Source organism: Streptomyces shaanxiensis, from assembly GCF_039537145.1.
GTDB classification, from domain to species: Bacteria; Actinomycetota; Actinomycetes; order Streptomycetales; family Streptomycetaceae; genus Streptomyces; species Streptomyces shaanxiensis.
The window spans coordinates 259,159-314,105 of the sequence record NZ_BAAAZY010000005.1 but is presented as its reverse complement, the minus strand read 5'-3'; the positions used below and the strand labels follow the sequence as shown (position 1 = coordinate 314,105).

The following is a 54,947-nucleotide window of genomic DNA, read 5'->3' as shown; positions in this document are numbered from 1 at the left end:
CCAGGACGCGGTCGCCGCCGTCGGGGAGGTAGCCGACGGGGGTGGTGTGCGGGCGGCCGGTGCGGGCGCCGGTGGTGGTGAGCAGGAGGAGCCGGGCGCCCTCGAAGTAGCCGCCGACACGGCCCTTGTTGGCGCGGAACTCCTCGATGACCTGCTGATTGAAGTCGTTGGGCATGCTCTGCTTTCTGTGTCTCTTTCGCTGTCGCTGGTTTCCGTACGGAGGGAAGGCGAAGAGAAAGAGGCGGGCTCCTGGCCCGCCGCCGCGACCTCACTCAGAGGCCGGGCAACACCCAACTCGCTCACGGCACAAGGCCGACCCGGCAGTCATGGACCTGACGGTAGCGCAGTGCCACGGCCGGGGGAGATCCTTTTTCCGATGCCTCCTCTCGCCCTTCTGTTCCTGGATGTCGACGGAACGCTCATCCCCTTCGGGGCGGAGCGGCCGTACGCGCTGTACGAGCCGCCCCACCCCCTGCCCGACACGGCCGCCCACCCCCTCCTCGCCCGCATCGACCCCGCACTCGGGACCCGTCTGGCCCGGCTCGCCGAGCTCGGCTGCGAGCTGGTGTGGGCCACGACCTGGATGGAGGACGCGAACACCTCCGTCGCGCCCTGGCTCGGACTGCCTCCGCTGCGAGTGGTGGACTGGCCGGAGGAGGGCGACGAACCCCGGCTCGGGCCCCGCGGCCTGCACTGGAAGACACGGCCCCTCGCGGCCTGGGCGGCCGGGCGCCCCTTCCTCTGGGTCGACGACGAGATCACCGACGCCGACCGGGCCTGGGTGGCCGGCCACCACCCCGCGCCCGCCCTCCTCCACCGGGTCGACCACCGCTACGGCCTCACCGACCGGGACTTCACCGTCCTGGAGGAGTGGCTCACCGCAGGTGGCGGCCCAGCAGTTCGGTGACCCGGGTGATCCCGTCCGTTCCGTGTCCGAGTCCGACGACCCGGCGGGCCTGGCCCTCGGCGGCGCGCATCAGGCTCGCGTCGATCCCGTGGGACTCGGAGGTCTCGATGACGTGGGCCATGGTGGACACGGCGGAGGTGATCGGGTTGAGCTCGCCGGAGTAGGTGCCGTCGTCGGCGTCCCGCGCGAACTCCTCGAAGAGCGGCGACATGATCGCGCCGATGCCCTGCGCATGGGGGAGCAGTTCCCGCGCGGTGATGCCCTCGGCCCGGGCGACGGCCAGGGCGTGCGCGTAGCCCGACATCGCCGTCCAGAAGATGTCGAGCAGGGCGATGTCGAACGCGGCGGCCCGGCCGAAGTCCTCGCCGAGGTGGGTGTGGGTGCCGCCGAGCGTCTCCAGCACGGGCAGGTGCTCGCGGTAGAGGTCCTCCGGACCGCTGTAGATGACCTCCGCTTCGGGCGTCCCGATGGTCGTGGTCATCGACATGATCGCGCCGTCCAGATAACGGATGCCGTGCGTGGCCGCCCATTCCGCCGTGTCCCGGGCCCGGGCCGGGGTGTCGGCGCACAGGTTCACGACCGTACGGCCCTTGAGCGCGTCGGTGACCGGGTCCTGCCGCAGTACGGCGTCGGCCGCGTCGTAGTTCACCACGCAGACCACGGTCAGTGGACTGGCGGCGACCGCCTCCGCGGGGGACGCGGCGGCCGTGGCACCGCGGTCGAGGAGTTCCCGGTCCCGGCCCGGGGTGCGGTTCCAGACGGTGACCCGCAGCCCCGCGTCCAGGAACGCGCCCGCCAGAGCTCGGCCCATCGGGCCCAGACCGAGGACGGTGACGACGGATTCGCCGACGTAGGTAGACATGACTCAACTCCCTGTAGGGTGGCGATAATTGATGACAAAAGGGGTGTCGTATGAGGGGTGGGACATGACGCATCGGCGCCACGACCCGAATGTGTGCGGGGTGACCGCCGCGATCTCCGTGATCGACGGCAAGTGGAAGACGTCGCTGCTGTGGCTGCTGGAGGACGGCCCCCGCCGCCCGGCGGAACTGCGCCGCAGGCTGCCGGGCCTCAGCGAGAAGGTGCTGACCCAGGCGTTGCGCGAGATGGAGACGGACGGGCTGGTGCACCGGGAGGTGTACGACGTCCTGCCGCCGAAGACCGTCTACTCGCTGACCGGTTTCGGCCGCGACCTGGCCGAGGCGCTCGGCCCGCTGTCGGACTGGGGCCACCGCCGCCTGGATCGCATGACCGGCGGCCGGCCGGTCTCCCTTCCCTGAATCTCCCCTCCGTCCGTCATCTGCCCCTCGTCCGTCCGGGCACCTCGTCGATCACCCACATCAAGGGTCGGGCGACGGTCGCGCGCTGCCAAGTACGCACAAAAAAGTGGGTATCGGGGGTACGGCTACGACCGCGCCAGCTCCTCCCGGAAGCCCTGGCGCCACGACGGATAGCGCGGCTCCCAGCCGAGCTCGCGCCGGGCCTTGGCGTTGGAGAACCCCCGCCCCTCGGTCATCATCGTCACCACCACGTCCCCGGCGAGCAGCCGTGCCAGCCACTTGGGGACCCGCAGCGGAGGCTTGGCCCCCGCGCATTCGGCCAGATACGGCAGCCACTCACTGGCCGGCGCCGGTTCGTCGTCGACGATGTTGAACACCCCCCTCGCCCGCTGCTCCACGGCCAGGACGGTGGCGCTCGCCGCGTCGTCGAGATGCACCCAGGAGCAGTAGCCGGTACCGCCCCCGACCAGCGGGAACTGCCGTTTGCGGACGAGCTCGACCTGGTCGTCGGTGGCGCCCGGCCCGTAGAACCCGCCGTAGCGCAGCACCGTCCCGTCGGCCTTGAGGACCACGTCCTGGATGTGCCGGACCGCCTCCCCCAGCGCGCGCAGCCTGCCCGTCTCCACGGGCAGCGGGTCCTCCTCCGTCTTCACCCAGCCGCCCTCGCGGATCCCGTTCCAGATGGCGGCGCTCTGCGCGACGACATGGGGGCCGCCGGTCGCCGCCGCGGCGGCCAGCAGGTGGTCGGTCCCCTCGGTGCGCAGCCGGTTGGTGGTGGCGAACCAGCGGTCGAAGTGCCTGATGTCGGGCTTGCCGGAGTGCGGCGCGGAGATCGCCGTCATCTGGTGCACGATCACGTCCGGCCGGGCCGCCGCCACCGCCGCGGTGACGGACGGGCCGTCGAGCCCGTCCATCACGACGCCCTCCGCGCCCATCCGCTTCACCAGGTCGAGCTTGGCCGCGCTCGTCGTCGTGGCCGTCACCTGGTGCCCACGCTCCACCAGCCGCGGCACCAGCCGTCGCCCGATGACCCCGGTCCCACCTGCGACGAACACCCGCATGACACTCACCGTCCCGAGTCCGGAATACGCCTGTGAAACCTAGGACGAGACGGCTCGCCCGCTGTGTGACATGGCGGGGAGGCGGCGGTCACCCCGGGCCGGGGTCCGTGGTCCGGGGTCCGCGTTCCGCGCGTCCGGCCTCAGCCGCCGAGCACGGGCAGGGAGAGACCGCATTGGACGGGCTTGGCGTGGGCGGGGTCGAGGGCGTTGCTCACGAGCTGGGCGGCGTTGGTGTCGTAGGCGATCGACACATGCTCGGAGAGGTCCTCGGGGCAGACGTCCTGGATCGTGATGTTCCGGACCTTCGCGCCCGGTCTCGCGGTCAGGAACTGGTTCGTGTACGGGGTGACGACCTCGTCGAGCCGGGTGGCGATGACGGTGTAGTGGACGCCTGGCTGTGTGTCGCCGTCCCGGTCCAGCTTCTGGTTCACTTCCGAGCCGACCATCTGGTCCGACCACGCCTGGCCGACAACGGCGGAGATGGCCGGGTTGAGGCCCAGCGCGGTGGCCAGTGTGCCGAGGCCGAGGGCGGTCGTGCCGTGGTTGGACGGCGCCAGGCCGATGAGCCGGCGCACCTTGTTCTGCTTCGGATGCGCGGGATCCGTGCCGCCCTCGAACCGCAGATACCAGCGGGGCGTCACGCCGCCGCCCTGGGAATGCCCGACGAGGTCGACCTGGCGGGCGCCGGTGGCCTCGAGTACGCGGTCGACGTATCCGGCGATCTGCCGGGCGGAGACCGGGACGGGGCCGCTCGCCTTGAACGGACTGCCCGGCGCGCCACCGTAGTTGGGGGCGAAGACGCAGTAGCCCTGTTGCTTCAGCCAGGGGGCCAGCATGCTCCAGTTGGCGTGGGCGTTCGCCCAGGTCGCGTGCAGCAGTACGACGGGACGCGGATGCTTGCGCGTGGGACGGCAGCCCCAGTCGTCGGCTCCGGCCGGCGGCGCATCCGGGTGGAGGAACCCGCCGAGGAACGCCGCGGGGCCATCGAGGAGCCGGCCCGGTGGCCGGGGAGGCGCAGGGGTGTCGGACGCGGCCGCCGCGGGTGTGCCGGACGCCGCCGCCATGCCCGGAAGAGCCCCGGTCAGCGACAGGGCGAGCCCCGCACAGACCGCGGCCCACCTGGCGCGCAGCCGGTTCGACCGTCCCCGGGAAACATTCCGATCCGCCACGCGCCACTCCTCGCCTCAGGCCGGCCGAGCGCCGACGCGAAGATGATCGAGGAGCGGATCCGCCCAGGGCCCAACAGCCGCTCGCGGTACTACTTATGGAGCAGGCCGCTTTCATCCGTCCAGCCCACGGGAGACGAGGGGCGCGGAGCCGCGCTTCAGTTCCTTGACCTCAAGCGGAGTTGGGGTTTTAGCGTGCAGTGGACGTGATCACCGGCTGACCACAGAGACGAGACGACGATGATCCTCGTGACCGGCGCGACCGGAAACATCGGCAGTGCTCTGCTGAGGGAGTTGCACCTGGCCGGCGCCGCCCCCGTGCGCGGTCTGACCCGTGACGCGGCGCGGGCCTCGTTCCCCGAGGGCGTCGAAGCCGTCGAGGGCGATCTCGCGCGGGCGGATTCCCTGAAGGCCGCGTTGGCGGGGGCGCGCTCGCTGTTCCTGTTGTCGGGCATGGGCGCGGAGGCCGAGGTCCTGGCGGCTGCCCGGCAGGCAGGCGTGGAGCATGTGGTGCTGGTGTCGTCGATCACGGTGCAGACCCATCCGCATCTGCCCGCGGCCGGCCAGAACCTGGCCGTCGAGCGGTTGCTCAAGGACAGCGGCATGGCCTGGACCGTCCTGCGGCCGACGCAGTTCGCCTCGAACACCTTGTGGTGGGCGCCGGCGATACGCGAGCAGGGCGTGGTCCGGGCGCCGTACGCGGACATCGGGCTCCCCGCCATCCACCCCGCGGACATCGCGGCGGTGGCCCGCGCGGCGCTGACCGAGCCGGGCCATCGGGGGCGGACGTACGTACTGACCGGGCCGGAACCCGTCACGGCCCGTCAGCAAGTCGCCGCCATCGCCGCGGTGTCGGGGCGGGAGGTGTCCTTCGTCGAGATCAGCCGGGAGGAAGCCCACCGGCAGCTGGCGTCCCTCATGGGAGACGAGACCGCGGCCGCGGTCCTCGACCTGATGGGCGGGGACGTCAATGACGACCTGCTGACGGTGCACGACACCGTCTCCCGGCTCACCGGGTCCGCGGCCAGGCCGTTCCGGCAGTGGGCGTCGGACAACGCCGCCGCCTTCCGGTGAGAGCGCCCGGAAGTCCCCTCCTCTCGCCGGCCTGACCTAACCCTCCTATGTGGAAAGGGAGTTGCCGGTGCCGAGGTGCCGTGTGTCGTTGAGCAGGTGCACCGACGCGCTGCCGTCCGCGTAGTAGGCCACCGCTCTCCCCCGCCACGCACGCTCTCGCCGCCCGAGCCGCCCGAGCCGCCCGAGCCGCCCGAGTGTCAGGACGGGGCGAGGACGCAGAACTCGTGGCCCTCCGGGTCGGTCAGGCACGTCCACGGGACGTCGCCCTGGCCGAGGTCGAGGTCGGTGGCGCCGAGGGCCCGCAGCCGGGACACCTCCGCTGCCTTGTCGTCACCGGGGTACGGCAGCAGGTCAAGGTGGATGCGGTCCGGCACGGTCTTCACGCCGGGCGTGCGGAGGAACTCGAGATACGGGCCGACACCCTTGGGGGAGCGAAACAGCGCATGCTCGTCGGTCACCTCGTGCAGGGTCCAGTCCATCGCCTCACCCCAGAACCGCGCCATGGCCCGCGGATCCGCACAGTCGACCACCATCACGGCGATCGGCCCGGTGTCCCGGTGGATCTCCCGGGGCTCCAGCACGCAGAACTCGTTGCCCTCCGGGTCGGCGAGGACCGTCCACGGCACATCGGCGCCCTGGCCCACGTCGACGGGCCTCGCCCCGCCGGCCTTCAGGTGCGCGATCAACTCCGCCTGATGGGCCGCGGAGGTGGTGGCGAGATCGAGGTGCACACGGTTCTTCGTCGCCGTCTTGGGCCCCGGGACGGGAACGACGTCGATGCCGACGACGACCGGGTCCGGCCAGACGGGTCCGCCGGCGGGGCCGACGTAGGTGCTCACGCCGGCGCTGTAAGCACTCCAGCCGAGCGCTTCCGCCCAGAACCGGCCGACCGCCGAGGCGTCAAGAGCCTTGATGTTCAGATGAGCAGGTCGCAGTGCCATGCCGACGATCCTAGGGACCTGCTCGGCAACGGCATCCGCCGGTATCGTCGCCGAAACAGAGATCGACTCGCTCACCGGCCGCCGTGCTCAACGTGCCAACCAGCGCGCTCAGCCCTGCCGGGTGACCCGCTCACTCGCAGATGAAGTGCCGAGACACAACGTGGCGTGGCGCACTTTTGCAAGCGGCTGCTTGCAATAGTTAGCGGGGTTGAGGCAAGGTGGAGGCATGGCATCGCTCAACGTCGGCAATCTCGGTGAGTATCTGCGTGAGCAGCGGCGCAACGCGCAGCTGTCACTGCGGCAACTCGCCGACGCCGCCGGGGTGTCCAATCCGTACCTGAGCCAGATCGAGCGCGGGCTGCGCAAGCCGAGCGCGGAGGTGCTGCAGCAGGTCGCCAAGGCCCTGCGGATCTCCGCCGAGACGCTGTACGTGCGTGCCGGCATCCTCGACGCCGAGCGGGACCGGGACGAGGTGGAGACGCGCGCCGTCATCCTCGCCGATCCCACGCTGAACGAGCGGCAGAAGCAGGTGCTGCTCCAGATCTACGAATCCTTCCGCAAGGAGAACGGGTTCGGGATATCCCCGGAGACGGGGGAGGCCGCCGAGGTGGTCGAGCCGTCCGAGGCGGTCCGACTGGCCGACGTGGGTACCCGGCAGAGCGACAGCCAGGAGGACGCGGCGGACACGGCGGACGCTCAGGGCAGCGACGCCGCCGTACGCCGCAGCCGTACGACCCGCAAGACGCGCACCACCCGCACGTCCCGCACCACCCGCACGACCCGTACGTCCGACGGCAGCGACGCCGACCCGGAGAACCCGAACAACCCGCAGCAGTCGGCCGGCTGACCGAGCACCGGTCGTACGCGCGCCACGACAGGCACGCGTAGGCACGCAAGGGCACGCGACGGCGAGCAGCCGTCCGGCCGACCGGCCGTCCGCGGAACCCAAAACCCTCACCTCACAGCAAACCGGGAGGACCATCACCATGGCCATCGCCGACGACCTGCGTAAGACCCTCAGCGACCCGACCCCGCTCTACTTCGCCGCCGGCACCGCCGACCTGGCCCTCCAGCAGGCCAAGAAGGTGCCCGGCCTGGTGGAGCAGCTGCGCGCCGAGGCGCCGGCCCGGTTCGAGGCCGTTCGCAACACCGACCCGAAGGCCGTCCAGGACAAGGCCACCGCCCGCGCCAAGGAGGCCGGTGCCAAGGCCAAGGAGGCGCAGGAGACCATCCAGGCCAAGGTCAACGAGTTCATCGGCAGCCTGGACGCCGACATCAAGAAGTTCGGCAGCAACCTGGACGCGGACTTCAAGAAGTTCGGCAGCAGCATCGACGCCGACCTGAAGAAGCTCGGCGAGACCGCACAGGACATCGCGCTGCGCGGTGTCGGCGTCGCCGCCGAGTACGCCGTGAAGGCCCGCGAGACCTACGAGAAGGTCGCCGAGCACGGCGAGCAGGCCGTGAGGACCTGGCGCGGCGAGGCGGCCGAGGAGATCGAGGAGCTCGCCGTGGCCGTCGAGCCGAATGCCGAGCCGGTCGAGGTCAAGGAGGACAAGGCCGAGGCCAAGCCCGCGGAGGCCACCCCGGCCGCCGCCGAGGCCACCCCGGCCAAGAAGGCCACCGCCAAGAAGACCACGGCACGCAAGACCCCCGCCAAGAAGACGACTCCGCCCGCCAAGTAACACGGACGGGTGAACAGGGGCTGTTCGACACGGGCCGGGCACTTACGGAGTGCTCGGCCCGTTGTTCGGGTAGCGGCCCTGGGGTTGCGGGTACGGTGACCGCGTAGGTACGAGCCGATTCAGGTGGTGGACGTTGTGCTGATGCAGGGCTTCGCGGGGTTCATGTGGCTGCTGAGCATGGCCCTGATCCTTTTCAGCGGCTTCGCGCTGATCGACGCGGCCACGCGCCGCGAGGACGCCTATCGCGCGGCCGACAAGCAGAGCAAGCCGTTCTGGCTGATCATCCTCGGCCTCGCCTTCGTGGTGAACCTGATCTTCAACATCCTGTCGTTCCTGCCGATCATCGGCCTCATCGCGACGATCGTGTACATGGTCGACGTCCGCCCCGCGATCAAGAGCCTCCCGGGCGGCGGCCGCAGCAGAAAGGGCGGCTCCAGCAGCGACGGCCCCTACGGCCCGTGGAACGGCGGCCGCTAGTCGGCGCCGCTCAGGGGCACGCCCCACAGGGGCGCGGGGCTGCGTCGATGTGCGGCTCCGCCGCGTGGGCGCCAGCCACAATGCACCGTTGGCCGGCGTAGAAACCGGCACCTGCAACGGCGACTCCCCGCTCAGACCCCCCGGTCCAGCAACAGCACAGCCACATCGTCCGCCAGCTCGCCCCCATTGAGGTCCCGAACCTCATTGACGGCGGCCCGCAGCAGCGCCTCCCCCTGCAGCCCCTCAGACAGCTGCCGGCGCACCATCTCCACCATGCCGTCCTGACCGAGCCGCTCCCGGCCCTCGCCGACCCGACCCTCGATCAAGCCGTCGGTGTAGAGCATCAGACTCCACTCCGCACCCAGCTTCACCTCCATCCGCGGCCACCGTGCACCGGGCAGCAGACCGAGCGCGGGCCCGTTGTTGTCGTACGGCAACAGCTGCGCCGGCCGCCCGGGCCGGGCAAGCAGCGGCGACGGATGCCCCGCGAGACACAGCCCCGCCCGCCGTCCGTCCGGCGCGATATCCACCGTGCACAGCGTCGCGAAGATCTCCTCGTCGGCCCGCTCGTGCTCCAGGACCTGCTGGAGCGTCCCGAGCAGAGCGTCTCCGCACAGCCCGGCCAGCGTCAGCGCCCGCCAGGCGATGCGCAGCTCCACACCGAGCGCGGCCTCGTCGGGCCCATGCCCGCAGACGTCGCCGATCATGGCGTGCACGGTGCCGTCGGAGGTGCGCACGACGTCGTAGAAGTCCCCACCGAGCAGGGCACGCGAACGCCCCGGACGGTAGCGCGCGGCGAACCGCAGCGACGAACCCTCCAGTAGCGGCGTCGGCAGCAGACCGCGCTCCAGGCGGCGGTTCTCCTGCGCCCGCATCCGGCCCTCGGCAAGCCGTCGCTCGGCCGTGTCGGAACGTTTCCTCTCCACCGCGTACCGGATCGCGCGGCTCAGCAGCCGCCCGTCCAGTTCGTCCCGGAAGAGGTAGTCCTGGGCGCCGACGCGCACGGCCTCCGCGGCGCGCTCGGCGTCGCCGGAGGCGGTGAGCGCGAGGACGGCATGCCGGGGCGCGAGCTCCAGGACGTGCTTGAGCACGCCCAGCTCGTCGTCGGCGGCCCGGCCGGGCGCCGGCAGCGCGAGGTCCAGCAGGATGCAGTGGACGTCGTCGGTGAGCAGCCGCTCGGCCTCGGTGAGGTTGCGGGCGGTGCGCACACGGATCGGCTTGCCGGCCGAGTCGAGCAGCTCGGGCACGAGTGCGGAGCCGCCGGGATCGTCCTCGATCAGCAGCAGCGTCAGGTTGGTGTGGGCGGTGTTCTCGACCGTCTCTTCCTTACGCGGGGCCTCTTCCTTGGAGGTGCCGCCTGGGGGCGCGGCCGGTGCCTGACCACTCTCCACGGCCGGGATGGCTCTCTGCCGCGGTATGGGTAGGGGCATCGTCTTGAGTTCCTTCCCTCCCCCCGAGGGCTGGTGGGAACGAGGGACCTCGATCCACCGACGGGGACCATAGCGGTAGTCGGCGCCGCAACGGAATGGTGTGAGCCACCCTGCACCGACACCGGCCACTGTCATATGCCGCGTTCCCTACCGCAGTTGGACAGGCCGACGGGAAGGCGAGGATGACGAACGTCACGCCCGCGCCGGGTTTGGGGAGGGAAGTGACGTGGGGTGGGTCACGTGGCGAGGGTCACGACCCGGCTGCCACAAGACCCCCTGAATCATCACGCATCGGGCCGAACCACCCCGAGGATCGGCATCGAGCCGGCCCCCGCGACCGTCACCGTCCGCCCCGGGCGCGGGGCGTGGATGATGGCGCCGTCGCCGACGTACAGGGCGACGTGGCTGGCGTCGTCGTTGTAGATGATGAGGTCGCCGGGCCGCATGTCCTCGATGTCGATGCGCTTCAGCTGCTTCCACTGCTCCTGTGAGGTCCGCGGAATGCCGCTCCCGGCGCTCGCCCACGCCTGTGACGTCAGGCCGGAACAGTCGTACGTCTTCGGGCCCTCGGCGCCCCATTCGTACGGTTTGCCCAGCTGGGCCGTGGCGTACTCGACGGCCTTGCGCCCTTGCTCCGAGGCTTTGCTGTCGAGGTCCTTCAGGATGCCGGAGTCCAGCCAGGCGGTCTGCGCCCGGTAGGCGGCCTCTCGCTCCAGCTCGGCGAGGCGCTCCTTCTCCGCCTTCTCCAGCCGGGACTCGAGCTGTTCGGCCGCCTTGATCTGCTTCTCGACCTTCTTCTGGGCGGCGGCCTTGGCCTTGCGGCCCGCCTCCAGCTTGTGCCACTGGGCTGAGGCGTCCCGGGCGTAGAGCTCCAAGTCCTCCTGGATGCGGGTCATTTCGGCCAGCATCCCCTTGGTGGCGCGCTGACCCTGCAGCACCCGGCCCGTCCCGTCGAGGAACGCCTGCGGGTCGTCACTGAGCATCAGCTTCGCCTCGTCGGGCAGCCCGCCCGAGCGGTACTGCGCGGCTGCCGCGTCACCCGCCCGTTTCTTCAACTCGGCGAGCTTCTCCTGGCCTTTGACGATCCTCTTGGCCAGCGCGACGATCTCGGCGGACTGCTTCTCGGCCGCCTCCTCGGCGGCGTTGTACTCGTCGGTGGCGACGGCCGCGGCGTGGTAGAGCTTCTCGAGCTTCTGGCGGACCTCCTCAAGGTCCTTGCTCGTCACGGCGGTCGAGGACGGGGAACTGGGTGACGGGGTGGGTGTGGGTGCCGCGAATGCCGTGCCTGGTGCCGCCAGTACGGTGACCGCACAGACGACGATCACGGCCGATGCGACCAGGCCGCGCTTGCCCGAGCCCATACCTGTTGCCCCCAAACTGATGTCCCGTCAGTAACTTACGAGCGTCCGGGGGATCGTGCCACGACAGCGCGCAAAGTGACAGAGGTCTGCTTCCCCCCTTTCCCTCCCCGTCATGACGGTCTCCCCGTCTTTGTGACGAACGACTCGTGGAGATCGTTCCCCGCAGGACTCACCTCCGCGGTGCCAACGCCTCCCACCGCACCGTCACTTCACCCTGCCGCCACCGCCCCGGCCCGTCCGTCACCGGCCAGTCGCCCGCGAGGTCCCGCACCGCCCGGATCCAGCGCTGACGTGCGCCGTACGACGCGTAGGGCGCGGCGGCGGCCCAGGCACGGTCGAAGTCACGCAGGAACGCGTGCACGGCCTCCCCGGGAACATTGCGGTGAATCAGCGCCTTCGGCAGCCGCTCGGCGAGATCCGACGGCCGCTCCAGCGAGCCCAGCCGCGTCGCGAAGGTCACCGTCCGCGGCCCCTCGGGCCCGAGCGCGACCCATACGTGCCGGCGCCCGATCTCGTCACAGGTCCCCTCGACGAGCAGCCCGCCCCGCGCCCCCGAGGCCGGATCGGCCGGCGCGAGCCGCGCACACAGCCGCTCCCAGACCCCGGCGACCTCGCCCTCCTCGTACTGCCGCAGCACGTTCGCCGCACGCACCAGCACCGGCCGCTGCGGGAGGGGAATCTCGAACCCCCCGTGCCGAAAGACGAGCCCCTCGCGCTCATAAGCCTTGGCGGCGGCGACCCGAGCCGGTTCGATCTCCACACCGACCACACGCGCGCGGGGCGCCACGGTACGCAGCCGCCCGAGCAACTCCACCGCGGTCCACGGAGCGGCCCCGTACCCAAGATCGACCGCGACAGGATCGGCGGCCCGCCGGAGCTCGCCCCCGTGTACATGGGCGATCCAGCGATCCATGCGGCGCAGCCGATTGGGGTTGGTGGTCCCGCGCGTAACGGTGCCCACGGGCCGGGCAGAGGCACGGGATGTCATGCATACGAGGGTAAGCGGCCGTTCTGACCGTTTGGGCCGTGCCACCCGCACTGGCGCAACGGCGAGCAGGGGACGTGCCGGGGGGTGTCCGCCCGCAGTGTCGGGCGTCAAGAAACAGCACCTCCAGGCCCCCGCCAACCGCCCGACCGAGGACGGACACCCCCCGGCGCGGCCCCGACCCCCGACGAACGACCAGTGCGCAAACGCGCACCCCCACCGAACCCGCACGGGCCGTCGCAGGCATCTCAGGCAACGCACCCAAGCCCCGAACAGTTGAGCGACCCGCGGTAATGCCTCGGCAAAAACCACCCCGCCCGGAATGGGAATGCCTCCCTCCGCTGTTGCACCCCCTTGGAGGGCGCCCGCACCCTCCGTCCGGCATGCCCGCAGCCAAGGAGGAACGCCACGTGAGCCACTACGTCAGCAGGCTCGGGCGTCGCTCCCCGGCGACCCACCCCCGGCTCCGCCTCCCGCACCGCCGCCCCCGCCGCGTCGCCATGCTCTCCGTGCACACCTCCCCGCTCCACCAGCCCGGCACCGGCGACGCCGGCGGCATGAACGTCTACATCGTGGAGCTCGCGCAGCGCCTCGCCGCGATCAACATCGAGGTGGAGATCTTCACGCGCACGACGGCCACGGGCCTCCCCCCGACCGTCGAACTCGCCCCCGGAGTCCTCGTCCGCCACATCGACGCGGGCCCCTACGAGGGCCTCAACAAGGAGGACCTCCCCGCCCAGCTGTGCGCCTTCACGCACGGCGTGATGCAGGCCTGGGCCGGCCACCGCCCCGGCTACTACGACCTGGTCCACTCCCACTACTGGCTCTCCGGCCACGTCGGCTGGCTGGCGGCCCAGCGCTGGGGCGCCCCCTTGGTGCACGCCATGCACACCATGGCCAAGGTCAAGAACGCCAACCTGGCCGACGGCGACACCCCCGAACCCGCCGCCCGCGTCATCGGCGAGACCCAGATCGTCGCGGCCGCCGACCGCCTCATCGCCAACACGGACGAAGAGGCGGACGAACTCGTACGGCACTACGCGGCCGCCCCCGACAAGGTCGCCGTAGTGCACCCCGGCGTGAACCTCACCCGCTTCTCGCCCGCCGACGGCCGAGCCGCCGCCCGCGCCCGCCTCGACCTCCCGCAGGATGCCCTGATCCCCCTGTTCGCGGGCCGCATCCAGCCCCTCAAGGCCCCCGACGTCCTCCTGCGCGCGGTGGCCGTCCTCCTGGACGAGCGCCCCGAGCTTCGCTCCCGCATCCTCGTCCCGGTCGTGGGCGGCCCCAGCGGCAGCGGCCTCGCCAAGCCCGAGGGCCTGCAGAAGCTGGCCGCCCGCCTGGGCATCGCGGATGTCGTACGGTTCCGCCCGCCAGTCGGCCAGGAGCAGCTCGCGGACTGGTTCCGGGCGGCGTCGCTGCTGGTCATGCCGTCGTACAGCGAGTCGTTCGGGCTGGTGGCGATCGAGGCGCAGGCGGCGGGTACACCGGTTCTCGCGGCAGCGGTGGGCGGCCTCCCGGTGGCCGTACGGGACGGCCGTACCGGCTTCCTGGTGCAGGGCCACAACCCGGCCGACTACGCGCGCGTGCTGCGCGCCTTCGCCGACGACCCGCACCTGTCCCCACGGATGGGCGAGGCCGCGGCCCGGCACGCCCAGTCCTTCGGCTGGGACGCGGCGGCGGCCGCCACGGCGGACGTCTACGTCGCCGCGACCCAGGCCCACAGGCGTCACGTACGCTCCCACCATGGGTGACGCACGGATGACTGACGCACACAAGACGGCGCAGGTCGTCGAGGGAGCCCTGAAGGACGCCGAGCTGGAGTGGGAGAGCCCCGCCCCCGGCACCTACGTCGTCAAGCTCCCCGGCACGCGCAAACTGTCGACGACCGTCTCCCTGATTGTCGGCCGCCACTCCCTGTCGCTGAACGCCTTCGTCATCCGCCACCCCGACGAGAACGAACCCGGCGTCCACCGCTGGCTCCTGGAGCGCAACCTCAAGCTGTACGGCGTGAGTTACGCGGTCGACCGGCTCGGCGACATCTACGTCACCGCCAAGCTCGCGCTCGCCGCCGTCACCGCCGACGAGATCGACCGTCTCCTCGGCCAGGTCCTGGAAGCGGCGGACGGCGCCTTCAACACCCTCCTGGAGCTGGGCTTCGCGTCCGCGATCCGCAAGGAGTACGAGTGGCGTGTCGCGCGCGGCGAGTCGACGCGAAACCTGGACGCGTTCACTCATCTGACCCAGCGCCCCGCCAACTGAACTCAGGCCCGTAGTAGGTCCGTACCAGGCCCGCGTCAGGTCCGTACTAAGCAACCCCCGCACACCCCCTTCCCCGTGCAGGGCTCCCGTGGCATGCTCACCGGCCAACGCACTTCTGAACGTCGTTCACATCCATGAAGAGCCGCATGGAAGGACGTACGGACATGGGCAACGCGCATCAAGGCATGGCGAGACGGAGTCTCCTCCTCGGTGCCACAGCGGCGGCCGCCACCACGCTCACCGGAGCACCCGCCCTCGCCGCCGCTCCCCAAACCCCCTCACTCTGGCGCGAGTTCACCCGCGCCCCCTTCACCCACCCCCAGATCCCCTACGTCGGCCGGGCCGGCCACCGCGGCGGAGCCCTCCGCTTCCCCCTCCGCCCGGTCGTCGCCGACGTCCGCGACTTCGGTGCCGTGGCGGACGGTACGACCGACTCGGCCCCGGCGATCAACCGTGCCATCGCCGCCGCCGGAAGGGCCGGCGGCGGCACGGTCACCCTGCCGCCCGGCACGTTCCGCATCGACGACGTGATCCGCGTCGGCCACTCGAACGTGGTCCTCCGCGGCGCCGGCAGCACCCGTACGACGCTCCACGCGACGAAGAACCTCACCGAGCTGATCGGCGCGTACGGTTCCCGCTACGGCGGCGACAAGTCGTCCTGGTCCTGGGCGGGCGGCCTGATCTGGCTGGCTCCCGAGGCCCGCTGGAACTCCCTCGTGGCCGCGATCAGGGCGAAGAACTGGCCCTTCGAGGGCTGGACGGGCAACCGCCGTGACGAGTGGCGCCCGCTCACACCGGTCGACCCGGCACGACAGGGCTCCTGGACGGTGACCGTCCCGAACCCCTCGCCGCTGCGCCCCGGCGCCCTGGTCCTCCTCCGCCTCGCCGACGACGCCGACCACACCCTCCTGGAGCACATGTGTGGCGGCGGCCCGGGCCCCGAGGCCTACACCTGGGACGACAAGACGAAACTGACGTCGTACGTCCCCTGCGAATGGCCGGTCCGCATCACTCGCGTCCACGGCCGCGAGATCACCCTGGAACGCCCGCTCCCGCTCGACATCCGCCCGGAATGGGACCCCCAACTGACCACCCACGCCACCGAGTTGACCGGCTCGGGCGTCGAGGGCCTGACCCTTGAGGCGACGGAGACCTCACAACAACCCCACCTCCTCGACAAGGGACACAACGGCGTCGTCTTCCAATGCGCCTACGACTGCTGGGCGCACGACGTGACGGTCCGCCACGTCGACAACGGCTTCGGCCTGGTGGCGGCCTCCGCCTGCACGCTCCGCCACACGCGCGTGGCGGGCCGTGGCACCCACCACCCCTACTTCTGCCGCGAGGGCTCGCACGACAACCTGATCGAGGACTTCACGATCGAGGCCCGCACCACCCCGGCCCCCTCGAACACCCAGCTCCACGGCATCAACGTCGAGGGCCTGTCCTCCCACAACGTCTGGTCACGCGGGGACATGCGGATGGGCACCTTCGACAGCCACCGTGGTCTGCCCTTCGCCAACGTCCGCACCGACATCACGGTCCACAACAACGGCCGCCATGGCGGCGACGCGAGCGCGGGCCCGCTGTTCGGCGCACGCTTCACGCACTGGAACGTCCGGGTCACGAACGGCCGCGCGGGCATGATCCGCCTCGACGGCCTGGCACCGTACTCCGCCACCGTCGGCATCGACGAGGTCACGGAGTTCGACCAGATCGACGTACCGGACTTCGCGGGCGACCTCCACTCACGCCTGGAGCTGTACGGCACCACGGACGTCGTACGCCCGCGCAATCTGTACGACGCTCAGCGCGCGCTGTTCCGATAGCGCCCCGGTGGCACGCCCACCAGCTTCCGGAAGTGGCGGGTGAGATGGGACTGGTCGTAGAAGCCGGTCGCGACGGCCACCTCGGCCGGCGACCGGCCCGCCAGGAGCAGCCGGCGGGCGCGGTCGACGCGGCGGGACATCAGGTACTGGTGCGGGGCGATGCCGTACGCCGTGCTGAACGACCGTACGAGATGGGCGGGATGGGCCTCGACGAGTGCCGCGGCCTCGTCGAGGGCGATGCCCTGGACCACCCGCTCGTCGAGGAGTTCACGCAGCCGCCCGGCGAGCGCGGGGTCGCGGCGCGGGATGTCGGTGACGCTCCTGGGCCGCAGGTGGGCGCGCAGCCGGTCGCCGATGAGGGTCAGCCGGCTGTCCGCCTCCAGTTCGTCGCCGGGGTGCGCGAGGGCGGCGTGCAACTGGCCGACGCGCAGCCGCAGCACCGGGTCGCGGAGGTCGGGGGAGTCCACGGCCGGACCGATGAGATCGTCGCCCAGCCGGGTGCTGTCCAGGTACAGGACGCGCTTGCGGAAGCCGTGCGGGGTGGCGGGGGAGCCGTTGTGCGGGACGTGCGGCGGGAGGAGGGACACCGTGTCGTGCGGGGTGCCGTGCTCGTGCCGGTCGAGGTCGTAGCGCACGGCGCCGTCGTCGACGATGAGCAGCGTCCAGGCCTCGTGGACGTGCATCGGGTACGCGTACTCGGTGAAGTGGGCGTGGAAGACCTCGGTGACGCCCGGGACGGAGGGGCGCCACGCGGAGACTTCCTGGCGATTCCGGGCGGCGGCCATGCAAAGAACGTACAAGACGGAGGCGTACGGCGGCCGCCAGTCTCGCCGTATGAACGACACGAGCGACGCGACCGCCACGACCACCGCGATCACCACGACCGCCACCGCTGCGGAACCCGTCCGCTTCGACACCAAGATCGCCGTCCTGCTGCGCGAGGACCTGGAGACCTGGCAGCGCCTGAACGTCACCGCGTTCCTGGTCAGCGGCCTGGCAACGCAGCTCCCCGAGGTGATCGGCGAGCCGTACGAGGACGCGGACGGGGTGGGCTACCTGCCGATGTTCCGCCAGCCGGTCCTGGTCTTCGAGGGCACGAAGGAGATGCTGACGACGGCCCACGCGCGCGTGCTGTCCCGAGCCCTCCCGCGCGCGGTCTTCACCTCCGACCTCTTCACCACCGGCAACGACCGCGACAACCGGGCGGCCGTGCGGGCGGTGTCGACGGGGGAGCTGGATCTGGTGGGGCTGGCGGTGTACGGGCCGCGGAACGCGGTGGACAAGGTGATGAAGGGGGCGCGGATGCACCCCTGAGTCCGTGCGGCCGGCGGTCCGGTCAGGCCGTGCTGACCTCGGACTTCGCGTCGACGGGCGCCCCGGCCGCGGCCGGGGTCTCGGCGGGCAGCCGCCGCATGAGGACGCCGTACCCGACCGCCGCCACCGTCCCGACGACCGCGCACAGCCCCCACAGCCACTCCGCACCGAACCGGTCGATGACGAAGCCGGACACGAGGGGAGCGACCAGGGCCGCCACCGACCAGGACAGGGTGTACATGCCCTGGTAGCGGCCGCGTCCCTGAGTGGGGGAGAGGCGGACGACGAGCCCGGTCTGGGTGGGCGCGTTCAGCATCTCGCCGAGCGTCCACACGCACACGGTCAGCGCGAAGACGCCGACCGACCCGGCGAACGCGGTGAGCCCGAAGCCGTACCCGGCGAGCAGGGACGACACGATGAGGATCCGCCCGGTGTCGCGCCGCTCGATGAACCGAGTGACCGGGATCTGCAGGGCGACGATCAGGACGCCGTTGACGGCGATGGCGAGACCGTAGTCGGCGGGTGAGAATCCCGCGCCGCCCATGGCGACCGGCAGCCCGACCGAGCCCTGCTGGAAGATGAAGGCGACGAGGAAGGACAGCCCGACGACGCTCATGAAGCGCCCGTCGCGCAGGACGTGGCCGAGCCGGACCTCCTCGCCGGCCGCCTCCTCCGCCTTCGTGCGCCGGGGCCGTGACTCCGGCAGCTTGACGAACACCACGACCGCGCAGACGGCCGTCATCCCCGCCTCGATCAGGAACCCGGCGAGATAGCTGACCTCGGCGATGAAACCGGCGGCCATGGAGGAGACGGCGAACCCGAGGTTGATCGCCCAGTAGTTGAGCGAGAAGGCCCGCACCCGGTCCTCGGGCCGCACGATGTCGGCCATCATCGCCTGCACGGCGGGCCGGGAGGCGTTGGAGGCGGCGCCGACGACGAGGGCGACGGCGGCGATGGCGACGGGGTGGTGCACGAAGCCGAGCGCGGCCACGGACACGGCGGTGGAGGCCTGGGCGATGAGCAGCGTGGGCCGCCGGCCGATCCGGTCGGTCATGACGCCGGCCCCGATCGACGAGATGACGCCGCCGAGGCCGTGCAGCGAGGCGACGAGACCGGCGTAGGAGGCGGAGTAGCCGCGGTCGATCGTGAGGTACAGCGCCATGAAAGTGGCCACGAAGGCCCCGAGCCGGTTCACCAGTGTGCTGGTCCACAGCCACCAGAACTCGCGGGGGAGCCCGGAGACGCTCTCGCGGGTGGCACGTCTCAGACCGGCGATGGACACAGCGGATCCCCCACGGAACGGCTACAGCTACGGATACGGCGACGACTACGGCGACGGCTTCTGCTTCGGCGACGGCTTCGGCTTCGGCTTCGGTTACGACCACGGATGTAAGAACCTCAACCGGCATCCGCAACTTACAATTACGCCCGCCCGGGAGGCCACCGGATTAACAGATCCCGTCAACCGTCCGCCCTTCGGGCGCGGGGCGCACCCGGCCAAAGCCTTCGATTACGCTCGGACGCATGGCCGACGCACCGTACAAGCTGATCCTCCTCCGCCACGGCGAGAGCGAATGGAACGCGAAGAACCTGTTCACCGGCTGGGTGGACGTCAACCTCAACGAGAAGGGCGAGAAGGAGGCGGTCCGCGGTGGCGAACTCCTGAAGGACGCCGATCTCCTCCCCGACGTGGTCCACACGTCCCTCCAGAAGCGCGCGATCCGCACGGCGCAGCTGGCCCTCGAGGCCGCCGACCGCCACTGGATCCCGGTCCACCGCAGCTGGCGCCTGAACGAGCGCCACTACGGCGCCCTCCAGGGCAAGGACAAGGCACAGACCCTCGCCGAGTTCGGCGAGGAGCAGTTCATGCTGTGGCGCCGCTCGTACGACACCCCGCCGCCCGAGCTCGAGGACGGCACGGAGTTCTCCCAGTCCGCCGACCCCCGCTACGCGACGATCCCCCCGGAGCTGCGCCCGCGCACGGAGTGCCTGAAGGACGTCGTCGTCCGCATGCTCCCGTACTGGTACGACGGCATCGTCCCCGACCTCCTGTCCGGCCGCACGGTCCTGGTAGCCGCCCACGGCAACTCGCTCCGCGCCCTGGTCAAGCACCTCGACGGCATCTCCGACGCCGACATCGCCGGCCTGAACATCCCCACGGGCATCCCGCTCTACTACGAGCTCGACGCCGACTTCAAGCCGGTGACGCCGGGGGGTAAGTACCTGGACCCGGAGGCGGCTGCGGCTGCCATTGAGGCGGTCAAGAACCAGGGGAAGAAGAAGTAAGACGGAACGATCAAGCCCCCTACCTGCAGGTTCTGTGCTGGTAGGGGGCTTGTTGCTGTGCCGGGGCCGTCTCTGGGCCCGTCGTGGTCAGATGCGGCGGATACTCACCCGGACCGCCACGACGAACACCAGCGGAAAGACGCGCCTGGAGCGAGCCGACCAAGTGGTGGCTGCCATCCTGGGCGACGGCTGGGCGTACGCGCTGCGGACGACGAAGTGGACTGGAAGGTTCCAGATATTTGACGCCTCGTGCACTGCTCCTTAGGCATGCGCCTAAGACGGCGGAGCGCGCTGCCGCGGACCTCGGCCACGTTCTCGCACCACTCGCCGACTCGGTACGCCTCCCACATCCGGCGCTCTTGCGGGGTCCATCCGCCCGGCGGGTCGTCCTGCGCCACCGCAGCATCCCCTCCCAGCGCCCGTACAACGGCGATCCGAGCAGTTGTTCGCTACCCGACAGCCGACCGGGCCATACCCGCGCGCCGCCGGCTGCCCCGGGCGGGAGCGGGGCGATCGAGGTGCCTGGGATAACGTCCCTCCCACGCCGGATCAGTGAGGGGGACGTCGTGCAGGTTCAGGTGCGTGGGCAGGGTGCCCGCCGGTGGATCACGTTCGGGGCGATCGCGTTCGGAGCGCTTTTCCTGGTCGTGGGGCTGGTCCTCGCGGGGGTGTCGGTCGCGTTCCTGGCGGATGCGGAGCGTGCCCAGGGCACCGTGGTGTCCCTGGAGTGGCGGAGCGACCACAGCAGCGCATCGCGCAAGAAGCGGACGGACGACAAGCCCGTGGCGTACCCGGTGGTCGAGTACACGTCCGCCCAGGGCACGCCCAGGACGTTCCGTAGCTCCACGGGTTCCAATCCGCCGTCGTACGAGGTGGGTGAGCGCGTCGAGGTGCTGTACCGCGCCGATTCCCCCGACGAAGCGCGGATCAACGGGTTCGCTTCGCTGTGGCTGCTGCCGCTGATCTTCGGTGGGATCGGTCTGGTGATCGCGGGGATCGGGACGGCCGTTGCCTTGGCGGGGCGGCGGCGTTCGTAGCCGTCTCGGAAGGGCGGCCAGGTGGCGGCCCGGCGCGGCGACAGGGCAGGACGGCCCTAGGACGGCCCTCCCGAACGGGGCGAGTGGTGGGATCACGGCGGGAAGCTCGGGCCCACATGCCGAGCCTCCTACCTGCGTCGCCGCAGATAGGAGGCTCCCTGCTGCTCTGTGATTGGCGCCGGCCCGTCAGCCCTCGGCCGGCGGCGTCCTACGCCCGGTGGCGTCCTACGCCCGACCCTGCATCTCGGCGTCCGCCACCGCGATCGTGATGCCCAGGGCCTTGGCGATGTTGCCGGCCGCCGTCATGACGCGGGCGGTGCCCACGACGGGGGCGATGGCGACGAGGACGTCCTGGACCTGCTCGGCGGTCATGCCGGCCTGGATGGCGGGGTCGATATGGGCGACGTAGGAGATCGGCGGGGCGTCCGACGCGGCGAGGGCCGCTATGCGGGTGAGCATGAAGGTCTCGGGGCGTAGCCCGCACCGCTCGACCGAGTCCACCGTCATCGCGGCGATGGTGTCCAGCACCGGGGTTTCAGAGGCTGTGGCCATGGGAGGTCGTCTCCTGTCGGTGTCGTGAAGGGATTCGACCGGCGCCGACAAGCGAGAACCCCCACTCGCCGCAGCGCCGCCTACCGCTCGACCGTAAGTCCGTCTCCCGCGGATCGCCTGTTGAAGGGAACCCCGAGGAGCGTCGTCCGGGTCATCGGGCTCCTCAGGACTTCAGGACTCCCGACTCCGGCCGCGCCCTCACCTCTGCCTGCGCTCCCACCTCGCGCAGGACCGTGACGGCTGCCTCGGCGTCTTCCTGCGGGACGCTGTCGAGAATCACGGCGGGTAGCTGCGTTGCCAGGACCTTGCTTCGCCAGAGGCTCAGCCCGGTCAGCCGGCGCACGGCCCGGGCCACGTCCAGCACGCGGATTCCGGGATCGGTCAGCACGACGTCATGAGGCACGTCGTCGCACACCAACAAGAAGTACTCGTCCGCCATCGCAGCCCCCTCCCTCCGGCCGGAGCCTACGTGCTACCCAGGCCTGCGAGTGCGCTGTCGTACCCGGCTGACAAACTGGCCCCTGTTCATGGGGACTTCGGGCGGGGGCGGAGGCGGAGACACGATGAGCAGGCGGGCCAAGGGATGGCTGGTCGGTGGTTGGCTTGTGCTGGTTGTTGCCGGATGGTCGGTCACCGAGTCGATGAACGACGGGATCGAGCCGACGTCGGGGCCGCGGCCGGGGCCGTCGTCGTCCGCTTCCCTCGTCAAGTGTGCGGCGCCGACGCCGACGCCGAACAAGGTGCCGACCAAGATGCCGACGTATACGCCGATACCGCCGCCGGCCGGCGTAGAGGGCTCCGACCTCACTGACTACCACGTTGACGCGACACCCGATCTCGTCGCCACAGCGATCGCCTGCAAGGCAGCGGATTAGCGGCATCCCCTGCCTGCGACGTACCAGGCAGGGGATCAAAGGCGGCGGCAGCGCCACTCTCCGCAGCCCCGCAGCGCCGCGACATCGCACCTCACACCGTCAGCGGCACCGAATGGATCTCGTCCGGCACCCCGCCGCCCCCGCGTTCGTGGGCACGCTTGACCGCATCGGCCGAAGGGCCCTCGCTGAGGCAGTAGACCGTGCCGGACTCCGGGTCCGCCCAGGCGTGTTCGAAGTGGACTCCTTCTTCCGCCTCGACCGCGGCGGTGGCGTCGTGACCCTGTTGCAGCTGTTGGGCAGTGATGCCCTGCATTCCGTGGTGGACGTCCATGAACCGTGTCACGGGCCTCACACCTCCTTCCCGACGCGTCCCGTACTCCCTCCTGGTACTCAGCGACTTCCCGCGTCCTCAGATCGACAGCGGAACCGGATGGATCTCGTCGGCCTTGTGCCCGGCGCGCTCGTGGATGCGCTGGACCGCTTCGGCCGAGGGAGCCTCGGAGAGGCAGTAGACGACGCCGGACTCGGGGTCTGCCCAGGCCCGCTCGAAGTGCACGCGCTCGTCCTTCTCTATGGCGAGGTCGGCGTTGTGGGCCTCGCGCAGCTGGTCGGCCGTGACGCCCTTCATGTTGTGGTGTACGTCCATGAACTGAGCCATGCCTCGCACCTCCTTCCGCTTCCCGGGTGTGCTCACCTGCTCTCCTTCCATACTGCGCCCGCCCGACACGGCAGGCGAGGCGCACCCGAAGCACCCAAGGCCGCGCGCACAGCGAAGGGCCCCGGCGCCTCCACAGCGCCGGGGCCCTTCACCGTCGTACGAGATCTACGCACCCTCACCCGCACTGGCAAGGGTTCCCCGACTGGCACCCGCACCCGCAGCCGGAGCCGCAGCCGCAGGCGCCGAAGAGCGGGAGGCTCCTGATGTCGGCGGGCTGGTCCGTCGGGCGTGACCGCGTGGGGTCGGGTGTCGTGCCGGGCGTGCTGGGGGATTCGGCCATGGTCCCTCCTCGAGGCTGGTGCCTGTGCCCATTCCATGCCCGCCCCGCTGGGCGCATCAACGGCGCACAGAGGCTTGCACACACCTCGAACAGACCCCCGCCGGACCCCGCAAGCCCGCGTACGAGCCCACCGGACCGGCACGTCACAAGCCCCGTGCCCCACGCCCTGCCCCGACCGAGACCCTCGGACCGGGCCCCCGGGCCCGGACACTCCCGCCCCGGACACCCCCGCAGGGCTTACGCCCCCTCCGCCCCCGACACCGACTGGATCTCCGGCTGGATGTCGGCCTGGAGCTCGTCCGCGTGCTCACCCGTCACCAGGTAGACCACGCGCTTCGCCACCGCCACCGCGTGGTCGGCGTACCGCTCGTAGTAACGGCCGAGCAGCGTCACGTCCACGGCCGTCTCGATGCCGTGCTTCCAGCGCTCGTCCATCAGGTGCTGAAAGAGCGTGCGGTGCAGGAGGTCCATCGCGTCGTCGTCCTGCTCCAGCTGGAGCGCGAGGTCGACGTCCTTGGTGACGAGCACCTCGGCCGCCTTCGCCATCAGGCGCTGCGCGAGCTGGCCCATCTCCAGGATGGTCGCGTGCAGGTCCTGGGGGATGGCGCGCTCGGGGTAGCGCAGCCGCGTGAGCTTGGCCACGTGCTGGGCCAGGTCGCCCGACCGCTCCAGGTCCGCGGACATCCGCAGCGACGTCACGACGATACGGAGATCCGTCGCCACCGGCTGCTGGCGGGCGAGCAGCGCTATGGCCCGCGCCTCCAGGTCGTGCTGAAGATCGTCGACCTTCTGGTCGGCCTCGATCACGCTTTCGGCCAGCTTCAGGTCGGAGTCGAGGATGGCGGTCGTCGCGCGCCCGATCGCCGACCCGACCATCCGGGCCATCTCCACCAGGCTGTCGCCGATCGAGTCCAGTTCCTCGTGGTACGCGTCCCGCATCAGGGGTCCCTCTCTTACGTCTGCCTCGGGGGTTCCGGGGGCCAGGAGACTGCCGTCGACCGCCGGCCTATCCGCTTCGTTGTCCTCAAACCAGTCAAACCGTCGAGCGGACAGTCTGACGGTCATGACCTCCGACAGTAAGACTGTCCCGAAAACGCCAGTCGGACTGTCGTGAAACCGCCAGTGTGATCTCCACGCTAAACCGCCAGGGCGAACCCGACGCTCCCACGATCCGGCGCCCACGCGTCCGTTTCCGCCACCCCAAATGAACCAATACTGGCTCCAAGGTGAACTCTGGGCGACGAGTGTTCGAGCTCGCACTCCGACGGCTGTGGCCACCGGCTGCGCCATGCCTAACCTGGGTGCATGGACGTGAACGCGGCGGTCGCCGCAGCGGCAGCGATCGCCGGGGTGCTTACCGGCGTCATCGCCATGCTGGCGTTCCGCTGGAGCGAACGCGACCTGAAGCGACCCACCCGAACCTCTCTGCACACCGACCCGGTCCTGCCGCCCGGCGTGGACACGGTCCTGTCGGTGCTGCGCTCCTCGGCCGTCGTCCTCGACGAGGGAGACGCCGTCGTCAAGGCCAGCTCGGCGGCGTACGCCCTCGGTCTGGTGCGCGGTGGCAAGCTCTCCGTCGAGCCCATGCTCCAGATGGCCCGGGACACCAGACGTGACGGCGAGATACGGCAGGTCGAGCTGGACCTGCCCCGGCGCGGCACCGGACGCGGCGAGGCCCTCGCCGTGTCGGCCCGGGTCGCGCCCCTCGGCTCCCGCCTGGTCCTCCTCCTCGTCGAGGACCTCACCGAGGCCCGGCGCATAGAGGCGGTGCGGCGCGACTTCGTCGCCAACGTGAGTCATGAGCTGAAGACGCCGGTCGGTGCGCTCTCCCTGCTGTCCGAGGCCGTCATGGACGCCTCCGACGACCCCGAGGCCGTGGAGCGCTTCGCCGGGCGTATGCAGATCGAGGCCACCCGGCTCACCAACCTGGTGCAGGAGCTCATCGACCTCTCCCGGGTGCAGAACGACGACCCGCTGGAGGACGCCGAGCCCGTCCGCGTCGACGAACTCGTCGCCGAGGCCATGGACCGCTGCCGGCACGCCGCCGGCACGAAGCAGATCACCATGGCCGCCGGGGGCACCGAGGACCTCACCATGTGGGGCAACCGCGGCCAGCTCGCCGCCGCGCTCGGCAACCTCGTCGAGAACGCCGTCAACTACTCGCCCGCCCGCACCCGCGTCGGCATCGCCGCCCGCCGGATCACCGCCCCGGGCGGGGACCTCATCGAGATCGCCGTCACCGACCAGGGCATCGGCATCTCGGACAAGGACAAGGAGCGCATCTTCGAGCGCTTCTACCGCGTCGACCCGGCCCGTTCCCGTGCCACCGGTGGCACCGGCCTCGGTCTCGCGATCGTCAAGCACGTGGCCGCCTCGCACAGCGGGGAGGTCACGGTGTGGAGCTCCGAGGGACAGGGCTCCACCTTCACCCTCCGGCTGCCGGAGGCTGGTGCGGCCCGTGACCGCGCACAACAGCACCCCGATCTCGACGACGAGGACGGGCAACCCGCACCACCCGATACCCCCACTTCCCCTGACTCACCCGCGTACGAAACGCTTTCCGCCCCGGAGGTCCTTCCGTGACCCGAGTGCTTGTCGTCGAGGACGAGGAGTCCTTCTCCGACGCCCTGTCGTACATGCTCCGCAAGGAGGGCTTCGAGGTCGCCGTCGCGACCACCGGGCCCGACGGACTCGACGAGTTCGAGCGCAACGGCGCCGACCTCGTCCTCCTCGACCTGATGCTGCCCGGCCTGCCGGGCACCGAGGTCTGCCGCCAGCTGCGCGGCCGCTCCAACGTCCCCGTCATCATGGTGACCGCCAAGGACAGCGAGATCGACAAGGTGGTCGGCCTGGAAATAGGAGCCGATGACTACGTCACCAAGCCGTTCTCCTCGCGCGAGCTGGTCGCCCGTATCCGGGCCGTCCTGCGCCGCCGCGGCGAGCCCGAGGAGGTCACCCCGGCCGCGCTGGAGGCCGGTCCCGTCCGCATGGACGTGGACCGTCACGTGGTCACGGTCTCCGGCTCCAAGGTCGACCTCCCCCTCAAGGAGTTCGACCTCCTGGAGATGCTCCTGCGCAACGCCGGCCGCGTCCTGACCCGCATGCAGCTCATCGACCGCGTCTGGGGCGCCGACTACGTCGGTGACACCAAGACCCTCGACGTGCACGTCAAGCGCCTGCGCGCCAAGATCGAGCCGGACCCGGGCGCGCCGCGGTACCTGGTGACGGTGCGTGGCCTCGGCTACAAGTTCGAGCCGTAAAGAGCAGCAGCCGCGGCAGCGGCCGTAACGACGAAGGGCGGGGCCCCGGATTTCCGGGGCCCCGCCCTTTTTCTGCGGCTGTGGAGCCTACGGCTGTGGAGAGGCCGTACGACCGCTCAGTGACCGGCCGTCGTGTGCGAGGCGCTGTCGGACGGGCTCGCCGCGCCGCCCGCGTTCGTGCCGGCCTCGGTTCCGCCGCCGGCCGCGGCGCCGTCCGTCGGCGTCGCGCTCGCGGACGCCTCGTCGGTCGAGGTGCCCCCGGCCGGGGACCCGGTCGGCGAGCCGCTCGGGGTCGTCTTGCCCGGCGCCGCCGGGACCGCGCTCGGGCCCCAGCCCTCGAAGAAGCTCTCGGACGGGACGACGAAGGCGCGCAGGCTCACGTCACCGGTCTTGCTGAAGGTGAAGGTGATCTTCTGCGCGTTGCCGTCCTGGATCGCCTCGCGGCTGCTGGGCAGCGTGGCGGAGGCGTTGTCCTTGCCGCCGAGGATCAGCGAGCCGCCGGCCGGGATGGTCAGGCTGCCGCCCTTGGCGGGCTTGAGCGCGGCGGTCTTGTCGGTGCCGTCCACCTTGATCGCGTCCAGCGTCTGGGCGGTCCGGCCGGAGTTGAACAGGGTCGCGGAGATCGCGGCCGGGCCGGTCGACTCCAGGTCGGGCTGGGTGATGACGATGGCGTTCTGGATCTTGATGTCGCCCACGGTGGTCGCCGCGTTGTCCGGCTTGATCTCCAGCGTCTGGCTGTTGTTGCCGGCGGCGCACGCACCGAGCGACGTGATCGAGAACGCGATGGCGGCCGCGGCGAGGGCGCCGCGTCGAAGGCTGCTGCTCACGGCGGCGGCAACTCCTTGACTCGAACGGGGCGGGCGAATAAAGCCGCCCTAAGTGTCTGTCAGCGGCCTTAGGTTACCGAGCCGTTCCCGCGCGACCGCACCCGACCCTCCCCTGAGCGGCCGCAGTACCTCTTCGGGCGTCTTCGGACCCTCTTCGGAGCCCTTCATGATCCGTCCCGTCACCCCCAAGTGACCCGCGAGTCGGATTGCCCCGCGCACCCCGTCCGCCATTCACATAAGTCCCTCGCAAGACGCCGCGCAAAATTTCCGTGAAGGAATGCACGACCTTCCCGGAATTGATCACCGAGAGTGCTGCCGACCTGGGTCGTGATCAATTCCGGATTCGTCCGGTACCCGACTCCGGACGTCGAACGGAGTAGCGGAAGTCGCACACTTGGAACCGGACATATGTGGATGTTCGACCACTTGGAGGTGCCTCCGGATGTGCGTAACGTGCGCGTTTCACCTCGCCCGCAGAGCCGCTCCGACCTGCGAATACCTGCTTCCGATCGGCCCGCGAAGCACGTTCCTGTCGGAGTTGTCAAGCCCCGAGATATGCCCTGACCTGCGAAAACGCCATTCAGAACCCGCAGTTTCCGTGTTACCCTGGATAGCCACGGAAGGGGTACCTGTCACATGACGTTCAAGGTTGGCGACACCGTGGTCTATCCCCATCACGGGGCCGCGCTGATCGAGGCCATCGAAACTCGCCAGATCAAAGGCGTGGACAAGACCTACTTGGTGCTGAAGGTCGCCCAGGGTGACCTGACGGTACGTGTGCCAGCGGACAATGCGGAGTTCGTCGGCGTGCGTGATGTGGTCGGTCAGGACGGGCTGGACCGGGTCTTCGAGGTGCTGCGCGCGCCGTACGCCGAGGAGCCCACGAACTGGTCGCGTCGATACAAGGCAAATCTGGAGAAGCTCGCCTCCGGCGATGTCATCAAGGTCGCGGAAGTCGTGCGTGACCTGTGGCGTCGTGAGCGCGAGCGTGGACTCTCCGCCGGTGAGAAGCGCATGCTCGCCAAGGCCCGCCAGATCCTGGTGAGCGAGCTGGCTCTCGCGGAGAACACCAACGAGGACAAGGCCGAGGCCCTGCTCGACGAGGTTCTCGCGTCCTGACGCGGTCCGTCCGCCTCAGTTCAGCACTGTGCTGAATCATTAAAAGAAGTGCCGCGGTGCCCGATGACGTATTTCCTGTCGCCGGGCGCTGCGGCATGTTCGTACTCGGACGCCGTACGCGGGTTCACCCTCGGGGGAAGATTCCCCCGATACTTGGCGTGCCGGGCCCGGGCAGCAGGCTCGACCGGCGTCACGGAAGGGTCCGGTCAAGGCGTCGCGCCCGGCACGCTGAGGCCATACCCACGTAGGCCGAGCACACAAACCTGACAGGAACCGATGTCTGACGATTCGCGTCCTTTGCCCGCGGAAGTCCGCACAGCCGTCGTGATCCCGGCCGCCGGCCGGGGCGTACGTCTCGGCCCGGGCGCCCCCAAGGCGCTCCGCGCGCTGAACGGCACGCCCATGCTCATCCACGCCGTGCGCGCGATGGCCGCCTCCCGCGCCGTCTCCCTCGTGGTCGTCGTGGCCCCGCCCGACGGCGCCCCCGAGGTCAAGAGCCTCCTCGACGCGCACGCGCTGCCCGAGCGCACCGACTTCCTGGTGGTCCCCGGCGGGGAGTCCCGCCAGGAGTCCGTCAAGCTCGGCCTGGACGCGTTGCCGCCGGACTACGACATCGTCCTGGTGCACGACGCGGCGCGCCCGCTGGTCCCGGTGGACACGGTCGACGCGGTGATCGAGGCGGTACGGGACGGTGCTCCGGCCGTCGTGCCCGCGCTGCCGCTCGCGGACACCGTCAAGGAGGTCGAGCCGGCCACGACCACGGGAGAGCCCGAACCGGTGGTGGCCACCCCGGAACGCGCCCGCCTCCGTGCCGTACAGACCCCGCAGGGCTTCGACCGCGCCACGCTGATCCGTGCGCACGAGACGGTGACCGACGACGTCACCGACGACGCGAGCATGGTCGAGCAGCTCGGGCTGACGGTCGTGGTCGTCCCCGGCCACGAGGAGGCCTTCAAGGTCACCCGCCCACTGGACCTGGTCCTGGCCGAGGCGGTCCTGGCACGCCGGAGGCTGAACGATGGCTTCTGAGGCGCAGGGGACGCCGGGGGCGGAGAACGTGGGGATGCCGCTCCCGCAGGTCGGCATCGGCACCGACATCCACGCCTTCGAGGAGGGCCGCGAGCTGTGGTGCGCGGGCCTGAAGTGGGAGGGCGAAGGGCCGGGTCTCGCCGGCCACTCCGACGCGGACGTCGTCGCACACGCCGCGTGCAACGCCCTGTTCTCCGCGGCCGGCCTCGGCGACCTGGGCCAGCACTTCGGTACCGGGCGCCCCGAGTGGTCGGGCGCCTCCGGCGTCGTACTCCTCACCGAGGCGGCCCGCATCGTGCGCGAGGCGGGCTTCCGGATCGGCAACATCGCGGTCCAGGTCGTCGGCCCCCGCCCCAAGATCGGCAAGCGGCGCGACGAGGCCCAGAAGATCCTCTCGGAGGCGGCCGGAGCCCCGGTTTCCGTATCCGGCGCCACGACCGACGGCCTCGGCTTCCCGGGCCGCGGCGAGGGACTGATGGCAGTCGCGACGGCGCTGGTGGTGCGGGCCGGCTGAGGAGGGCCGGGGAAACCCGGCCACCCACCATGCCCACCGCCGACAACGGCCAAACAACACTGAGGCGACAGCAAACCGCCCTTGCGCGCCGGGCACTGCCGTCCGCCCACTACCCTGGTGTCGTGACGATTCGCCTGTACGACACCAGCGCCCGGCAGATCCGTGACTTCACCCCGCTCCAGCCGGGCTGTGTCTCGATCTACCTCTGTGGCGCCACCGTGCAGGCCGCGCCGCACATCGGGCACATCCGCTCGGGGCTCAACTTCGACATCATGCGCCGCTGGTTCGCCTACCGCGGCTATGACGTGACGTTCATCCGGAACGTCACGGACATCGACGACAAGATCATCGCCAAGTCCGTCGACCAGAACCGCCCCTGGTGGTCCATCGGCTACGAGAACGAGCGCGCCTTCACCGACGGCTACACCGCCCTCGGCTGCCTCCCGCCGACCTACGAGCCCCGCGCCACCGGCCATGTCACCGAGATGGTCGAGATGATGCGCGGCCTCATCGAGCGCGGACACGCCTACGAGGCGGACGGCAGCATCTACTTCGACGTCCGGTCCTGGCCCTCCTACCTGGAGCTGTCCCGGCAGGACCTCGACGAGATGCGCCAGCCCGCCGAGGAGGGCATCACCGGCAAGCGGGACCCGCGCGACTTCGCGATGTGGAAGGCCGCCAAGCCCGGCGAGCCCGACTGGGAGACGCCGTGGGGCCGGGGCCGTCCGGGCTGGCACCTGGAGTGCTCGGCGATGGCGCACAAGTACCTGGGCTCCGCCTTCGACATCCACGGCGGCGGCCTCGACCTGATCTTCCCGCACCACGAGAACGAGATCGCCCAGGCCAAGGCCTACGGCGACGACTTCGCCCAGTACTGGGTGCACAACGCCTGGGTCACCATGAGCGGCGAGAAGATGTCGAAGTCGCTCGGCAACAGCGTGCTCGTGTCCGAGATGGTCAAGCAGTGGCGCCCGATCGTCCTGCGCTACTACCTGGGCACCCCGCACTACCGCTCCACCATCGAGTACAGCGAGGAGGCCCTGCGCGAGGCCGAGTCGGGGTTCGCGCGCATCGAGGGCTTCGTGCAGCGCGTGGTGGAGAAGGCGGGCGTCGTCGAGCCGTCCGCCGAGGTCCCGCTCGCCTTCGCCGAGGCGATGGACGACGACCTGGGCGTCCCGCAGGCGCTGGCCGTCGTGCACACCACGGTCCGCCAGGGCAACAGCGCACTGGCCGCCGACGACAAGGAAGCCGCGGTGGCCCGCCTCGCCGAGGTGCGCGCCATGCTCGGCGTCCTGGGCCTGGACCCGCTCGACCCGCACTGGGCCGGCGAGACCGACCGCGGCGAGGATCTGCACGGCGTGGTCGACACCCTGGTCCGCATGGTCCTCGACCAGCGCGAGGCGGCCCGTTCCCGCAAGGACTGGGCCACCGCGGACGCCATCCGCGACCAGCTCAACCAGTCGGGCCTGGCCATCGAGGACAGCCCACAGGGCCCGCGCTGGACCCTCGGCCCCCTCTGACGGAGCCGGTGCTCGGGAAGATCGATTGTGCCGCCCGGCCCTCCGGGCGGCACACTGCATAGACGTACGTACGAACGCTTCACGACAGACAGGTAGGTCATGGCCGCGAACAACCGCCGCATGTCCGGCAAGAAGGGCGCGCAGGTCGGCAGTGGCGGCCAGCGGCGCAAGGGCCTCGAGGGCAAGGGCCCGACCCCGCCCGCCGAGATGCGCAAGGGACACAAGAAGAACCGCATCGCCAACGCCAAGGCGAAGCAGACGGTACGCCGTCCCGCGCCCCGTGGCCGCGGCGGCAAGGGCACGTCCGAGCTGGTGGTCGGCCGCAACCCGGTGGTCGAGGCCCTGCGCGAGGGCGTCCCGGCTTCGACGCTCTACGTCCAGCAGTTCATCGACAACGACGAGCGCGTCCGCGAGGCTCTCCAGCTCGCCGCCGAGCGCGGCGGCATCAACCTCATGGAGGCCCCGCGCCCCGAGCTGGACCGCATGACGAACGGCCTCAACCACCAGGGCCTCGTCCTCCAGGTCCCGCCGTACGAGTACGCCCACCCCGAGGACCTCGCCAGCGCCGCCTACGACGACGGCGAGGACCCGCTCATCGTCGCCCTCGACGGCGTGACCGACCCGCGCAACCTGGGCGCGGTCGTCCGCTCGGTCTCCGCGTTCGGCGGCCACGGCGTCGTCGTACCCGAGCGCCGAGCCGCCGGCATGACGGCCGGAGCCTGGAAGACCTCGGCCGGCACGGCGGCCCGCACCCCCGTCGCCCGCGCCACGAACCTGACCCGCGCCCTGGAGGCGTACAAGAAGGCGGGCATCGTGGTCGTCGGTCTGGCCGCCGACGGCGAGGCCGAACTCGGCGACCTGGAGGCCCTGGGCGGCCCGGTGGTCATCGTGGTCGGCAGCGAGGGCAAGGGCCTGTCGCGCCTGGTCGGCGAGACGTGCGACTTCCGCGTCCGCATCCCGATGCCGGGCGGGGCCGAGTCGCTCAACGCCGGTGTGGCGGCAGGCATCGTCCTCTACGAGGCGGCTCGCCGACGCGTCTGAACAGACATCCGTGGCGTCACCCGTGCGGGTTAATTCTGGTGAGAGTGGTGCGACCTGCGCATCCTTGACGGGGTCCGGACAGATCGGACCGGTCAAAGCAGTGTCCTAACCACATGTCACTCGGTTAGTTGAGTGTGGACACCAGAACACCCCGCACACCCACGGGGGACCGCTCGTCGGGATACGACGACGCTCCCGCGCTGAGCATGGTGAAGGTGCCGAGCGATCCGGCGCAGATCATCGTCAATCACGCGAGTTTCCGCGTGCTGCTGGGCGCGTCGACCGGGCGCACCAAATCGCTGCGGATCGCACGGCACTTGAGCGCCACCGACGACACCGCCCGCATCCCCGCCGTCAATGCGGCCGGCAGAGCGGGCGCGGCCACCGGCCCCCGCCGCCGGGTCGCCGTCTGGAACGGCACGTCCGCGCCGGACGACACCGGCGCCCACCGCCTGCTCCAGGCCGTGCGGGACGGCAGCGTCCGCCACGGCGACGAACCGGCCCCCGCCGGAGCCACCCAGGTCATCCCACGCGTGGACGTGGGCGGCGGCTATGACATGGGTTACGACGACGAGTTGACGCAGACGGTCGAGACCCCGATCGTCGGCGCGCAACGCACCCACGAGTCGGTGGAGACCCGCCTCCTTCCGAACATGCGCACGGTCGAAAGCGCATACGACGAGGAACTCACCTACGAGGCCGAGGACTTCGACGACGTAGACGAGGCCGACGGCCAGGACGAGACGGGCACGCCACTCAAGCGCCCGGGCGACGACCCGGCCCGACACGCCTACTACCCCGGCCGCCGTATGAACCTCGGCGTCGTCCTCCTCCCGCTCCGCGTCTTCCTCGGCTTCATCTCCATCTACGCCGGCATGGGCAAGCTCTGCGACCCCGTCTACTTCGACGGCGGCAAGCGCGGCTCGATGGTGAAGTGGCTCAACACCCTGCACCCGTGGGAAGTCGCCGAGCCCCTCCGCCAGTTCGCCCTCGAACACCCCGTCGGCTCCGGGCTCGTCATCGCCTTCTTCCAGGTCATCGTGGGTGTCCTCACGGTCCTGGGGTGCTGGCAGCGGGTCGCCGCGGTCGTCGGCGCGCTGCTGTCGGCGGCGCTCCTGGTCACCGTCAGCTGGAAGAGCGTCCCGGTCTACGACGCCCCCGACATCATCTACCTCGCGGCGTGGTCCCCGCTGATCATCGCCGGTGCGCCGGTCTACTCGATCGACGGCCGCCTGGCCGGGATGGCCTGGCGCCGCCTCGGCCCCCGCTCCGACATCTGGGAGCTGCGCAACTACGTCCTTCGCCGCGGCGCGTTGATCACCGCGATCGTCACCGGCCTGACCCTCCTCATCGGCTCGTTGCTCGGCGGTGCGGTCCGCGACGCCGACCGTGTCGTGGTCCCCGGCCCCGGCGAGGCCCCGCGCAACGAACTCCCCGGCTCCCCGCTCCCCGAGCCCGACCAGCGCAGGAAGACGCCGTCCGCCTCCAACTCGCCCACCCAGGGCGCCACGTCGGGAGCGGCCACGCCGTCGGCCGCGACGACGCCGGGTGCCACCAGCGACACGGGTACGACGGGTGCCGGTACGCCCAGCCAGACCCAGGGCACGGCGGGCCAGGCCCCACCCCAGCAGTCCACTCCGGCCGACGAGGCCCCCAGCACCAGCACCGGTCCCACCTCCGGAGGCCCCACCTCGGGCGGCGGCTCCAGCACCGGAGGCTCCACCTCCGGGGAACCGGGCCTGGTAGGCGGCCTGTTGGGGTAAACGGGCCGGTGGACAACCTCCTCGGCAGCCCCTCCACCGGCTGACAGCACCGATATGACGCCGAGCGCGCGAAGACGACGAAGGGCCCTGGACGTGGTGACGTCCGGGGCCCTTCGTCGTGGGGCCATACAGCGCCGGCGGGCCACCGCCTGAGGCCCCATTGGTCTCGCCCCCGCCGCCCCTACCCGTCCCGTCCCTGGGGGCTGCCGCCCCCAGACCCCCGCTTCGGCCCTTACAGGGCCTCGTCCTCAAACGCCGGACGGGCTGGAATGCCTGGGCCGGCGTCCAGGGGTGGCCGCGTACCCCCACGCGCCCGTAGTCGCCTACGGACCCACAACCCACCCCGCAGGCGCTACGCGAACCCCCACCGACGCCGCACAGGCCGCCGCAGGCATCCCACGCCACACCCGCGGAGCACTCAGCGCCCCAGCGCCGCCAGTTCCTTCGCCGCCTCCGTCAGGTCCTTCGCCGTGTCGATGGCGCGCCAGTACGCCCCCTGAGGGATCGGGAACCCGGCCAGTCGGCGCTCTCGGGCGAGGTGCGGGAACGTCGTGCGTTCGTGGTCGCCGCGTTCGGGGAGGAGGCCGGCGAAGGCGGGGGAGAAGACGTAGACGCCCGCGTTGATCTCGAAGGTCGACGGCGGCGCCTCGATGAAGTCGGTGATGTGCCCGAAGCCGTCCGTCTGCACCGCACCCCACGGGATACGAGGACGGGCCAGCGCAAGCGTCGCGACGGCATCGCGCTCGGTGTGGAAGTCCGCCATGTCCCGCAGGGAGAAACGCGTCCAGATGTCACCGTTGGTGGCGTACCAGGCCCGATCGGGATGCGGGAGGTGCGCGGCCGCGTACTTCAGACCGCCGCCCCTGCCGAGCGGCTCCGTCTCGACGACAGTCGTCACCCGCACCGGAAGCTCGGCCGACTTCAGCCAGTCCTGCAGCACCTCGGCCAGGTGGCCACAACTGATCACCACATCCGTCACACCCTCCTCGGCCAGCCAGACAAGCTGATGGCCGATGATCGGCGTCCCCGTCCCGGGGATCTCGACCATCGGCTTGGGCCGGTCGTCGGTGTACGGACGCAGCCGGGACCCCTGGCCACCGGCCAGGACGACGGCTTGAACGGGGCGGGACGCGGCATTCGGATCAGTCATGACCGAACTGTACGCGGCGCCCCGCTCGCGGCATTCCCCGGCAACCGTTCCGTAATCAGCCGTTACCGTCCGCAATAGGAGTGTTCAGCTAAGAGGGTGTTCAGAGAGAGTGTTCAGCGAGAGAGAGCGTTCAGCCGGAGAGGGCGTTCAGCTGTGTGCGGCCGCCACGCCGGAGGCGAACGCGGTGTCGCATACGGGCCGAGCGTAGGACTGCGCCCGGTTCGGACCGTACACCCGCACCGCCGCCCGCCCGAGCGCACGGGCGATCGAGGCGCAGTGCCGGGCCAGGGACGGGCGCTCGTGGACGGCCTGCTGGAGGTGGGTCAGGGCGGTGCCCGGGTCCTTCTCCTGCAGCTCGGTCAGCAACTGGTCGCGCAGCACGTCCTGCGGAGCGCGCGGGGCGGCTTTCTTCGCGTCACCCGCGCTCGTGACGTCGGTCGCGGTGAGCACCGAGTCCGAGGGGTTCCCCGACCAGTTGACCCGGGTGACCGCGAGGGTCCCGGAGAGAACCAGGACGACGGGCAGGACGAGGGCGAGAGTGCGGCCGAGCTGGCGGGCGGGGCCCCGGTGGCCGCGTCGTGTCTGTTGGGTGGTGGAGTGCTTCACGCGAGTGAGGGTAGCGTTCAGTACTGATATGGCGACATTTGGTCACCGGTTCGGGGGACGAAGTGATGGCCTCCCTCGAACGGCGTGTTGACGCACAGCGCTCGAAATGACCCGATCTGCCGGGGTATTTGTCGACAACGAGAAGGGCCCCGCAGCACTCTGCGGGGCCCTCTTCGTCAACCTGGGTGAATTACCCGGGGTTGTCCTGCCGCTGGTTGTCCTCGGCCGCGTCAGTCGGACAGTCGCTCGCCCGTGGACGTCGAGAACACGTGGGTCTCGCCGGAGCGCGGGACGATGTGCAGCGTGCTGCCCTTCTCCGGGACGTCACGGCCGCTGACGCGGACGACGAGGTCCTTGGAGTCGTCGCCGCCGACCTTGGCGGTGCCGTAGACGTACGCGTCGGCGCCGAGCTCCTCGACCACGTTCACGGTGACGGCGAGACCCTGCTCCGACTCGGAGCCGGCCACGTCGAAGTGCTCGGGGCGGACGCCGACGGTGACGGTCTTGTCGGTGGCGGCGGAGAGCGCCTCACGGTCGACCGGGACGACCGAGTTGCCGAACTTCACGCCGCCGTCGGTGATCGGGACCTCGACCAGGTTCATGGCCGGGGAGCCGATGAAGCCGGCGACGAAGAGGTTGGCCGGGCGGTCGTACATGTTGCGCGGGGTGTCGACCTGCTGGAGCAGACCGTCCTTGAGGACCGCCACGCGGTCACCCATCGTCATGGCCTCGACCTGGTCGTGGGTGACGTAGACGGTGGTGATGCCGAGACGGCGCTGCAGCGACGCGATCTGCGTACGGGTCGACACACGGAGCTTGGCGTCCAGGTTGGACAGCGGCTCGTCCATGAGGAAGACCTGCGGCTCACGCACGATGGCGCGACCCATGGCGACACGCTGGCGCTGACCACCGGAGAGGGCCTTCGGCTTGCGGTCCAGGTACTCGGTGAGGTCGAGGATCTTCGCGGCCTCCTCGACCTTCTTGCGGATCTCCGCCTTGTTGACGCCGGCGATCTTGAGCGCGAAGCCCATGTTGTCGGCGACCGTCATGTGCGGGTACAGCGCGTAGTTCTGGAACACCATGGCGATGTCCCGGTCCTTGGGCGGCAGGTGCGTGACATCGCGGTCGCCGATGCGGATGGCGCCGCCATTGACGTCCTCGAGCCCCGCGAGCATGCGGAGCGAGGTGGACTTGCCGCAGCCGGACGGGCCGACCAGAACGAGGAACTCTCCGTCCTCGATGTGGATGTCGAGCGCGTCTACGGCGGGCTTCTCGGTGCCCGGGTAGATCCGGGTCGCCTTGTCGAACGAGACAGTGGCCATGGTGAATGGGCCCCCTTCTACCGGCAGGAACGTGCCGGACGATCCGTTGTAGGAAGGTGGTTGTTTAGTCCACATGTGCGGACTGGCTCTGGACGGTACCCGGCGTTCGCCTGATCTGTCAGTACCTGGGGGCATGTGAACTTCGCGGAAATTTTCGACAGGGCCCGCTCGGAACCTGGGTACACTGCACGGGCGCGTGCGTCTCGGGCGCGCGCAGGCCTCCTTAGCTCAGTTGGTCCAGAGCGGCTGTCTTGTAAACAGCAGGTCGTCGGTTCGAATCCGACAGGGGGCTCCGACAATATGAACAATTCGTCGCAGTGGCCCAGGCGTGAATCCAAGTACGCCTGGGCCGCTCTGCGTTTGAGGCGCACGGACCACTCTCGGTAATTCCGCGTACACCCATCTCTCCCCTCGGACACGGGATATGCACCGGCATGGAACCGGGTCGCTACTGCTAGTGTTCGTTCAGTCACAGTAGGCAACCAGCCTCAATGCATAGGTAATGAAAACCGAGGGTTCCATGCGCAAGCTTCACCAGGTCATGATCGTCGCGGCGGCGGCCGGCAGCCTGTCCGCCATCGGTGCCGGTACCGGTGTCGCCTACGAGGTCAAGCCGGCCTCGACCGACCTCTACCGCCCGTACCAGGAGTGCAGCCCGCAGACGGTGGCCAGTGGCGACCTCCCGATCGCCGTGCTCGGCCTCGCCGAGACCTTTGACACCACCTGCGGTCAGTTCAACAACGCCTTCACTGGCTGAGGTCGGCGGCACGGTCGTGCGCGACGCCTTCCGCGGGCCCCTTCGGGGTCATCCCCCGAAGGGGCCCGTCCGCGTCCACGACCGCTGAACTTCCGTGCGTCGACGAGTCGTTACGGCGGCCGCCCCCGGGCGGAATCGCGTACGGCGCGGGCAAGGCGCGCACCCCGAACCTCGAAGCCCAGGTCACTCCTTTTCACTTCGTAAGCGAAACGGCCCCGAGCATCCCGGACATGAGCGGAACCCGGGGCCCGTATCTCCGACTTCCCGGGGTCCGGCGCGGCGGTTCGCGGCGCATGGCGCCGGGGTACCCCTCACAAAGGAGACGCAACACATGTTCAACGGAAAGAAGATCGCGGCCGTCTCGGGGCTTCTTGGCGGCCTCGCCATGACCTGGATCGGCGTCGCCCCGGCGCACGCCGTGGCGAACCCGGGTGCCTGTGCGCCCGACAATCAGGGCAACATCATCTGCACCCAGCGAATCGTGGGCCAGCTGCCCGAGGGCGGCGACTTCACCGTCCGCCGGTCGGTCACCTGCCAGCCGACCGAGCCCGTGACCCTGCCTGCCGCGGGCCTGCTGAACAGCGGGACCACGCGGATCGGTCCCCACATCACCTGCAAGGACATGACGCGGCCCACGATGCCGGCGCCGGCGCCCGCCACCAACGACGCCAGCGACGGCGGCCACCTCAGCGCACTGGGGCGCATCCTGGGCGGCCCAGGGGCGTAACCGCCGACTAAGGGCCGGCTGACGGCCTGCCCCACCTCTCAAACAGCGGACGGCCGGACCGGGTTGACCTGGTCCGGCCGTCCGCTGTTTCCGTGTCTTCTGGTTCCGGGTCTTCGCGGGTCGGCAAACGGGTGACCGCCGCTCGCCGCCCGTGACTCGCCCTCGGGGAAGCGTCGTTGCTCTCAGGAAAGCACCTTCCCTTCGCGTCCATGGAGAGCCGGACGAAAGGGCTCCTCGCCATGGGCCGACACGACACAGAGAAGGGCCAAAGATCCCAAATTGCTACGGATTAAGTGTATATGCTCACATTAAGTAGTCAACCAGGGCTTCGTGCCCGGGAAGAAAGGGTCAAACTATGCGCAGGTTTCAGCGCGTTGCGGTCGTAGCTGCAGCGGTCGCGGGTCTGTCCGCCTTCGGTGCCGCCGGTTCCGCGTTCGCTCACGAGGACGGCTGGGACGGTCAGAACGTGACCGCCGTGGCCACCTCGACGGCCAACGCCGTTGGCACGTGGGGCGTTCCGGCCGACAAGGCGCACGCTGCCCCGCAGCAGGCCACGCAGGCTGCGCCTGCCGCTGCGCCGGCTGCCGCGCCCGCTGCCGCTCCGGCCGCCGCGCCGGAGGCCGCCCCCAAGACCGTGGCGCCGGAGTACGGCTACGGTGAGTACTCCGCTCCTACCTACGCCGCTCAGTAACGAAGCACCGAGGAATCGATGCGCGAGTTTCAGGGCACTGCGAACGTCGTCGTGACGGCCGCGGAGCGGATGGCTCCGTACTCCGAGCCACGGCCGACCCCATAGGGCGTTTCTCACGACAGGCGCATCGATATCCGTCGGACCTTTAGCAAATTGCAGCCCGGACGCGCGGCAGAACCCTCAGGGGTGCGCGGCCGGGCTGCAGCAGTGCCGTCACCGGACCAGGCCGAGAACGTGCCGGGCGACGGGCGTCGTATTTCTACGTTCTCCAAGGCTCGGGCGGGCGCCGGTCGGCGGCGCGGTCGCCCGGGCCTCGATTGCAAAGGAACGAAGTACATGATCGGTCGACAGAAGATCGCCACCGTCTCGGGGCTCCTCGGCGCACTCGCCGTGATCTACAGCGGCGCCGCGCCGGCGTACGCGGATGACGATCCCAAGGGTGCGTGCACGATCACCGCCCAGGGGGACATCGTCTGCATCAAGAAGAGCGAGCTGGTCCGCAAGGACAAGCGCAAGTATGTCGTCAAGCAGGCGCAGGACTGCCAGATCGTCGAGCGGCCCCGCTTCACGTTTCCCGAGCAGACGATGCTGAAGGACGGGTCCCTGCGCTCCGGTCCGGTCGTGGAGTGCTCGAACAGGGCGAAGCTGCCCAAGGGTTTCAAGGTGCCCAAGTTCAAGTTCTGAGGTGCGAACGGAGAATGCCGGACCGGGATTTGATCCCGGTCCGGCATTTCTGCTTTCCGGGCGGAAGACGCCCGGGAAAAGCCCGGTGCCCCGGCTTGTGGCCGGGGCACCGGGTGGGGTGGGGCTTTGGCTTACTTGCCGCCGACGGCGTTGTTGCAGCCCATCGACGAGCCCAGGCCGGTCTCCTGCGCGCCCGGGTTGCCCTCGCCGTTCAGCAGGTTGCCGCCCAGGCCGTTGGCGATGCCGACCTGGCCGAGGACGTCGACGTTGGCGTCGTGCGACTTGCAGGAGGTGCTCTGCAGGACGCTGAAGCTGGAGCCGCTGTGGCTCCGGCTGTTCTTGCTCCAGCCACCCTGGTCGGCGTGGGCAGCGCCGATGCTCAGGATTCCGACGCTCCCGAGGGCGGCGACCAGGACGGCGGCCTTGTGGAGCTTGTGCATGTTCTTCTCCGGTGGAGTGAAGAGGGTGCGATCCGTAATGGATCGACTTCGAACAGTTACAGAGGCTAATAGGAAATATTCGTGATTAATAAGCGGCACGCCGAAATTGGAGAAGTCTCACCGCCTTGGCGGATATCCGGAAATTATCGCGCGTCGCGCTTGAATCGCGACATAAAAAGGTGTCCCGGTACCAGGCTCGAAGCTCGGTACCGGGACCTTTTCCTGCGGACGGCCGGCTAGGCGGCCGTCATGTGCTTAGAAGGCGCTGTTGTTGCAGCCCATCGTCGAGCCGAGGTGGGTGTCCTGCCCACCGGCGTTGCCCTCGCCGTTGAGCGCGTTGCCCAGCAGGCCGTTGAGGATGCCGACCTGGCCCAGGACGTCGACGTTCAGGTCGTGCGACTTGCAGTTGGAGCTCTGCAGGACGCTGAACTTGCCGCCGCCCTTGCCGCCGTGACCGTCGAGGCCCTGGGCGGTGGCGGTGCCGGCGCCCAGGAGGCTGACGGTGCCGAGGGCGGCGACCAGGACGGCAGCCTTGCGAAGCTTGTGCATGTCATCTCCGGTGGAGTGAGGTGGGTGCGATCTGTGAGGGATCGACTTCGTACAGTTACGGGAGGTTAATACGAAGTATCCGATATGTCTCAGAGCGGCGCGCCGGAATTCGTGATCTCGTATCAGAAGCACCCAGAAGCCGGATAGAGGCATGGGAAAGTGCTGGTCACGGCCGTTTGTCGAGGGCTGCGACCAGCACGGTCGTCGCAAGTGGAGGGCTGTGTCCTAGCTGGTGGCGCGGGCGGAGGCGGCGGCATTCGCCTGGCTGTTGGCCTGGTCGCAGTCGACGCCCGTGGCCTCGGCGGCGGCGAGGGCGGCGACCGGAACGTTCGCGTTGAGCAGGGACTGCGGGCTGCACTCCTGGTACGGGCGGAAGAGGTTGGCCTGCTCGAGCGGGCCCTCCGCGGGGGCCGGCGCGGGGGAGAGCTGCGGGTTGATCTGCGGGCTCAGCTGGGGGCTGACCTGCGGGCTGACCTCGGCACCGCGCTGGGGCGCCGCCTGTCGCTGCCCGTAGGACGACGGCGTGCCGGAGGTCTGGACGCTGGCCTGCGAGCGGGTCCAGGTGTGGGCCTGGGCGTCCCGCTGCCCGACGGGGGGCGGAGTGCTGCCGCGGTATGCAACGGGAGCGTCGGCGACGCTGGGGCCGGCGCCGATGGCTGACAGACCACTGGCTGCTGCGACGACGAGCGCGACCTGCTGGAGCTTGCGCATGGAACCTCGGCCCTTCATTGACCTGTGCATGGAACGTACGGAAATGCTGTGAGCCATTGCTCTGACCTTGTGGGGAACGAGGCGGGCGTATGGCCGGTCACGTGTATCGGGATTCGGTCACCCATTTGCCAGAGGTATTAATCAATGACAAATCCTCAGAACCGTTTATCGGATTGATGGCGATAGAGTGACGGACTTTCCGATCCCGTGACCCGGTCAGGAAATTGTCGTTGCCAGCGGAGAGAGGGCAGCGATCAGGAGTCGGAGAGGTGCAACGGGATCCGCTGCTGGCTCCACTGAATACAACGGATTCCCTGTACAGGTAATGAAGGGCCGAGGGTTCCATGCGCAAGCTTCACAAGGCCGCGCTCGTCGTAGCGGCGGCCGGCGGATTGACCGCCATCGGCGCCGGCGTCAGCGAGGCGGCCGAATATCCCTACGGGTACGGTGCTCCGGCACCCGCCCCCGAGTACCCGCCTCAGTACGCGGCCCCGGCGCCTCCTCCCCAGTACGCGCCGCCTCAGTACGCGGCCCCGGCGCCCCCGCCGCAGTACGCGCCACCCCAGTACGCCCCGGCGCCCGCTCCCCATTACCCGCCGCCTCAGTACGCCGTGGCGGAGGCCCGTTCGACGGGTCTCGCTCACGCCTCCACCCCGCCGCCACCGCCCCAGTACGCGGCCCCCGCCCCGGCGCCGCAGTACGTGCCCCCGGCCCCGCCCCCGGCTCCGGCGCCCGCTCCGCCGCCCGCGCCCGCGCCGGCCCCCGCGCCCGCCCCGCAGCCGCAGAGCGGCCACGCCTCCGCCTCGGCGTCGTCGGGTGGCGCCGCGCAGGCCTCCAACGCGCCGCACGCCGCGCCGCAGCCCGCCCCCCAGTCGCCGGTGTCGCAGGTGGTGCCGCAGGTCACCCCGCAGACGGCACCGCAGGTCATGCCGCAGGTCGCCCCGCAGGTCAACGCGCCCCAGGTGTTCAACCCGGAGCCCCCGCCGCGGGTTGCCCCCCAGGTGAACCCGCAGGTGAACCCCCAGGTGAACCCGCTCATCAACCCGCTGGTCCCGACGGCCGGCCCGCCGCAGGTGCCCGGGCTCGGCCTCGGTCAGGTCCAGGCGCCCCCGGTGGGCCAGTTGGGTCTGCCGCGGCTCGGCTGAGCTGCCTCCCGTAGTTGTCCACCGTTCCAACTCGATCTGCTGCACAGCACATCTGCTCGACCAACGGAGAAGAAATGCGCAAGCTTCAGAAGGTCGCCCTCGTGGGCGCCGTCCTCGGCAGTGTCGGCTCCCTCGGCGTCGGCACCGCCGCCGCCCATGGCGAGGCGGGAGCCCACGACCTTGACATCACGCAGGGCATCGAGTGCCGCTCGCACGACATGAACATCGATGTCCTCGGCAGCGTCGGCGCCCTCAACAGCCTGCTGGCGAACGCGCTCAACGGCGAGGGCAACCCGGGTGCGCAGTCCACCCACCTCGGCTCGGACATGGGCTGCAACAGCCAGGTCAAGTAGAGGGTGTGAAGCGTTCGGTCCAACGCCCGCTCCAGCACGGGGCGGGCGTTGGACTGTAACGCGCCATATACGTTGAGTGAAGGTTCGTCACCCTGCGTGTAGGGTGATCTCGTTTACCAGGAAGGGTGGGCGACCTGTCGCATGAGACTGTCCTGTGCCGACGAGATGCTGTTGCTCAACGGGTGTCCGGGAGTCATCGGCCTGGCGGCGGTCTTCTCCGGTGAACAACCGGACGTGGATCAGGTGCGGGCGCGCGTCGCCGAGCGGTGGACGGGCCTGGAGCGGATGAACTGTGTGCTCGACCGTCCCTCGGGTGGCGGCGGGCCGGTGCGGCGGGGATTGTTCCGGCGGCGGCGTGTGCGGTGGGCCGTACCGGGACCGTTCGATCCCGCCGTGCATGTCACGGTGGCCCGCAGCAAGTTGGACGACCTGTGGGCGCAGAGCCTGGACAGTCCGCTCACCGGCGCACTCCCGCCCTGGCGGCTCTTCGTGGTCCCGGACGCGGCGCACGGCGGCGGGTTCGCCCTGGCGCTCGTGGCCCAGCACGTGCTGCTGGACGGACGCTCCCTGGCGACGCTGATGCGCGCGTTGACGGACAGCCCGGTGGCGGCGCGGGAGTCGGCGCGGTCGGCGCCGCTCACCCGTACCGGGCTGCGAGCCGCGGGCAGAGAACTCAGGGCGATGGCGGCCGTGGGGCAGGCCCTTCCGATGCGGTCGCCGCAGGAGACGTATCCCTCGGTCGCGGTGAGCGAACTGCCCGCGCATCTGGTCCGGTCCGCGCGCCGGCAGCCCGCCGACGGCCGGGGCGCGACGCTGAACGAGCTGCTGGTCGGTGCGGTGGCCGGCGCGCTGCGGGCCCAGTACGGCCCGGTGCGCGGGTGGCGGCAGCGTGACGAACCCGCGTACACGGCCGTGCCGTGCGATCTGCGCACCCGGGCCAATCCGCGGGAACTCGGGAACACCCTCACGGTCGTTCGGGTTCCGTTGCCCGTCGACGTGGACGGTCCCGTGGCGCGGCTGCGGGCGTGTCAGGACGCGTTGGCCACGGTCCCCGAGCGGGCCGCCGTCCACGCCGGTGTGCTGTTCCCCGCCGCGGAAGCGGTTCGGCGGACGGGGCCCTGGGTGACCGGGCTGCTGGCCAACCGCGGTCGACGCTCATGTTTCGCGGCGACCGCGACCACAGCCATGAAGTGGCCCGGCGGACCGAGCACCTTCGAGGGGCGCCGGCTCGTCCGCACCGTCGGGCTGCCGCCCCTGCAGCACCCGGGCACCGTCAGCTTCGCCCTGGCCCAGGCAGGGGACGCGTTCACGCTCACCGCGGTGTGCAACGTGCGCCCGGACGACGCGAGACGGCTCGCCGACGCGGTCGTCACGGAGTTCGAGACATGGGCTCGGATGGCGACGCCGTCGGCGTGAGTCAGCCCTGACGGCACCAGGAGATGGAGGCAGTTGCATGGATGTGGAACACGGCGACGTATGGGAAGAGCTGCGCCCGCTGTGCGCGCGGGTGATGTCGGTGCCGCCGGAGGCGGTCGTGCCGCAGGCCCGGCTGGTCGCCGACCTGGGTGCCGACAGCCTGGACATCACCGAACTGGAGGCGGCGTCCGAGGAGTTGTTCGGGGTGTCCCTGCGTGGGACCGACAAGTCCGGGGTGTCCACCGTGGGTGACGTCGCCGACCTCATCGTGAGCCTGCGCGCCCGCCCCGCCCACACCCCCGCCGCCCGGTGACCCGCCGACCCGCTGTCGCCGTCACGGGCCTGGGCGTCCGCTGCGCGGCCGGAGCGACTCCGGCGGCGCTGTGGGAGAGCCTCGTACAGGGCCGTTCGGCGACGTCGCTGCACACCTTCGACGACGAGGGCACCGTCGTGTACCCCGCGTGTCCGATGACCGACTTCGACCCGGCCGGCTACCTGGCGCCCAAGGAGATGCGGCGGGCCGACCGGTCGATGCAGATGGCGGTGTGCGCGGCCGTGGACGCCGTGGCGGACGCCGGCGGGCTGCAGGTCGAGCCCGGGCGGCGGGCCGTGGTCACCGGTACCGGGTACGGCGGGGTGATCAGCCAGGAGAACGGCATCGGGCATCCCGATGTGCTCTACGCGCCGCGGCTGATGCACAACGCCGGGGCGTACTGGATCAGTGCCCGGCTCGGGATCACCGGACCCAGTCTGACGGTCTCCACGGCGTGCGCCTCCGGGACGCACGCGGTGGGTGAGGCGATGCAGATGATCCGGGCGGGATGCGCGGACGTGGTGGTGGCGGGTGGCCATGACAGCCCCCTGACCCCGACGACCGCGCTGGCCTTCGGGCGGGCCGGTGCGATGGTCACCGAGTGCGCCGATCCCACCGCCGCGTCACGGCCGTTCGACATCGGGCGGCAGGGGTTCGTCCTCGCCGAGGGAGCGGCCTTCCTGGTGCTGGAGCGGCTGGACCTCGCCCAGGCGCGGGGTGCCCGGATCCACGCCACGCTGACCGGGTACGGCCGTACGTCCGACGCCCACCACCTCACGGCGCCGCATCCCGACGGTGCCGGTGCGCGGGCGTGCATGGAGCAGGCGCTCGCCGACGCCGGCACGACCGCGGAGGCCGTCACGTACGTCAACGCGCACGGCACCGGCACCGAGCTGAACGACATCGCGGAGGCGCAGGCCATCACCGCCCTGTTCGGCCCTCGCAGGGTGCCGGTCACCGCGCCCAAGTCGGTGACCGGGCACGGGCTGGGGCTGGCGGGGGCGCTGGAGGCCGTGATCACGGTCTTGTCGGTGCGGGAAGGGCTGGCGCCGCCGACCGCGTCCCTCACGCGGCTGGATCCCCGGTGCGAGCTGGACGTGGTCGCCGGCGAACCGCGCAAGATCCCGAACGGCCCGGTGATCAGCAACAGTTTCGCCTTCGGGGGCCACAACGCCTGTGTCGTGTTCGATTCGCCGCACGGTTGATCAGCGGAGGGTTCGGCCCATGAGACTGACCGCCATCGAAGAAGGACACCTGCGCAACGGGCTCCCGGGGACGATCGGCATCGCCGCGGTGTTCCCCGGGAGGCCGTTCGAGCCGGCCGAGGTCCAGTCCCGTGTCCGCGAGAGGTGGGGCGCACTGGAGCGGATGAGCCGGGTCCTCCTGCCCCCGGCGGGGTCCGCCGCGTTGTCGGGCCACCGCTGGGCCGCGGCCCGGTCGTTCGATCCCGGCGCGCAGGTCACCGTCACGGACCAGGATCTCGAATCGCTGCTGGCCGAAGGGGTCGGTCACCCGCTGCCGGCCGAACGGCCCCTGTGGCGGCTGTCGATGACGCGAGCCGCCGACCCGGCGGGCGGGCACGCCCTCGTGCTGCTCGCCGATCACGCGCTGCTGGACGGCAGATCCCTGGAGACCCTCTTCCGGCTGCTGATGGACGACGCCGTACCGCCGGCCCCGCAGGGAGCGGCCGCACAACCGCTCGTCACGGCGCGCCCTCGGGTCCGTCCCGCCGTCGTGGGGCGGGAGTTGCGCCGCATCGGGGCCCTCGGCCAACCCCTCCCTACGGCGTCGTCCGGTGCACCGCGGCCGTCGGTGGCCGTGGTCGGGCTCGACCCGCAGGTGATGCGTGCGGCGCGCCGTCAGCCGGCCGGCGGGCGGGGAGCGACGCTCAACGAGCTGTTGCTGAGCACGTACGCGGGCGCGCTGCGTGCCTGTTACGGGCCCCTGTGCTCCTGGCCCAGGGGATCAACCCCCTTCTACGCCACGGTGCCGGTCGACCTGCGCACCCGGCACGACGCACAGCGGCTCGGCAACGGCGTCACCGCGCTGCGCATCCCGCTGCCCGTCGACGTCGACGCCCCGGTGGCCCGGCTCCAGGCGTGCCAGGACATGGTGGCGGCGTTCCCCCGCCGCCTCGACGCCCACCGCGCGATCCTGCCCACGCTGCAGGCGGCCGCGCGTACCGTGCCGTCGCTGGCCGGGGTCATGGCCAGGAGCCTGGCCCGTCCCGAGGCCACCACGAGCCTGTGCACCGCGTTCAAGTGGCGGGACAACCCCAGTCACCTGCTCGGTCGCCCCCTGTCCCACATCGTCCCCCTGCCGCAGCTCTCCCCGCCGGGCACGGCGAACCTCTGCCTCGTCCACACCGCGGACACCTACACGCTCACCGTCGTCAGCCACGCGCGTGCGGGTGCCGCGGGGATGATCGGTGATGCCGTGGCGCAGGAACTGAAGGCAGTGGCGGCGTGCGACGTTCCCGCCGCGTCTGCTGGACCGTCGTGGTGAGAGCCCTGGCCAGGGCAGGGCGCGTCAGCACGTCCGTACTGTCGGCGAACTGATCCACCGCCCCGACGGGCGGCAGGTCCTTGAGGGCCGGGTCGGTGATGCGGGCGGTCAGGGCCTCGGCGAAGCGGTCGGCGCGCAGGACCTGGAAGGGGCGGGAGTGGTACGCGCGCGTGGCCGGGTCGACGCGGTCGGTCAGGTGGAGCTGGTTGTGCTGGTGGGCGACGATCTCGTAGGCGTGGGCCAGGTGCTGCTCGCGCGCGTGGCGGTCCGTGGCGGCGAGGGCGGCCGTCAGGACGGGGAACAGGCGAGGGCCCGCCGCGGTGCGGGCGAAGGCGCTGCCCAGCCATTTGCCGTACGGCGGGTAGCGGCGGTCCATCAGGAGACAGAGCCGCATCAGGTCACGGGCCAGGCGGGCGGCGGTGACGGCGGAGCCCAGTTCGTCGCCGACCTCGCCGCAGCGGCCCACGAAGGCCTCCTCCTGCGCGACGCGCTGCCACTGGCATGCCAGGACGTACAGCCAGACGTCGTGGGGGTACCAGCGCAGCGCGCGGCGTAAGGGCGTGAGGGTGTGCAGGCCGTCGTGGAAGACGGCGCCCGCGGTGACCTCGGCGAGGAGCTGGGTCGGGGTGGCCAGCCAGTCGGCCGGGGTGATGCCCTGCGCCGGGTCGAAGCCGAGGGTGTCGGTGAACCAGGTGGCGGTGCCGGTCACTTCGACGCGGTGGTGCACGGGGCCGTCGGTGGCCTGCATGACGCGGATGTCCCGGTCCTCCTCGCCGGCGGGGGCGAAGTTGGTGGGGTGGCCGAGGAAGGTCTTCGGGAGGTGCTCGGCGAGTATGTGTCTGATGCGGGCCGCGTGGCGCGGGACGTCGTGGCGGTGGAGGAAGACCTGGAGGCGCGGGCCCCATTCGTGGTCGGCGGAGCGCGGGGTGTCGTAACCGAGGACCTCGGAGCCGCTGCCGACCCGGGCCGCGGAGTGCGCGACGCCCGGGGCGGCCTCCTCCAGCAACGGGCGTACGGCGTCGGTGTAGAAGCGGCGGGAGAGTTCGAGGCCGGGGACGAAGTCGGGCTCAGGGGCGGGGGAGTTCGGGCTGTGCATATTCGTGGGGCTCATGCCAGCAGGCCGTGCCCATTCGATGGCGGGTCATGCGCAGGACGTTCACACCGCGGCGCGGTCCGGTCCCGCGCCCAGCTCGGCGAGCGCGTCGTCCGTCAGCCGGTACACCGTCCACTCGTCCTGGGGGCGGGCGCCGAGGGCCTCGTAGAACGCGATGGACGGGGCGTTCCAGTTCAGTACGGACCACTCGAGGCGCTGGTACCCGCGCTCCACGCACAGCCGGGCCAGTTCGGTGAGCAGGGCCTTGCCGTGGCCGGCGCCGCGGGCGGTGGGGCGGACGTAGAGGTCCTCCAGGTAGATGCCGTGGACGCCGCGCCAGGTCGAGAAGTTCAGGAACCAGAGCGCGAGGCCGACGGTCTCGCCGGTCGTGTCGTCGGCGGCGATGTGGGCGTAGGCGGCGGGGCGGTCGCCGAAGAGGGCCTCGTGCAGTTGCTCCGGGGTGGCCTTGGCCTCCTCCAGCGCCTTCTCGTACTCGGCGAGTTCCCGGATGAGGGTGTGGATGGCGGGGATGTCGGCGGGGGTCGCGGGTCGGATCATGGGCGCAGGCTAGCTGGCGCGGTCTCTGAGCCGCCTCGCGATTTCCAGCTGGCGGTCCTCCACCGGGCGGCCGTCCTCGATGTCCCAGAGGCAGTTCTGCAGGAGGCGGCCGTACGTCCACGCACGCGCGCGTGCCCGGTCCAGGCCGAGGACGTCGGTCATGGCGTCGAAGCGCCAGCGGACGTCGTCGGCGTCGAAGCGGTTGTCGAGGGCGGGCCACAGCTCGAAGCCGGGGTCTCCGGCGAGGGGCTTGGGGTCGATGGCGAGCCACGGGGCGCGCTCGGCGGCGAGGACGTTCTCGTCGTGGAGGTCCCAGTGCAGGAGGCGGTCGCCGGGTTCGTCGACGACTTCCCGTACGGCCGCCGCGCAGCCGGCGACGATGCGGCGGGTCTCCGGATCCGGGATGCGCTCCAGCGCCCAGGGCGCCTGCTCCAGCATGGCCTGCGCGATGTCGCCGAGGCGGCGCAGTCCGGCGGGCGCGGGGAAGGACGTGAGGTGGGCCAGGAGGCGGGCGATGACCAGGACCGAAGCGTGGGCGTCCGGGTGGTGCGCGAGCATGCGGGACGAGTCGAGGCGTTCGAGGAGCATCGTGCCGGTCGTCGCGTCGTGGTCGAGGAGCCGTACCGCCCCGTCGCCGTCCCACGCGCGCAGGGCCACCGGTTCGCCCTCGCTCTCCTCGTCGAGGAGTTGCAGCTTCAGGACGGCCGCAGTGCCGTCCCGGCGCAGGACGGGGAGGACCAGGGCGGAGACCCCGTGCATCGGCCGTCCGTCGACCGTCAGTTCCCAGCGGTCGAGGAAGCCGGCCGTCAGGTCCGGCAGTCCGGCGATGAAGGCGCTGCCCTCCTCGCCGTTGTACTTCTGCTGTGATGCGGCGAGCTCCTGCGGGATGTCGATCACATAACGGACCCTAGTGGGCTCCCGGAATCGGCTCACCCCAATTACCGTCCTCGCATGAGCAGCTCGGTCAGTGGTGCCGTGAACGGCGGCATCTCCTACTGGTACGCGGACGACGGCCTCCCTGAGGTGCGCGAGCCGCTTGCGGGGGACGCCTCCGCGGACGTGGTGATCGTGGGCGGCGGATACACGGGACTGTGGACCGCGTACTACCTGAAGAAGGCGGTCCCCTTCCTCCGTATCACCGTCCTGGAACAGAAGTTCTGCGGGTACGGGGCTTCGGGGCGCAACGGCGGGTGGCTGTACAACGGCATCGCGGGGCGCGACCGGTACGCGAAGCGGCACGGCCATGACGCGGCCGTGCGGCTGCAGCGGGCCATGAACGACACCGTGGACGAGGTCATCAGGGCGGCGGCGGAGGAGGGCTTCGACGCCGGCATCCACAAGGGCGGGGTCCTCGAAGTCGCCCGCACGCCCGCGCAGTGGGCGCGGCTGAGGGCCTTCCACGAGCACGAGGTGTCGTACGGCGAGAAGGACCGTGTGCTGTACGGCGCCCGGGAGACCGCCGAGCGGATCAGGGTCGCGGACGCCGTCGGCTCGACGTGGACGCCGCACGGGGCGCGGGTGCACCCGGTGAAGCTGGTGAAGGGGCTCGCGGCGGCCGTGGCGGCGCTCGGGGTGACGATCCACGAGCTGACGCCGGTGACGGAGATCCGGCCCAAGCACGCCGTCACGCCGTACGGCACCGTCCGCGCGCCCTATGTCCTGCGCTGCACCGAGGGCTTCACCGCCGCCCTGAAGGGGCAGAAGCGGACCTGGCTGCCGATGAACTCCTCGATGATCGCCACCGAACCGCTGACCGAGGAGCAGTGGGAGGCCGTGGGCTGGGCGGGCCTCGAGACGCTCGGCGACATGGCGCACGCCTACATGTACGCGCAGCGCACCGCCGACGGGCGGATCGCGCTGGGCGGGCGCGGGGTGCCGTATCGCTTCGGGTCGCGGACCGACAACGACGGGCGTACGCAGGCGGCGACCGTGGAGGCGCTGCGTGAGGTCCTCGTCGAGTTCTTCCCGGCGCTGGCCGGGGTGCGTATCGAGCACGCCTGGTCGGGTGTGCTGGGCGTGCCCCGCGACTGGTGCGCGACGGTGACGCTGGACCGCTCGACGGGGCTCGGCTGGGCGGGCGGTTACGTCGGCTCGGGCGTCGCCACCGCCAACCTCGCCGCGCGCACCCTGCGGGACATGGTGCGACAGGACTCCGGGCAGGGCGGGCGGACCGAGCTGACCGACCTGCCGTGGGTCGGGCACAAGGTGCGCAAGTGGGAGCCGGAACCGCTGCGCTGGCTCGGGGTGCACGGGCTGTACGCCACCTACCGGGCGGCGGACCGGAGGGAGCGCCTCACCAGCAGCGTCGAGGCCTCGAAACTGGCCCGGATCGCCGACCGGGTGGCCGGGCGGCACTGACGAAACTTTCGACCGCTTCCGCCCCTGGATACTCACGAGAACGTTGTCGTACCTGTGTGCGACCATCGCCTCGACGACCAATGATCCAGGGGGGATTCCGTGTCCGAGGACGATTCCTGTCCGCCTGCGAGACGGGGGCGGGCGGCCGCTCTTCCGGCCGTGTTCGCCGCTCTCGTCTCGCTGTTCGCCTCAACTCTGACCTTGACCGGGGCGAGCCCCGCCGTCGCCGCCGACGAGGCGTGCGCGCCGCTCGCGCTCGCCCCGTTCGGCGACCCGGGGGACGCCGTCGGCAAGGCGACCGTCGCACCCGACTCGAGCGCCTGCTACACCGTCACCGTCGAGACCCCGGGCCTCTATCTGGCACCGGCGCTGGACGGCAGCGGCAACACGATGACCAGGCAGCTGCTCGCCGCCGACGGCAGCGCGGTGGACTGCTCCGGCGACCAGTACGCCACGCACGGCATGTGCGACGTGCCCGCGGCCGGCACCTACACGCTGAAGGTCCTCAACTCCGGCTGGGAGGACGAGGACACGTCGGTCACGTTCGTGCCGCTCGGCTCGACGCGGGGCTGCGCGGACCCCGTCGGCACCGACTGGGACCAGCCGGACATCACCCGGACGACCGTGAGCCGGGTCGAGGTCGACTGCCAGCCGTTCGAGGGCGAGCGCGGTGACCGGGTCCGGCTCAGGTACGGCTCGAAGGTGTACGGCGAGTCCCTCGCCTGGATCACCGACGCGACCGGCAGGCGGATCTGCGAGCGGTTCCCGGAGAACGACGAGGACAGCTGCGTCCTGCCCGGCGACGGCCCCTACCGGGTGATCTCCACCGTCTCCCGCTCCGAGAACGGCTTCCCCGCCGAGTACGCGGTGAAGGTCCGCCGGCTCAGCGACCCGCAGGGCTGCACCACCGCCCCGGTCCGCCCGTTCGGCGCGCTGGAGCAGCAGGACCTCACCGCCAACCCGTGCTTCACCTTCACGGCCGGTACGGCGGGCCCGTACACCGTGCACTCGGTGGGCGAGGACCGTGAGGTCGGGGTGGCCCGGGTGTACGACGCGGCCGGGCTGAGCGTGTGCCGGTACGGCACCGACCCCTGCCGGATCAGGACACCGGGCACCTATACGGCCGTCCTCGACGACGGCACCTACCCCTTCCGGGACACCCGCGCCGGCCTGGTCGTCCTCGACCGTGCCTCCGACGCCGGGTGCGTGGCGACCGGGACGGTGCTGCACAAGGGCGAGTTGAGCACGGTCGGGCAGTACGACTGCCTGACGCTGGACGCGCCCCGGGGCGCCCGGATCGCCGCGCTCACCTCGCTCTCCTCGGCCGGGCTGACGCCCGAGGTGGAGGTCCTGGACCGGACCGGCACCGCGCAGTGCGACGAGGACAAACTCCGCGGCGGGGACTGCGCGCTCACCGGTGAGGCCCCCTACCGGGCGCTGGTGCGCACCGAGGACAGAGGCGACTCGGCGACGGGGGCCTACGCGGTGGCGTTCCATCGCACCGACGTCGCGGAGGGCTGCCCCGTGCTGCCCGCCGGCAGCTTCGAGGCGGGCGGCGCGAAGGCAACCCTGACCACCGGCGCCGGCGTCTTCTCGCACTGCCTGGGCATCCCGGCGGACGCGCACACCGATGCCGAGATCTTCCAGCTGATCGCCACCTCCGGGACCGCCTCAGCGGCGTTCTCGGTGCTGGACTCCGACGGCAAGCGGGTCTGCGAGCGTTACGCCACCACCAACGGCTGGACCATCTGCTCCCTGACCCCGGGCAAGGCCCACACCGTGCTGGTGACCGGCCGGGACGAGGCGGCCACCTATACCCTGACCAGGCGTGACGTCACCGCGAGCGCCTCCTCGGCGGGCTGCGCGAAGACCGCGGCGGCCAAGGTCGGAGGGCCCTCGGTGAAGAGCGCCTACGCCGGCCCCGGCACGCTCGACTGCCACCAGGTGACCACGGCCGCGGCCACCGACGTCGTCCACGTCAACGTGCGGGACGCCCTCGGCACGGCCAACTCCGCGGTGATCGGCGGGGACGGCCGCGTGGAGTGCTCCTTCCGCAACTCGCCCTGCGCGGCCACCGGGTCCACCACCCACCAGGTCCTCGTGCAGACGCCGGTCACGCTGAAGGCGGCCCCCGAGTACCGCCTGGACGCCCTGCGTATCGCGACCGCGGACGGTCCGGCGGCGGAGTGCGCCAAGGTGCCGTCCGTGGCGTACGGGTACGGGCCGGTCACCGGCACCCTGGACGAGTCGCACACCGCCGTGTGCGCGGCGCTGCCGACCGCAGGGTTCGACCGCTTCGAGACCGACATCAAGGACACCGCCGGTGCCACCACCACGGCGGTGCCGGTGCTGTACAACACGTCGACCTGGGCCAACGGGTGCATGTACTCCTCGGGTGGCGCCGAATGCGACGCGCTGGGCTCCTCCTCGGAGAGCACGCCGACGCTGTTCCTGCTGAGCCTGCCCGAGAAGGCGTCCACGACGGCCTACAGCGCCAAGCTGACCTGCACGTCGGCGCCGTGCGGCACCGAGGAGACGGCCGTCACCGCAGTCAGCCCCGACACCGGGGCCGCAGGCGGCAAGGTGAAGGTCACGGTCACGGGCACCGCGCTCGGTCCGGACGTCACCGTCCGGCTCAGCCAGGCCGGGAAGACGATCACGGCGGCGGCCGACTCGGTCTCCGCGGACAACCGGACGGTGACCGCGACGCTCGACCTGACCGGCGCGGCCACCGGCACCTGGAACATCAGCGTGCTCACGCGCGGCTGGGAGTTCCCGCGCGGCTCCTTCACCGTGACCCCCCAGCCCAAGCTGGAGAACACGGCCGCCCCCAAGGTCACCGGCACGGCCAAGACGGGCGCCAAGGTCGCGGCCACGCCCGGGAGTTGGTCGGCGCCCCCGGCGTCGTACACATACCAGTGGAAGGCGAACGGCACGGCGATCAGCGGGGCGACGGCCGCGACGTACACCGTCCCCGCCTCG

General features: G+C 70.8%; 58 protein-coding genes and 1 tRNA gene (2 of these 59 only partly in view). 34 read left to right on the top strand and 25 right to left on the bottom strand.

Annotated elements, in window-relative coordinates; genetic code table 11:
• Positions 1-175, bottom strand: partial view of a nitroreductase/quinone reductase family protein gene (locus tag ABD932_RS06350; RefSeq protein ID WP_345009452.1) — the 5' portion only. It extends 665 nt beyond the left edge of the window; the window shows 175 of its 840 coding nt (coding positions 1-175); it begins with the start codon at positions 173-175; its stop codon lies off the left edge, out of view.
• 201 nt (positions 176-376) lie between these two features.
• Between ABD932_RS06350 and ABD932_RS06345 the strand changes: the two genes are divergently transcribed.
• On the top strand, positions 377-907 hold the full coding sequence (locus ABD932_RS06345; RefSeq protein WP_345009450.1) for an HAD domain-containing protein: 531 nt from the start codon (positions 377-379) through the stop codon (positions 905-907).
• On the opposite strand, the gene ABD932_RS06340 is transcribed toward ABD932_RS06345, so the two are convergent.
• The gene (locus tag ABD932_RS06340) at positions 876-1,769 is read right to left on the bottom strand and encodes an NAD(P)-dependent oxidoreductase (protein ID WP_345009448.1); all 894 of its coding nucleotides are present in this window, start codon (positions 1,767-1,769) and stop codon (positions 876-878) included. The genes ABD932_RS06345 and ABD932_RS06340 overlap by 32 nt on opposite strands.
• A gap of 64 nt (positions 1,770-1,833) precedes the next feature.
• Here ABD932_RS06340 and ABD932_RS06335 point away from each other — a divergent pair, with 64 nt between their 5' ends.
• On the top strand, positions 1,834-2,187 hold the full coding sequence (locus ABD932_RS06335; protein ID WP_126393163.1) for a winged helix-turn-helix transcriptional regulator: 354 nt from the start codon (positions 1,834-1,836) through the stop codon (positions 2,185-2,187).
• A 125-nt stretch (positions 2,188-2,312) separates the two neighbouring features.
• Here the strand turns inward: ABD932_RS06335 and ABD932_RS06330 are convergent, their stop codons facing one another.
• Both ABD932_RS06330 and ABD932_RS06325 read right to left on the bottom strand, forming a co-directional pair.
• Positions 2,313-3,248, bottom strand: coding sequence for an NAD-dependent epimerase/dehydratase family protein (locus ABD932_RS06330; RefSeq protein ID WP_345009444.1), 936 nt, complete (start codon positions 3,246-3,248; stop codon positions 2,313-2,315).
• Positions 3,249-3,388: 140 nt separating this feature from the next.
• Positions 3,389-4,417 carry an esterase/lipase family protein gene (locus ABD932_RS06325; protein WP_345009442.1) on the bottom strand — a complete coding sequence of 343 codons (1,029 nt, stop codon included), beginning with the start codon at positions 4,415-4,417 and terminating at the stop codon, positions 3,389-3,391.
• Between the two features lie 237 nt (positions 4,418-4,654).
• On the opposite strand from ABD932_RS06325, the gene ABD932_RS06320 reads away from it, so the two are divergent.
• On the top strand, positions 4,655-5,488 hold the full coding sequence (locus ABD932_RS06320; protein WP_345009439.1) for an NAD(P)H-binding protein: 834 nt from the start codon (positions 4,655-4,657) through the stop codon (positions 5,486-5,488).
• Between the two features lie 197 nt (positions 5,489-5,685).
• Here the strand turns inward: ABD932_RS06320 and ABD932_RS06315 are convergent, their stop codons facing one another.
• The gene (locus ABD932_RS06315) at positions 5,686-6,429 is read right to left on the bottom strand and encodes a VOC family protein (RefSeq protein WP_345009437.1); all 744 of its coding nucleotides are present in this window, start codon (positions 6,427-6,429) and stop codon (positions 5,686-5,688) included.
• A gap of 226 nt (positions 6,430-6,655) precedes the next feature.
• Here ABD932_RS06315 and ABD932_RS06310 point away from each other — a divergent pair, with 226 nt between their 5' ends.
• The 3 genes from ABD932_RS06310 (at position 6,656) to ABD932_RS06300 (ending at position 8,588) form a co-directional block, all read left to right on the top strand.
• Positions 6,656-7,276 (top strand): helix-turn-helix domain-containing protein, encoded by a 621-nt coding sequence (locus ABD932_RS06310; protein WP_345009435.1) that lies wholly within the window; start codon positions 6,656-6,658, stop codon positions 7,274-7,276.
• A gap of 139 nt (positions 7,277-7,415) precedes the next feature.
• Complete coding sequence (locus ABD932_RS06305) at positions 7,416-8,111, top strand: hypothetical protein (RefSeq protein ID WP_345009433.1); 696 nt, start codon at positions 7,416-7,418, stop codon at positions 8,109-8,111.
• 141 nt (positions 8,112-8,252) lie between these two features.
• Positions 8,253-8,588, top strand: a complete 336-nt coding sequence (locus tag ABD932_RS06300; RefSeq protein WP_175647832.1) for a DUF2516 family protein — start codon at positions 8,253-8,255, stop codon at positions 8,586-8,588.
• Positions 8,589-8,719: 131 nt separating this feature from the next.
• Here the strand turns inward: ABD932_RS06300 and ABD932_RS06295 are convergent, their stop codons facing one another.
• From ABD932_RS06295 to ABD932_RS06285, 3 genes are all read right to left on the bottom strand, one after another.
• Complete coding sequence (locus ABD932_RS06295; protein ID WP_345009430.1) at positions 8,720-10,018, bottom strand: PP2C family protein-serine/threonine phosphatase; 1,299 nt, start codon at positions 10,016-10,018, stop codon at positions 8,720-8,722.
• A 284-nt stretch (positions 10,019-10,302) separates the two neighbouring features.
• A complete protein-coding gene (locus ABD932_RS06290; protein WP_345009428.1) occupies positions 10,303-11,379 on the bottom strand; it encodes a C40 family peptidase in 1,077 nt (358 codons plus the stop codon).
• A gap of 169 nt (positions 11,380-11,548) precedes the next feature.
• Positions 11,549-12,340, bottom strand: a complete 792-nt coding sequence (locus ABD932_RS06285; RefSeq protein WP_425587414.1) for a class I SAM-dependent methyltransferase — start codon at positions 12,338-12,340, stop codon at positions 11,549-11,551.
• 434 nt (positions 12,341-12,774) lie between these two features.
• On the opposite strand from ABD932_RS06285, the gene mshA reads away from it, so the two are divergent.
• From mshA to ABD932_RS06270, 3 genes are all read left to right on the top strand, one after another.
• A complete protein-coding gene (gene mshA / locus ABD932_RS06280) occupies positions 12,775-14,115 on the top strand; it encodes a D-inositol-3-phosphate glycosyltransferase (RefSeq protein WP_345009636.1) in 1,341 nt (446 codons plus the stop codon).
• Positions 14,116-14,122: 7 nt separating this feature from the next.
• Positions 14,123-14,623: a type III secretion system chaperone family protein gene (locus ABD932_RS06275; RefSeq protein WP_345009424.1), complete on the top strand. Its 501-nt coding sequence runs from the start codon at positions 14,123-14,125 to the stop codon at positions 14,621-14,623.
• A 146-nt stretch (positions 14,624-14,769) separates the two neighbouring features.
• A complete protein-coding gene (locus ABD932_RS06270; RefSeq protein WP_345009422.1) occupies positions 14,770-16,452 on the top strand; it encodes a glycosyl hydrolase family 28-related protein in 1,683 nt (560 codons plus the stop codon).
• Here ABD932_RS06270 and ABD932_RS06265 read toward each other — a convergent pair.
• The gene (locus ABD932_RS06265; protein ID WP_345009420.1) at positions 16,431-17,237 is read right to left on the bottom strand and encodes a helix-turn-helix transcriptional regulator; all 807 of its coding nucleotides are present in this window, start codon (positions 17,235-17,237) and stop codon (positions 16,431-16,433) included. The genes ABD932_RS06270 and ABD932_RS06265 overlap by 22 nt on opposite strands.
• 49 nt (positions 17,238-17,286) lie before the next feature.
• Between ABD932_RS06265 and ABD932_RS06260 the strand changes: the two genes are divergently transcribed.
• Positions 17,287-17,766 carry a DUF2000 family protein gene (locus ABD932_RS06260; protein ID WP_345009417.1) on the top strand — a complete coding sequence of 160 codons (480 nt, stop codon included), beginning with the start codon at positions 17,287-17,289 and terminating at the stop codon, positions 17,764-17,766.
• 22 nt (positions 17,767-17,788) lie between these two features.
• On the opposite strand, the gene ABD932_RS06255 is transcribed toward ABD932_RS06260, so the two are convergent.
• Positions 17,789-19,048: an MDR family MFS transporter gene (locus ABD932_RS06255; RefSeq protein ID WP_345009415.1), complete on the bottom strand. Its 1,260-nt coding sequence runs from the start codon at positions 19,046-19,048 to the stop codon at positions 17,789-17,791.
• A gap of 242 nt (positions 19,049-19,290) precedes the next feature.
• On the opposite strand from ABD932_RS06255, the gene ABD932_RS06250 reads away from it, so the two are divergent.
• The gene (locus ABD932_RS06250; RefSeq protein ID WP_126393146.1) at positions 19,291-20,052 is read left to right on the top strand and encodes a phosphoglyceromutase; all 762 of its coding nucleotides are present in this window, start codon (positions 19,291-19,293) and stop codon (positions 20,050-20,052) included.
• 566 nt (positions 20,053-20,618) lie between these two features.
• On the top strand, positions 20,619-21,089 hold the full coding sequence (locus ABD932_RS06245) for a DUF3592 domain-containing protein (protein WP_345009413.1): 471 nt from the start codon (positions 20,619-20,621) through the stop codon (positions 21,087-21,089).
• 225 nt (positions 21,090-21,314) lie between these two features.
• Here ABD932_RS06245 and ABD932_RS06240 read toward each other — a convergent pair whose 3' ends face one another.
• The gene (locus tag ABD932_RS06240; protein ID WP_126393144.1) at positions 21,315-21,641 is read right to left on the bottom strand and encodes a carboxymuconolactone decarboxylase family protein; all 327 of its coding nucleotides are present in this window, start codon (positions 21,639-21,641) and stop codon (positions 21,315-21,317) included.
• Positions 21,642-21,804: 163 nt separating this feature from the next.
• Complete coding sequence (locus ABD932_RS06235; protein ID WP_345009410.1) at positions 21,805-22,080, bottom strand: ribosomal protein L7/L12; 276 nt, start codon at positions 22,078-22,080, stop codon at positions 21,805-21,807.
• A gap of 124 nt (positions 22,081-22,204) precedes the next feature.
• Between ABD932_RS06235 and ABD932_RS06230 the strand changes: the two genes are divergently transcribed.
• Positions 22,205-22,516, top strand: a complete 312-nt coding sequence (locus tag ABD932_RS06230) for a hypothetical protein (RefSeq protein WP_345009408.1) — start codon at positions 22,205-22,207, stop codon at positions 22,514-22,516.
• Between the two features lie 91 nt (positions 22,517-22,607).
• Here the strand turns inward: ABD932_RS06230 and ABD932_RS06225 are convergent, their stop codons facing one another.
• The 3 genes from ABD932_RS06225 to phoU form a co-directional block, all read right to left on the bottom strand.
• Complete coding sequence (locus tag ABD932_RS06225) at positions 22,608-22,859, bottom strand: SCO4226 family nickel-binding protein (RefSeq protein ID WP_345009406.1); 252 nt, start codon at positions 22,857-22,859, stop codon at positions 22,608-22,610.
• Between the two features lie 66 nt (positions 22,860-22,925).
• Entirely contained in the window at positions 22,926-23,174 is a 249-nt protein-coding gene (locus ABD932_RS06220) for an SCO4226 family nickel-binding protein (protein WP_345009404.1), read from the bottom strand.
• A 577-nt stretch (positions 23,175-23,751) separates the two neighbouring features.
• The gene (phoU, locus tag ABD932_RS06215; protein ID WP_345009402.1) at positions 23,752-24,453 is read right to left on the bottom strand and encodes a phosphate signaling complex protein PhoU; all 702 of its coding nucleotides are present in this window, start codon (positions 24,451-24,453) and stop codon (positions 23,752-23,754) included.
• A gap of 366 nt (positions 24,454-24,819) precedes the next feature.
• Here phoU and phoR point away from each other — a divergent pair, with 366 nt between their 5' ends.
• Positions 24,820-26,097, top strand: coding sequence for a two-component system sensor histidine kinase PhoR (gene phoR / locus ABD932_RS06210; protein WP_345009400.1), 1,278 nt, complete (start codon positions 24,820-24,822; stop codon positions 26,095-26,097).
• A 5-nt stretch (positions 26,098-26,102) separates the two neighbouring features.
• A complete protein-coding gene (gene phoP, locus ABD932_RS06205) occupies positions 26,103-26,774 on the top strand; it encodes a two-component system response regulator PhoP (protein ID WP_004000192.1) in 672 nt (223 codons plus the stop codon).
• A gap of 116 nt (positions 26,775-26,890) precedes the next feature.
• Here the strand turns inward: phoP and ABD932_RS06200 are convergent, their stop codons facing one another.
• Positions 26,891-27,601 carry a copper chaperone PCu(A)C domain-containing protein gene (locus ABD932_RS06200; RefSeq protein WP_345009398.1) on the bottom strand — a complete coding sequence of 237 codons (711 nt, stop codon included), beginning with the start codon at positions 27,599-27,601 and terminating at the stop codon, positions 26,891-26,893.
• A 636-nt stretch (positions 27,602-28,237) separates the two neighbouring features.
• On the opposite strand from ABD932_RS06200, the gene ABD932_RS06195 reads away from it, so the two are divergent.
• The 6 genes from ABD932_RS06195 to ABD932_RS06170 all read left to right on the top strand — a co-directional run bounded on the left by ABD932_RS06195 (position 28,238) and on the right by ABD932_RS06170 (position 34,587).
• Entirely contained in the window at positions 28,238-28,720 is a 483-nt protein-coding gene (locus ABD932_RS06195; RefSeq protein ID WP_003953493.1) for a CarD family transcriptional regulator, read from the top strand.
• 276 nt (positions 28,721-28,996) lie between these two features.
• Positions 28,997-29,749: a 2-C-methyl-D-erythritol 4-phosphate cytidylyltransferase gene (gene ispD / locus ABD932_RS06190; RefSeq protein ID WP_345009396.1), complete on the top strand. Its 753-nt coding sequence runs from the start codon at positions 28,997-28,999 to the stop codon at positions 29,747-29,749.
• Entirely contained in the window at positions 29,739-30,263 is a 525-nt protein-coding gene (ispF, locus tag ABD932_RS06185; protein ID WP_345009394.1) for a 2-C-methyl-D-erythritol 2,4-cyclodiphosphate synthase, read from the top strand. The genes ispD and ispF overlap by 11 nt, the downstream gene beginning before the upstream one ends.
• Before the next feature lie 122 nt (positions 30,264-30,385).
• The gene (cysS, locus tag ABD932_RS06180) at positions 30,386-31,783 is read left to right on the top strand and encodes a cysteine--tRNA ligase (RefSeq protein WP_345009392.1); all 1,398 of its coding nucleotides are present in this window, start codon (positions 30,386-30,388) and stop codon (positions 31,781-31,783) included.
• A 99-nt stretch (positions 31,784-31,882) separates the two neighbouring features.
• Positions 31,883-32,824, top strand: a complete 942-nt coding sequence (gene rlmB / locus ABD932_RS06175; protein WP_345009390.1) for a 23S rRNA (guanosine(2251)-2'-O)-methyltransferase RlmB — start codon at positions 31,883-31,885, stop codon at positions 32,822-32,824.
• Positions 32,825-32,958: 134 nt separating this feature from the next.
• Entirely contained in the window at positions 32,959-34,587 is a 1,629-nt protein-coding gene (locus tag ABD932_RS06170; protein ID WP_345009634.1) for a DoxX family protein, read from the top strand.
• A 418-nt stretch (positions 34,588-35,005) separates the two neighbouring features.
• Here the strand turns inward: ABD932_RS06170 and ABD932_RS06165 are convergent, their stop codons facing one another.
• From ABD932_RS06165 to ABD932_RS06155, 3 genes are all read right to left on the bottom strand, one after another.
• The gene (locus ABD932_RS06165; RefSeq protein WP_345009388.1) at positions 35,006-35,737 is read right to left on the bottom strand and encodes a nucleotidyltransferase family protein; all 732 of its coding nucleotides are present in this window, start codon (positions 35,735-35,737) and stop codon (positions 35,006-35,008) included.
• A 147-nt stretch (positions 35,738-35,884) separates the two neighbouring features.
• Positions 35,885-36,343, bottom strand: coding sequence for a hypothetical protein (locus tag ABD932_RS06160; protein WP_345009386.1), 459 nt, complete (start codon positions 36,341-36,343; stop codon positions 35,885-35,887).
• 230 nt (positions 36,344-36,573) lie between these two features.
• Positions 36,574-37,665 carry an ABC transporter ATP-binding protein gene (locus ABD932_RS06155; RefSeq protein ID WP_126393128.1) on the bottom strand — a complete coding sequence of 364 codons (1,092 nt, stop codon included), beginning with the start codon at positions 37,663-37,665 and terminating at the stop codon, positions 36,574-36,576.
• Between the two features lie 217 nt (positions 37,666-37,882).
• On the opposite strand from ABD932_RS06155, the gene ABD932_RS06150 reads away from it, so the two are divergent.
• The 5 genes from ABD932_RS06150 to ABD932_RS06130 all read left to right on the top strand — a co-directional run bounded on the left by ABD932_RS06150 (position 37,883) and on the right by ABD932_RS06130 (position 40,524).
• Positions 37,883-37,957 (top strand) — tRNA-Thr (locus tag ABD932_RS06150).
• 228 nt (positions 37,958-38,185) lie between these two features.
• Positions 38,186-38,422: a hypothetical protein gene (locus ABD932_RS06145; protein WP_126393127.1), complete on the top strand. Its 237-nt coding sequence runs from the start codon at positions 38,186-38,188 to the stop codon at positions 38,420-38,422.
• A 331-nt stretch (positions 38,423-38,753) separates the two neighbouring features.
• Positions 38,754-39,149: a hypothetical protein gene (locus ABD932_RS06140; protein WP_345009383.1), complete on the top strand. Its 396-nt coding sequence runs from the start codon at positions 38,754-38,756 to the stop codon at positions 39,147-39,149.
• A gap of 355 nt (positions 39,150-39,504) precedes the next feature.
• Positions 39,505-39,840: a hypothetical protein gene (locus ABD932_RS06135; RefSeq protein ID WP_345009381.1), complete on the top strand. Its 336-nt coding sequence runs from the start codon at positions 39,505-39,507 to the stop codon at positions 39,838-39,840.
• A gap of 336 nt (positions 39,841-40,176) precedes the next feature.
• Positions 40,177-40,524 carry a hypothetical protein gene (locus tag ABD932_RS06130; RefSeq protein ID WP_345009379.1) on the top strand — a complete coding sequence of 116 codons (348 nt, stop codon included), beginning with the start codon at positions 40,177-40,179 and terminating at the stop codon, positions 40,522-40,524.
• 131 nt (positions 40,525-40,655) lie between these two features.
• On the opposite strand, the gene ABD932_RS06125 is transcribed toward ABD932_RS06130, so the two are convergent.
• The 3 genes from ABD932_RS06125 to ABD932_RS06115 all read right to left on the bottom strand — a co-directional run bounded on the left by ABD932_RS06125 (position 40,656) and on the right by ABD932_RS06115 (position 42,224).
• Positions 40,656-40,964 carry a hypothetical protein gene (locus tag ABD932_RS06125; RefSeq protein ID WP_345009377.1) on the bottom strand — a complete coding sequence of 103 codons (309 nt, stop codon included), beginning with the start codon at positions 40,962-40,964 and terminating at the stop codon, positions 40,656-40,658.
• A 255-nt stretch (positions 40,965-41,219) separates the two neighbouring features.
• Complete coding sequence (locus ABD932_RS06120; RefSeq protein WP_345009375.1) at positions 41,220-41,513, bottom strand: hypothetical protein; 294 nt, start codon at positions 41,511-41,513, stop codon at positions 41,220-41,222.
• A gap of 225 nt (positions 41,514-41,738) precedes the next feature.
• Positions 41,739-42,224 carry a hypothetical protein gene (locus tag ABD932_RS06115; RefSeq protein ID WP_345009373.1) on the bottom strand — a complete coding sequence of 162 codons (486 nt, stop codon included), beginning with the start codon at positions 42,222-42,224 and terminating at the stop codon, positions 41,739-41,741.
• A gap of 344 nt (positions 42,225-42,568) precedes the next feature.
• Between ABD932_RS06115 and ABD932_RS06110 the strand changes: the two genes are divergently transcribed.
• From ABD932_RS06110 to ABD932_RS06085, 6 genes are all read left to right on the top strand, one after another.
• Positions 42,569-43,369: a hypothetical protein gene (locus ABD932_RS06110; protein WP_345009371.1), complete on the top strand. Its 801-nt coding sequence runs from the start codon at positions 42,569-42,571 to the stop codon at positions 43,367-43,369.
• Positions 43,370-43,443: 74 nt separating this feature from the next.
• Positions 43,444-43,722, top strand: a complete 279-nt coding sequence (locus ABD932_RS06105) for a hypothetical protein (RefSeq protein ID WP_345009369.1) — start codon at positions 43,444-43,446, stop codon at positions 43,720-43,722.
• A 141-nt stretch (positions 43,723-43,863) separates the two neighbouring features.
• On the top strand, positions 43,864-45,138 hold the full coding sequence (locus ABD932_RS06100) for a WS/DGAT domain-containing protein (RefSeq protein ID WP_345009367.1): 1,275 nt from the start codon (positions 43,864-43,866) through the stop codon (positions 45,136-45,138).
• Positions 45,139-45,175: 37 nt separating this feature from the next.
• Positions 45,176-45,451 carry an acyl carrier protein gene (locus ABD932_RS06095; protein WP_345009365.1) on the top strand — a complete coding sequence of 92 codons (276 nt, stop codon included), beginning with the start codon at positions 45,176-45,178 and terminating at the stop codon, positions 45,449-45,451.
• A complete protein-coding gene (locus ABD932_RS06090; protein WP_345009363.1) occupies positions 45,448-46,656 on the top strand; it encodes a beta-ketoacyl-[acyl-carrier-protein] synthase family protein in 1,209 nt (402 codons plus the stop codon). The genes ABD932_RS06095 and ABD932_RS06090 overlap by 4 nt, the downstream gene beginning before the upstream one ends.
• A gap of 19 nt (positions 46,657-46,675) precedes the next feature.
• Positions 46,676-47,956 carry a condensation/DUF1298 domains-containing protein gene (locus ABD932_RS06085; RefSeq protein WP_345009361.1) on the top strand — a complete coding sequence of 427 codons (1,281 nt, stop codon included), beginning with the start codon at positions 46,676-46,678 and terminating at the stop codon, positions 47,954-47,956.
• Here ABD932_RS06085 and ABD932_RS06080 read toward each other — a convergent pair.
• From ABD932_RS06080 to ABD932_RS06070, 3 genes are read right to left on the bottom strand one after another with little or no spacing between them, the layout of a single operon-like run.
• Positions 47,844-49,067, bottom strand: a complete 1,224-nt coding sequence (locus ABD932_RS06080) for a DUF4037 domain-containing protein (protein WP_345009359.1) — start codon at positions 49,065-49,067, stop codon at positions 47,844-47,846. The two genes, ABD932_RS06085 and ABD932_RS06080, sit on opposite strands and share 113 nt — an antisense overlap.
• 45 nt (positions 49,068-49,112) lie before the next feature.
• Complete coding sequence (locus ABD932_RS06075; RefSeq protein WP_345009357.1) at positions 49,113-49,607, bottom strand: GNAT family N-acetyltransferase; 495 nt, start codon at positions 49,605-49,607, stop codon at positions 49,113-49,115.
• Positions 49,608-49,616: 9 nt separating this feature from the next.
• Positions 49,617-50,504 carry an aminoglycoside phosphotransferase family protein gene (locus ABD932_RS06070; protein WP_345009355.1) on the bottom strand — a complete coding sequence of 296 codons (888 nt, stop codon included), beginning with the start codon at positions 50,502-50,504 and terminating at the stop codon, positions 49,617-49,619.
• 54 nt (positions 50,505-50,558) lie between these two features.
• Between ABD932_RS06070 and ABD932_RS06065 the strand changes: the two genes are divergently transcribed.
• Positions 50,559-51,965 (top strand): NAD(P)/FAD-dependent oxidoreductase, encoded by a 1,407-nt coding sequence (locus ABD932_RS06065; protein ID WP_345009353.1) that lies wholly within the window; start codon positions 50,559-50,561, stop codon positions 51,963-51,965.
• 159 nt (positions 51,966-52,124) lie between these two features.
• Positions 52,125-54,947 carry the 5' portion of a Tat pathway signal protein gene (locus tag ABD932_RS06060; protein WP_425587411.1) on the top strand. The gene runs 372 nt beyond the window's last position, so the window shows 2,823 of its 3,195 coding nt (coding positions 1-2,823); the start codon lies at positions 52,125-52,127; the stop codon falls past the right edge of the window.

Bases quoted from the DNA above. Each gene is read 5' to 3' on its own strand.
- ABD932_RS06345 (WP_345009450.1), top strand. From the start codon at position 377: ATGCCTCCTCTCGCCCTTCTGTTCCTGGATGTCGACGGAACGCTCATC.
- ABD932_RS06340 (WP_345009448.1), bottom strand. From the start codon at position 1,769: ATGTCTACCTACGTCGGCGAATCCGTCGTCACCGTCCTCGGTCTGGGC.
- ABD932_RS06335 (WP_126393163.1), top strand. From the start codon at position 1,834: ATGACGCATCGGCGCCACGACCCGAATGTGTGCGGGGTGACCGCCGCG.
- ABD932_RS06330 (WP_345009444.1), bottom strand. From the start codon at position 3,248: ATGCGGGTGTTCGTCGCAGGTGGGACCGGGGTCATCGGGCGACGGCTG.
- ABD932_RS06320 (WP_345009439.1), top strand. From the start codon at position 4,655: ATGATCCTCGTGACCGGCGCGACCGGAAACATCGGCAGTGCTCTGCTG.
- ABD932_RS06315 (WP_345009437.1), bottom strand. From the start codon at position 6,429: ATGGCACTGCGACCTGCTCATCTGAACATCAAGGCTCTTGACGCCTCG.
- ABD932_RS06310 (WP_345009435.1), top strand. From the start codon at position 6,656: ATGGCATCGCTCAACGTCGGCAATCTCGGTGAGTATCTGCGTGAGCAG.
- ABD932_RS06305 (WP_345009433.1), top strand. From the start codon at position 7,416: ATGGCCATCGCCGACGACCTGCGTAAGACCCTCAGCGACCCGACCCCG.
- ABD932_RS06300 (WP_175647832.1), top strand. From the start codon at position 8,253: ATGCAGGGCTTCGCGGGGTTCATGTGGCTGCTGAGCATGGCCCTGATC.
- ABD932_RS06295 (WP_345009430.1), bottom strand. From the start codon at position 10,018: ATGCCCCTACCCATACCGCGGCAGAGAGCCATCCCGGCCGTGGAGAGT.
- ABD932_RS06290 (WP_345009428.1), bottom strand. From the start codon at position 11,379: ATGGGCTCGGGCAAGCGCGGCCTGGTCGCATCGGCCGTGATCGTCGTC.
- ABD932_RS06275 (WP_345009424.1), top strand. From the start codon at position 14,123: ATGACTGACGCACACAAGACGGCGCAGGTCGTCGAGGGAGCCCTGAAG.
- ABD932_RS06270 (WP_345009422.1), top strand. From the start codon at position 14,770: ATGGAAGGACGTACGGACATGGGCAACGCGCATCAAGGCATGGCGAGA.
- ABD932_RS06265 (WP_345009420.1), bottom strand. From the start codon at position 17,237: ATGGCCGCCGCCCGGAATCGCCAGGAAGTCTCCGCGTGGCGCCCCTCC.
- ABD932_RS06260 (WP_345009417.1), top strand. From the start codon at position 17,287: ATGAACGACACGAGCGACGCGACCGCCACGACCACCGCGATCACCACG.
- ABD932_RS06250 (WP_126393146.1), top strand. From the start codon at position 19,291: ATGGCCGACGCACCGTACAAGCTGATCCTCCTCCGCCACGGCGAGAGC.
- ABD932_RS06240 (WP_126393144.1), bottom strand. From the start codon at position 21,641: ATGGCCACAGCCTCTGAAACCCCGGTGCTGGACACCATCGCCGCGATG.
- ABD932_RS06235 (WP_345009410.1), bottom strand. From the start codon at position 22,080: ATGGCGGACGAGTACTTCTTGTTGGTGTGCGACGACGTGCCTCATGAC.
- ABD932_RS06230 (WP_345009408.1), top strand. From the start codon at position 22,205: ATGAGCAGGCGGGCCAAGGGATGGCTGGTCGGTGGTTGGCTTGTGCTG.
- ABD932_RS06220 (WP_345009404.1), bottom strand. From the start codon at position 23,174: ATGGCTCAGTTCATGGACGTACACCACAACATGAAGGGCGTCACGGCC.
- phoU (WP_345009402.1), bottom strand. From the start codon at position 24,453: ATGCGGGACGCGTACCACGAGGAACTGGACTCGATCGGCGACAGCCTG.
- phoR (WP_345009400.1), top strand. From the start codon at position 24,820: ATGGACGTGAACGCGGCGGTCGCCGCAGCGGCAGCGATCGCCGGGGTG.
- ABD932_RS06195 (WP_003953493.1), top strand. From the start codon at position 28,238: ATGACGTTCAAGGTTGGCGACACCGTGGTCTATCCCCATCACGGGGCC.
- ispD (WP_345009396.1), top strand. From the start codon at position 28,997: ATGTCTGACGATTCGCGTCCTTTGCCCGCGGAAGTCCGCACAGCCGTC.
- ispF (WP_345009394.1), top strand. From the start codon at position 29,739: ATGGCTTCTGAGGCGCAGGGGACGCCGGGGGCGGAGAACGTGGGGATG.
- rlmB (WP_345009390.1), top strand. From the start codon at position 31,883: ATGGCCGCGAACAACCGCCGCATGTCCGGCAAGAAGGGCGCGCAGGTC.
- ABD932_RS06165 (WP_345009388.1), bottom strand. From the start codon at position 35,737: ATGACTGATCCGAATGCCGCGTCCCGCCCCGTTCAAGCCGTCGTCCTG.
- ABD932_RS06155 (WP_126393128.1), bottom strand. From the start codon at position 37,665: ATGGCCACTGTCTCGTTCGACAAGGCGACCCGGATCTACCCGGGCACC.
- ABD932_RS06145 (WP_126393127.1), top strand. From the start codon at position 38,186: ATGCGCAAGCTTCACCAGGTCATGATCGTCGCGGCGGCGGCCGGCAGC.
- ABD932_RS06140 (WP_345009383.1), top strand. From the start codon at position 38,754: ATGTTCAACGGAAAGAAGATCGCGGCCGTCTCGGGGCTTCTTGGCGGC.
- ABD932_RS06135 (WP_345009381.1), top strand. From the start codon at position 39,505: ATGCGCAGGTTTCAGCGCGTTGCGGTCGTAGCTGCAGCGGTCGCGGGT.
- ABD932_RS06130 (WP_345009379.1), top strand. From the start codon at position 40,177: ATGATCGGTCGACAGAAGATCGCCACCGTCTCGGGGCTCCTCGGCGCA.
- ABD932_RS06125 (WP_345009377.1), bottom strand. From the start codon at position 40,964: ATGCACAAGCTCCACAAGGCCGCCGTCCTGGTCGCCGCCCTCGGGAGC.
- ABD932_RS06120 (WP_345009375.1), bottom strand. From the start codon at position 41,513: ATGCACAAGCTTCGCAAGGCTGCCGTCCTGGTCGCCGCCCTCGGCACC.
- ABD932_RS06115 (WP_345009373.1), bottom strand. From the start codon at position 42,224: ATGCGCAAGCTCCAGCAGGTCGCGCTCGTCGTCGCAGCAGCCAGTGGT.
- ABD932_RS06110 (WP_345009371.1), top strand. From the start codon at position 42,569: ATGCGCAAGCTTCACAAGGCCGCGCTCGTCGTAGCGGCGGCCGGCGGA.
- ABD932_RS06105 (WP_345009369.1), top strand. From the start codon at position 43,444: ATGCGCAAGCTTCAGAAGGTCGCCCTCGTGGGCGCCGTCCTCGGCAGT.
- ABD932_RS06100 (WP_345009367.1), top strand. From the start codon at position 43,864: ATGAGACTGTCCTGTGCCGACGAGATGCTGTTGCTCAACGGGTGTCCG.
- ABD932_RS06095 (WP_345009365.1), top strand. From the start codon at position 45,176: ATGGATGTGGAACACGGCGACGTATGGGAAGAGCTGCGCCCGCTGTGC.
- ABD932_RS06085 (WP_345009361.1), top strand. From the start codon at position 46,676: ATGAGACTGACCGCCATCGAAGAAGGACACCTGCGCAACGGGCTCCCG.
- ABD932_RS06080 (WP_345009359.1), bottom strand. From the start codon at position 49,067: ATGAGCCCCACGAATATGCACAGCCCGAACTCCCCCGCCCCTGAGCCC.
- ABD932_RS06075 (WP_345009357.1), bottom strand. From the start codon at position 49,607: ATGATCCGACCCGCGACCCCCGCCGACATCCCCGCCATCCACACCCTC.
- ABD932_RS06065 (WP_345009353.1), top strand. From the start codon at position 50,559: ATGAGCAGCTCGGTCAGTGGTGCCGTGAACGGCGGCATCTCCTACTGG.